The sequence below is a fragment of the Alicyclobacillus sp. SP_1 genome, assembly GCF_024706985.1.
In the GTDB taxonomy this organism is placed as follows: Bacteria; Bacillota; Bacilli; order Alicyclobacillales; family Alicyclobacillaceae; genus Alicyclobacillus_I.
Map to the genome: position 1 here is coordinate 1 of NZ_JAMCCX010000016.1, position 57,671 is coordinate 57,671.

A 57,671-nucleotide genomic window follows, 5' to 3' on the forward strand; every position below is an offset into this window, starting at 1 on the left:
TCGTCACCTACCACGATACCAGGAGGTTTTTTAATCTAGCAAATCTTAAATTGCTTCATTACAGGACTGCTTAAGAACGCGAATTTTCACTTCCAATAATTGATGGCATGAAAGCCCCATCGTATAGTCGAGGTGCCAGTTCAGAGATGGATACAGGACGACGACTGGCCGAAACAAGTACGCAGAGAGGAGAGTGACTTTATGAAAAAATGGCTTGGCCTAACCACCGTAGCTTTCGCCCTTTTCGCACTCACCATGCCCATGCTGCACACGACTAGCCCGCAAGTCCACGAACCACCCGACTACTACGACGCGACGAGCGCCGCCGTCACAAACGCTCCACAAATCCACGAACCGCCTGACTACTACGACGACGTGACCACTTCCGTCCAGCAACACTAAGTCTTAACGGTAACGAGCAAGGAGCAAGACAGTCAATGGGCGTGCTGAGTTTGAACTCCGTTGTGTTGAACAGGCGGAACGTGCGTGTAAGAGCCAATTTCAAGGCCTGTGCACTCTGACTTCAGAACATCCATCATGTCGACCATACCAAGAATGTCCCCCTTCCGTTGGGGGACTATCCGCAGATAATACTCCGGGTCGATGTTTAAATTCCGCATCTGGACTAGTTTGACCTTTGCCCGTCGCAAAAACGCAGCCATCGCCTCAACCTCTTCTTCGCGGTCTGAGACCCCCGGAAATACTAGATAATTAATGGACGTATAAACGCCGTGGTCGGCTGCATAAGCCAAGGAAGCTTCAACATCAGAAACCTTATACTGACGAGGTCGATAATACGCATCATAATGCTCAGGAATGGCGCTGATGGTGGAAACCCGCATCAAATTCAACCCTGCGTCGACAATGCGCTGAATTCCGCGGGTAAACCCCGCGTTCGTATTGATGTTCACGTATCCATCGGACGTACGCTCTCGCAAAGCGCGAATGGATTTGGCAATGTCCAGAAAACGCGTTGATGGCTCACCCTCACAGCCCTGCCCAAAAGAAACAACTCCACGCGGATTCTGTTGAATATGCGCGTGCATCACCTCCACCATCTCCTCGACCGTCGGACGAAACGTCAGACGCGTCTGTGGAGCTGGGAACGGAGCACCCTCCGGTTGTTCTGAAATGCATCCGACACACGCGGCATTGCAGACATTGGATGCAGGAATCGCTCCTTCTTGACGGCCGAGAAACGTGTTTCGCGCCGTCATACAACCATACACCAAGGCACAATGGGATAAATGCGCGAAGAGGCGGTTTTCCGGAAAGGTTTGCAGGACCCGCTGAACGGCGGCTTCTACGTCCGCCTCGGAGACAGTCTCTGGGTTCCATTCATCCGATGCATCCGTCGGATGAGCCGCAACGACAAACGCATCCTTGTGCCACCCAACGGCAGTATAACCAAACAGCGGGAGGGTCTCCTCTTCTTTTGCGCGTTTACTATAGCCCGGCAAGAACAACCGGGTGTAGCCTTGCGGCAAAAGAGCTCCAACCGCATAACAGGAGGTCGGCAGGGCTTCGAGTTGCCCATCTTCAGGACGAATGCCAATAGCGCGCGTTCCTGGCAGCCAGGTGAGCGTTGCTCCTTCCGGCAGCGGAATCCATTCATGAGGTTCGACATCAGTCAGATAATCGCCAGTTCGACCGGGGGCTAGATACCGCGGATGGTCCATGACTTCCCCTGCCGCATTGGCGTAGAGAAGTTTTGGGGTTTTCACACAGTTCCCTTCCTTCTTTTGTGCCTGCTCGGCTGGCAGGGTGCACACAGCCTTATACATACATGGTCAAGCACTTCTCATGAGGGCACGGCCAAGCTACCGCCGCAAGCAACACAAGACTCTTATGGAATCTGTCGCCTGATAAAAACCACAAACTAGTCACAGTGTCGCCAATCGCTCGCGGTTTAGACGCTCGCTGGTACGGGGGCGGCAGAAGCAGGGTGAGGCGCGGATGGTGCTGGCTTTTTCTCGCGCTGCAATGACAACGAATCGAGAAACTCTGCATTGGTCTTGTAGTGGCGGAATTTGCGAAGAAACATCTCCGTGAAGTCCTGATTCTCACCCATCGACTTGCGAATGGCCCAGACTTTTTCTAATTCATCGCGAGGCATGAGCATTTCTTCACGACGAGTGCCTGACCGGCGGATGTCGAGAGCTGGGAAGACTCGTTTCTCGGACAAACGGCGGTCCAAATGCAATTCCAAATTGCCAGTACCCTTAAACTCCTCGTAGATGACATCGTCCATGCGAGAACCCGTCTCCACCAAGGCGGTGGCCAAAATGGTCAAACTGCCACCCTCCTCAACCTTCCGAGCAGCCCCAAAAAATCGCTTAGGACGGTGGAACGCTGCCGGGTCAATACCACCGGAAAGAGTTCTCCCACTCGGTGGTACCACGAGGTTGTAAGCGCGGGCTAGCCGCGTGATGCTATCCAAGAGAATGACGACATCTTGCTTGTGCTCGACCAAGCGAATCGCCCGTTCAAGGACCAGTTCCGCGACTTTGATGTGATTTTCAGGGACTTCATCAAACGTGGACGCGACCACTTCGCCACGGACGGACCGCTGCATGTCGGTGACTTCCTCAGGCCGTTCGTCAATGAGTAGAACAAACAACTGGGCATTTGGATAATTGGTTGCAATGCTGTGTGCGATTTCTTTGAGGAGCACAGTTTTGCCAGCCTTCGGCGGGGCAACGATGAGACCGCGCTGGCCGAAGCCAACCGGAGCGAATAGGTCGATAACACGCGTCGAGAGATGCTCAGGGGTTGTTTCCAACTGAATGCGCGAATTCGGGAAGAGAGGGGTTAGTGCCGGAAAGTGCAGGCGCTCTGCCGCGATTTCTGGGCTGTAGCCGTTGACCGCCTCCACGTGCAGTAATCCAAAGTATCGTTCGTTCTCCTTGGGCGCGCGAACCTTGCCCGAAACCAAGTCTCCTGTCCGCAAATCAAAGCGGCGAATTTGAGACGCGGCGACATAGATGTCTTCCGTGCTGGGCAGATATCCAATCGGCCGGAGAAATCCGAAGCCATCCTGCATAATTTCCAAAACGCCTTCCGCGAACATCAAGCCATCTTTCTCAGCCTGCGCCTTGAGAATGGCGAAAATCAGCTCGCGCTTCTTCATGTTTCCGTAGTATGGTATCTGAAATTCCTTAGCGAATTTGTAGAGCTCTGTCAATTTTTTCTCTTCTAGCTCTTTGATATCCAAGTAAGTCCCCCACATTCTTCCCGTTTGAGCATTCCACGACTCTGTATGTGCGCCTTTCTGCCCATCTGTTCCCGTACTTCGGACAGAAGGGAATGCCATCTCTTTTACCCTACGTTACAACGACCATTCTATGCACTCGTCTATGCACACGCGCATTGGCGGATTGCGGCCAGAAGCCGCTCGCTGTACTCAGTCGCCCATGGCTGGTTTCCGTGCTAGGTCATGCAGTGCGTCGACGAAGCGAACCGTGCCTGTCTTGGCACGCATGACAATCGAGTGGGTGCGCGCCTGGTTGCGTGTGAGGAAACGAACGCCGCGCAGCAGTTCGCCATCCGTAACACCCGATGCCGCAAAAATCGCGTCCTCGCCCCGGACGAGAGCGGACAATTCGAGAACCTTCCCTACATCTTCAATGCCCATCGCACGGCAGCGCGCGCGTTGTTCATCATTTTCCGGGAGAAGTCGCCCCATGAAGTCCCCGCCGAGACATTTGAGCGCCGCTGCCGCCAGCACACCTTCCGGGGCACCTCCCGCACCGAGCAACAAATCCACCCCAGTGTCGTCGAAGGCCGTGTTCAGTGCACCAGCAACATCCCCATCTTGAATCAATTTGATTCGCGCACCGGCACTGCGAACCTGCTCAATCAAATGCTCATGACGAGGTCGGTCCATGATGACCACGACGACGTCTGAAATGGACTTTTCCGTGGCCTCGGCAACAGCTACCAAGTTTTCTCGGACAGTGGCGTCCAAATGGACACGACCACGCGCCTTGGGTCCCACCGCAATCTTGTCCATATACATGTCCGGAGCATGCAACAAGGTGCCACGCGGGGCGACCGCGACCACCGCCATCGCATTCCACTGCCCTTTGGCGACAATGTTCGTGCCCTCCAGTGGGTCGACCGCAACGTCCAACTGTGGACCTGTGCCTGTCCCTAGCCGTTCGCCGATGTAAAGCATGGGGGCTTCGTCCATTTCACCTTCACCAATCACCACGGTTCCATCCATATGAACGGTGTCAAACATCATCCGCATGGCGTTGGTGGCAGCACCATCGGCCTCGTTTTTCTGTCCAAGCCCCATCCAACGGGCGCTCTTCAGTGCGGCCATTTCCGTTACTCGGACAATTTCCAAAGCCAATTCTCGTTCCATGGCGCGGAAAACACTCCTCTTGTGAAAGATGACTAGTTGCTCTGCTCCGCAACCGACAAATTCGGTTGAGATGACATGAGAGTTCCTCGGATGGCATTAGAACATTGACGCACTTTTCACAAACGAGCATGTCTCGCATGAGTGGTAGGGTGCTGCCATCTTATAGATTCCACGCCTCATGACGATAGAGCTGGACGAGACCTGTCCTTGCAAACATACGTAAACCGGGAAAGTACCAGAACTTCCGCCCCGTGGATGGTTTCCTCGCGACAAGCGAGGTTACTCACTGAATTTAGAAGAAGAGGAAGGATGAATTGATTGTTCCGAAACAAGGGGTAAAGTCCGAAGGATTCGGACTCACTCATATGCTCAGTATAGTGACAAACCCCTCAGCCTGTCAAAATGGCAAATATATCATTTTGCCGCAACCCAGACTAAAAAACAAACCGAGCACGCGACAGACGTCTTTTTAATTCCTCCATGACGACATCTTCATCTGCTTCACCATCTGCTTCATAGGTGACAGAGAAGCGGACAAAATGCCCCGCATCATCCCAAGGCACAGTTGAAATGGAGAATTCCTGGATGAGATACTCGGAAAACTCGGCGGCATTTTCAAACGATGGGCCACCTTCCGCAGCACGCGGAGCTTGCACGTACAGAAAAAACGACGCTTTCGGCTTAATGGCCGGGAAACCGCAGGACTGAAGCACGTCGACCAACTTGTTGTGGCGCCGCGAGTATTTCGCTGCCGTTTCCACCGTCCACTCTGGATGCGCCAATGCTTCGGCGGATGCAATCTGAATCGCCCGAAACTGACCCGAATCCTGATTGTCTTTCACGGTCGCGAACGCTTTGACCACTTGTTCATTGCCGGCGACAAAACCGAGACGCCAGCCCGTCATATTGAATGCTTTCGACATGGAATGAATTTCTACACCGACATCCACAGCACCGGGAACAGACAAGAACGAAAACGGTGCATGCCCATCGAAGGTGAGGGCACCGTAGGCGTTGTCGTGTACGACGAGAATGTGATGTTGGCGTGCAAAATCGACCAACTTTTCAAAGAAAGAAGGAGGTGCAACCGCTCCCGTTGGGTTGTTCGGATAGTTCAAATAGAATAACTTCGCGCGTCGGCACACTTCATCCGGAATAGAGGACAAATCCGGCAAATAGTCATTCCCCGGATAAATCGGAAGATTGTAAGCCGAACCGCCGAGCCACGTGGAGAGGGTCGCCAACACTGGATATCCTGGAACCGTCTGCAGCACCACATCCCCCGGATTGACAAACGCAAACGGAAGAGCGGCTAGTGCTGGCTTAGACCCAATGCTGTGATTGATTTGCGTCTCGGGATTCAACCCATGAACGCCGTAGACTTCAGACAGGTAGCGCGCCGCAGCCACTTTGTAAGCATGAATGCCGTTGTCCGCATAAAAGCGATTCTCCGGTTGAAGAGCGGCATGATACAGTGCGTCTGCCACCTCTTTACGAGCTGGCTCATCCGGTTCGCCCACCCCCATGTCGATGATGGTCCGCTCTGGATGAGCAGCCAGCGCTGCCGCTTTGGCTCGCTTAATCCGCTCGAATTTATAAATCACCGTATCCAATCCAAAATTGCTTCCACCAATTCGTTCTGCAAACAAGTCCCGAATCCATGCCTCTGACATGCGCTACCCCTCCCAGCTCCCTATTTTTAGTTCTGGTCAAAACTTTTCCCGCTCCGGTTACTCCTCATTGGGTGAATGCGCTTCATCCGCTACTTCTATCCCTACACGCGTCCAACCTTGGTCCACGCTCGGCTTGTGCAAAGTGCTCCACTCCATTAAATCTCGCTCAATTTCCAAGTCCGTCAACGGATGCCGAATCATGGCATCCATGACGTCTAACGAACAGACTGCACCATGCGCACCCGCGCGCGCTGCCTGCAGAACATGCAGCGGATGGCGAAGGCTCGTGGCCAGTACTTTCGTCGGAAGAGCGTAGTTGCGGTAAATACCCACCATCTCTCTCATGAGGCTCGCTCCGTCTTCTGAAATGTCCTCGTTTCGTCCGAGAAAAGGACAAATGTAGGCACATCCCGCTTGAGCCGCGAGCAAAGCTTGAGGCACCGTGTAGACGAGCGTCGCCGCCGCTTTTCCACCCCGCTGCGAAATCTCGTGGATGGCACGCAGACCCTCTGCGGTCAGAGGGACATTGAGGACGACTTTCTCGCTCACTTGCCGCAACACTTCCGCTTCCGCAACAATGCCGACCGCATCCAACTTGTTGGTGGCGGCAAAGATAGGCCCATCGACGAACTCCGCGAATACACTCACCGCTTCTTCGGTCGGAAGTCCGTGTTGATGCAACGCCAGTGGGTTCAGCGTCACCCCGCGAAGAACGCCCCAAGAGGCGACCAATTTCGCCTCTCGAATGTCGACGGAATCGAGCAAGAATTCCATGAGTGCTCCTCTCCTACGAACGCACAATGCCGAGCATCTTGCGCGCCTCGTCTGGCGTGGCCACGGGGCGCTCTAACTCGTCTGCCAAGCGCTTCATTCGCGCGACCAATTGAGCGTTGCTGTCCGCCAGAACTCCTTTGCGGTAGTAGATATTGTCTTCAAATCCCACCCGCACGTGTCCACCCATCACAATAGAGAGAGTGCCCAGCGTCAGTTGATGCCGACCCATTCCGGCAACGCTGTACGTTGCACCTTCGGGCAGCGAATCCACCAAGAATTGAAGATTTTTAGGCGTAGCTGGCAAGGCACCTGGCACTCCGAGCACAAAGTCAAAGTGATAAGGCGGCGTGACCAAGCCGAGCTTGGCTAAGTGCAAGGCATTCGCTATCATTCCTGCGTCAAAAATCTCAAATTCGGGGCGCACACCGTGACGTTGCAAGGTTTCTGCAAAACGACGCAAGTCCGATGGAGAATTCATGAAGACGTCGTCACTGAAATTAACCGTCCCACATGTCAGCGTTGCCATTTCGGGACGAAGAAAAACAGGCTGAAGGCGCTCTTCTGCCGACATTCCAACGGCGCCACCCGTAGACACTTGCACGATGGCATCTGTTCGAGAGCGAATTTCTGCAATCGCTTCGGCAAAGATGTCCTTATCTTGAGTAGGGCGTCCATCGGCGGTGCGCACGTGGAGATGGATGATACTCGCTCCTGCAGCCGCACACTCCGCCGCGGCTACGCCAATTTCTTTGGGAGTGATGGGTAGATGCGGCTGTTGTTCACGTGTCACTTCCGCACCCACCATGGCCGCTGTAATCATAAGTGGCTCCATGCTCACTCCCCCTTGGAAGACTCTTCTATGCCTTCAGAGGTTCCGCGCTGATGTCGTTGCAATGCCAACGGTACAACGCAAGTACCCGTGGCATACGTCACCACTTGCGGCGGGTCAAGCGCGCGCGCTGCCGAGGGAACGTCTGGCAAAATATTCGCTTCAACGACCTTGTAGGCTGTAAACTCCATGGCCCGCGACGTCTTTCCGACTCGGGTGATACGGCCGCGCGCCTCGATATAATCGCCAGCATATACAGGCGCCCGGAATTCTACCTTGTCATAGGCGACAAACAGACCCTCGTCGCCATCGAGGCGGATGAGCAATTCCGTCGCCACGTCGCCGAACAACCCGAGCATCCTCGCGCCGTCTACCAGTTGCCCCCCATAGTGCGCATCGTGATGGCTCATGCGCAGTCGGATGACACACTCTTCTAGACCCGCTTCCTGTTCAATCAATCGCGTCACCTCGCAGTTGTTCGTGGACTGCTTCGCGCAGTTCATCAATGTCAAATGGCTTCGTGAAATGAGAGAGTGCCCCCATTTGCATGGCCTCTTGAATCAAGTCGAGCTCCCCGTAAGCCGTCATCATAATCACTCGCGTCGTTTGATTCAACTTGCGCAAATTCCTTAAAATTTCCAAACCGTCCATGCCCGGGATTTTCATATCCAGCAAGACCAAATCGGGCGACTCCCGCTCAAAAAGTTCCAGCGCGGTGGCGCCATTTGCCGCCAAAAACGTGTGATACCCCTCTCGCTCCAACACTTCTTGCAAGAGGATTCGAATACCAAACTGGTCATCCACGACTAAAATTTTATGCGACATATTGGTTGCACTCCCTTGACTGGTCCCATTCCAGTACCACTCCACTCTGCTCGACTCCCCAGACCCCGCAAAGAACTTTATAATTGACCTGCAAATCCCTTCATTGGAGACGATGCGGACCCACGGCCGCGAGCGAGCGCCGCTCCCACAAAATCGCGAAAGAGAGGTTGAGCTCGATTGGGGCGAGACGTAAACTCCGGATGGAACTGAACGCCAACAAACCACGGGTGATTTGGCAACTCGACGATTTCCACCAAGTGCCCATCGGGAGACGTGCCCGAGATGAGCATCCCCGCTTCCTGCAGTTCGTCCCGAAATGTGTTATTAAACTCGTACCGATGACGATGCCGCTCGTGCACCAACTCCTCCACATACGCCTGGCGCGCTCTCGACCCGCCTGCCAATTGGCAAGGGTATGCCCCCAGTCGCATGGTTCCGCCTTTGTCCGCAACGTCCTTTTGGTCCTCGAGAAGGTCGATGACCGGGTGAGCCGTCGACGGGTCAAATTCACTACTGTGCGCATCGTCCCAGCCCAGCACGTGACGAGCATACTCAATGACCGCCGTCTGCATGCCGAGACAAATGCCAAAGTAGGGGATGTTGTGCTCCCGAGCGTACTGGCCCGCCACAATCTTCCCTTCGATACCGCGATCGCCAAATCCTCCTGGCACCAGAATGCCATCCACTCCAGCCAGTAAATCAGCCACGTTGTCGGAGGTCACGTCTTCGGACTGTATCCATCGAATGTCGACACTCGCATCATGCGCAAATCCACCGTGATGCAAGGCGGCCGCCACGCTCGCATACGCGTCTGGCAGCGCGACGTACTTGCCCACGACCGCTATTGTCACTTGGTGGTGCAAATTGGCCACCGCGTGCACCATCTCGCGCCACTCGGTCATATCCGGCTCCGGAGCCTGCATGCCGAGATGTTGCAGGACAATGTCGTCCAATCCCTCTTGCTGGAGCATCAGCGGCACCTCATAGAGGTTGTCCGCATCACGATTCTCAATGACCGAGTCCATGTCTGTGTCGCAGAAGAGGGCGATTTTCTTTTTGACCTCAATGGAAAGTGGGACTTCGGTGCGGCAGACGATAATATTTGGGGTGATCCCGATGGAACGAAGCTCAGCCACGCTGTGCTGCGTGGGCTTGGTCTTGACTTCACTCGCCATGCGCAGATACGGAATGAGGGTCACGTGGAGGTAGAGTGCGTTTTGCCGCCCCACTTCCCCTTTCATCTCTCGAATGGCTTCGAGAAATGGCAAGCTCTCAATGTCTCCAACTGTTCCACCAATTTCCGTAATGACGATATCTGTGTGAGGAGTTGCCGCTTGGAGGATGCGTTCCTTAATTTCTGCGGTCACGTGCGGTATGACTTGGACTGTCCCACCGAGATAGTCTCCTCGGCGTTCTTTGGTGATGACCGACCAGTACACCTTGCCACTTGTGACATTGTTGGCCTGTGTCAAGTTGATGTCGATGAACCGCTCATAATGACCGAGGTCCAAATCCGTTTCGGCACCATCTTCGGTCACAAAGACCTCTCCATGTTGATAGGGCGACATCGTGCCCGCGTCAATATTGATGTATGGATCGAACTTCTGTATGGTCACATTCAATCCTCGATTTTTCAACAGGCGCCCGAGCGATGCAGCAGTGATGCCTTTGCCCAGGCCAGATACCACTCCGCCTGTGACAAAGATGAATTTCGTGGACATGGTAGTTCCTCCCCAATGGTGATACCGCACTTGCAGTCGTTCCGTCACAACCGAGGGGCGAGCATCGTCCTTTGCCGCTCGCCCTCTCGCACAAAAAGAAGCGTTCTGGGATTTTTCCAGAACGCGCCTCTGGTGTCAGAGCCCTGAGGCAAATCAGTCCTCGTCTTCTTCTTCGTCGTCTTCCTCGTCCTCTTCGAGCAGAGGCTCTTCGGTGAATTCTTCCTCGGCATCGTCGCCATCGGCGTCTTCTAAATCGTCTTCGTCCGCCAAGTCGTCTGCAGTTTCTAAGACATCGGCAAATGCATCAACTTCTGCATCCGCGTCTTCTTCTGGCACGGCATCCTCTTCAAAGGCGTCTTCTTCATCCTCTTCGCTGAATGCATCCCCGGAACGCCGAATGAATTTTTTCCCGACCCCACTGTGACTGGTTTTATCGACTGGGTACCAACGAATCAATCCCCAGACATTTTGCCCCACACAGGTAAACCGCCCATCCACGTTAACCTCGGTGTAGAGGCGTGCGATGACATCCTGCACCTCGCTGTCGCTCATCGAGCGCAACGTCTGAATCTCCCGCATAATATCGCGGAAATAGAGTGGCTCCCGTTTGGTTTTGAGGATTTCGTACACTAATTCCACGAGCGGCATTTGCCGAATCTCGTCGCTGCTCTTTTTCAGTGCAACCGCCATTCACAACTCCTCCTCAAGGCAAAGAGGCACACCCGGCTGGCGTACCTGGAAACGGGACTGGTGAAAACGACCCAGTGACGGCTTGCCAGGGAGTCTGCCTCGGTATCCACTCACTCCAAATGTGTGGATTATATCATAAGACGGGAACAGAATCACAAGGTCATCCATGGAAATAAAACCATCAAATCGTCAGCAATTTTTTGCGGATCCCGCTCGTCACTCGCCCACACCTGCTTCCACTCCTCGCTTTCGCGCACGGAAGTGGCAAAGTGGCGGCGAAAACGCGCCACCAGCGCTCGCTCCACATCGGCCTCAAGCCGCCGTCTCCGACGTGCCTCCCAGTACCCACTCTCGCGAAGATGGTCGCGGTGGGCCTCCATGGCTGCAACCAGTGCTTCCAACCCCACCCCTTCGGCCCCACGCGTACGGACAATCGGCGGCTTCCACTCTTCTCGGTAGCTGCGCTTGTCGTGCAACATCAACTGAATTTCGCGCACCAACGCATCACTGCCGGGAAGGTCATCTTTGTTGACGACAAAGATGTCGGCAATTTCCATAATACCCGCCTTTGCGGTCTGAATGCTGTCGCCCGAGCCGGGGGTGAGCACAAGCACGACGGTGTCCGCGACAGTCAGCACATCCAATTCAGACTGTCCAACCCCCACCGTCTCGAGTAGAATCACATCGCAACCGTACGCTTCGAGGACATGAAGCATATCCTCCGTGGACGCCGCCAAACCACCGAGACCTCCGCGCGTGCCAATGCTCCGAATGAACACCCCAGGGTCGGCGCTGTGTGCCGTCATTCGAACGCGATCGCCCAAAAGCGCCCCACCCGTAAACGGACTGGACGGGTCCACCGCGAGCACACCAACGCGCAGGTCCTGCTTGCGCAGATGGCGCAGCAAGACATCGACCAACGTGCTCTTGCCCGCACCAGGCGACCCGGTCAGGCCCACCACGTGCGACCGACCTGCGAACGGATAGAGGTCGTGCAAGACCTCACGCCGCTCTGGCGACTCCCCTTCGACGACGGACAGCGCCTTTGCGACCGCCCGCACGTCACCCTGAAGAATGCGCGAAACGAGTGGATGCACCAGCTCTCTCTCCTCTATTTCAACAGATTGCGGGCGATGACCAGGCGTTGGATTTCGTTGGTCCCCTCATAAATTTGCGTGATTTTGGCATCCCGCATCATGCGCTCCACTGGATACTCGCGGATGAACCCGTACCCACCAAACACCTGCACCGCTTCGGTCGTCACCTGCATGGCGATGTCGGACGCGAACACCTTGCTCATGGCTGACGCCTGTCCGTATGGCAATCCCTCCGACTCAAGCCAAGCCGCCTGATAAGTGAGCAAGCGAGCCGCTTCGATTTTCGTCGCCATGTCCGCGAGTTTGAACTGTATCGCCTGCAGGTCGGCAATCGGTGCGCCAAACTGCTCACGCGTCTTGGCGTAATCCCGCGCCGCTTCAAATGCCCCTTGGGCAATCCCAACCGCCTGCGCGGCAATGCCGTTGCGCCCACCATCGAGCGTCATCATGGCAATCTTGAAGCCAAAGCCCTCCTCGCCGAGGCGATTCTCGACCGGCACGCGGCAGTCCTCAAAAATGAGTTCGACCGTGGTCGACCCACGGATGCCCATTTTCTTCTCATGCTTGCCAATGCGAAATCCCGGCATTCCTTTCTCCACAATAAACGCCGTCACCCCGCGCGTCTTCTTGCTGCGGTCGGTCGCCGCAAAGACGACATACGTCTCGGCTGCGTCACCGTTGGTGATGAACACTTTATTGCCACTGAGCACATAGCTGTCCCCGTCTAGGCGAGCGGTCGTGCGCATACCTCCCGCGTCCGATCCGCTACCGGGCTCGGTCAACCCATACGCCCCGAGGGTTTTACCTTCGGCCATCGGCTTCAAGTACTTCTGCTTTTGCGCCTCGGTTCCAAATTTGTAAAGCGGCCAGCCAGCCAAGCTCGTGTGAGCCGACAGCACCACGCCCGTCGACGCACAAACGCGAGACAGTTCCTCCACCGCAATCACATAGCCGAGAAAGTCCATACCCGCTCCGCCGTATTCCTCCGGCCAAGGAATGCCGGTTATACCGAGTTCGCCCATCTTGTCAAAAAGACTGCGGTCAAAGTACTCTTTCTCATCGCGATCCGCCGCTCCCGGCGCCACTTCTTTCTCCGCAAACGACCTCACCAACTCGCGCAGTTGCTGATGCTCTTTATCCAATGTGAATTTCACAGAAAATCCGCTCCCTTAGTCAATTCGCACGTCTGCAAGCTTAGCCTGTACAATCATCAACCATGGCCCAGAGGCCGGTCAACGACGGTCGGTTCTGACCGTTAAATGTGTCTGGAAATGACAATCCGCTGAATTTGATTGCTACCTTCATAAATTTGTGTGACTTTCGCGTCGCGCATGAATCGCTCCACATGATAATCCGCCATGTACCCGTATCCACCAAACAACTGCACAGCATCCGTCGTAATCTGCATCGCCGCATCCGATGCGAACAATTTGGCCATCGATGCCTCTTTGGCGCATGGCAGGTCACGCATCTTCCGAAATGCCGCGTTATAAATCAGCCAGTGCGAGGCTTCAATCTTCGTCGCCATGTCAGCGAGCGTGAACTGAACCGACTGAAACTGGAAGAGATCTTTGCCAAACTGCCTGCGATTGCGCACATAGCGATTGGCCGCATCAAACGCCGCGCGCATAATCCCCTGCGCCTGCGCCGCGATACCAATACGCCCCGTGTCAAGCATGCGCATGGCGATGGTAAAGCCTTCTCCTTCAGCGCCCAGTCGATTGTCCATGGGGATGCGCGCGTCCTCAAACAGCAGTTCTGCGGTCGACGACCCATGCAGCCCCATTTTCCGCTCCTTGCGGCCAATTTGAAAGCCTGGCGTATCGCGATCCACCAAAAAGGCAGTCACCCCATGACTTCCTTCGGCTGGATTGGTGACGGCGAACACGCAGTAGACATCGGCCTCACCACCGTTTGTGATGAACACTTTGCTCCCGTTCAACACGTACGTGTCTCCGTCCCGGACGGCGCGCGTGCGAATGGACGATGCGTCCGATCCAGCCCCGGGCTCGGTCAATGCAAACGCTCCGAGGAACTCGCCGCTGGCGAGTTTGGGCACATACTTGCGTTTTTGCTCCTCACTGCCAAAGTAGAGGATGGGGAACGTGCCGACCGACGTGTGCACGGCAAGTACCACCCCGAGGGCCGCTGAAGCGTAGGAAATTTCTTCAATGGCGAGAATGTACGACACGAAATCTGCGCCTACGCCACCCCACGCCTCCGGGATGGGTAAACCGAGAATGCCAAGTTTGGCCATCTCCTTCACGATATCGCGCGGAAATTCGTCCCGCTCATCAATCTCGGCGGCGCGTGGGACAATCACGTCCCGGGCAAACTGCCGCACCAACTGCTGCATATCGCGCTGTTCCGCTGTGAATTCGAAGTCCATCGGTCTCGCTCACTCTCCTCGGAACTCGGGTTTACGCCGCTCGACAAAAGCACGCATGCCTTCCTGCCTGTCGGCGGTTGAAAAGGCAAGACCAAACAAGGCCGCCTCGTGAGCCGCACCATGCCTTAAATCCATGGAATCCCCTTCATAGACGGCTCGTTTGACCAGAGCCAACGCCGATTTTGGCAACGCGCCGAACTTTTCAGCGAGCGTTCGCCCTGCCGCCTCCAGCTCCGCTTCCGGCACAACTTGTGTCACGAGCCCGTAAGATAGTGCTGTCGCCGCGTCAATCGTATCGCCCGTGAGCAGCAGGTGCAGTGCCCGCCCTTGGCCAATCAAGCGGGGCAGGCGCTGACTGCCAGCAAAGCCGGGGAGAACGCCAATCGTCACTTCCGGTTGTCCAAACTTCGCTCCTTCTGCGGCAATTCGCAGGTCACACGCCATAGCGAGTTCCAATCCACCGCCGAGCGCATAGCCTTGAATCAGTGCGATGGTCGGTTGCGGCAAGGCCTCGAATTCGGCAAATACGTCTTGGCCTTGGCGCGAGAAGTACTCAGCCTCTGTAACGCGCAAATCGACCATCTCCGCAATGTCCGCTCCGGCCGCAAAAGCCCGCCCTTCACCACGGAGGATGACGGTTCTGATATCCGGATGGCTGGAGATGACCGCGAGATGCTCGTGTAATTCCTCCATCACGCGGTGGTTCAATGCGTTCAGTTGCTTCGCGCGCGTCAGAGTCAACCAGCCAATAGGGCCTTCCACGTTCAGTGTTGTGAATTGAAAATCCGTCATGCGAATCCTCCTCTAACTCCCTGCTTCTAGCTCCCTGCTTCTCAGATTCTCTCGAAAAAGGTGGGCAGATTCACTCGTAGACATAAAAGCCGCGACCGGATTTCTTGCCGAGCCAACCCGCTTTCACATATTTGCGCAGGAGCGGACAGGGGCGATACTTGCTGTCACGAAATCCTTCGTACAACACTTCCATGATGGCCAAGCACGTGTCGAGTCCGATGAAGTCCGCCAAGGTCAGCGGACCCATGGGATGGTTCATGCCCAGTTTCATGACCTCATCAATCGCTTCCGGGGTGGCTACTCCTTCGTAGACACAATAGATAGCTTCGTTAATCATCGGCAGCAAGATGCGATTCGACACAAAGCCAGGAAAATCTTGCACTTCGACCGCTGTCTTGCCCATCTTTTCGGCCAGTGCATGAACGGTCTGATAGACTTCATCGCTGGTAGCGAGTCCGCGGATGACCTCGACCAGCTTCATCACAGGCACCGGATTCATGAAATGCATCCCGATGACATCATTTGGCCGCTTGGTCACGGCAGCAATTTCTGTAATCGGCAAAGACGACGTATTCGAAGCGAGAATTCCGCCTTCCGGAAGTGCCTCGTCCAGTTGGCGGAAAATATTGCGCTTAATCTCCATGTTCTCGGTGGCCGCTTCAATCGCCATATCTACTCGCTTCGCGTCCGCGAGTGTTGTGGATGTGCGAATGCGGGCGAGAATCTCGTTCGCTTCGGCTTCCGTCTTTTTGCCCTTCTCCACGTTGCGCGCGAGGTTCGTGCGAATGACGCGAAGTCCGCGCTCCACGAAGTCCTCCTGAATATCATTCAAAAGGACGTCAAGCCCCGCTTCTGCTGCCACCTGGGCAATGCCACTGCCCATTTGACCCGCACCGACGACCATCACCGACTGTATCTGTTTCACCCAGCATCCCGCTCCTTCCGACCAACCCTTCGGCGGTCGATGATTCTGCAAAACCATTCATGACCATTCATAGACGCACCTACTCGCACGCACGAGGAACGAACTCAAGCTGGCACTTCCACCAGAACGGCATCGCCCTGCGCCGCGCCGCTGCAGATGGCGGCAATGCCGAGACCGCCTCCGCGCCGCCGCAATTCATAGATGAGCGTAGTCAAAATCCGAGCCCCACTCGCACCAATCGGATGCCCCAGAGCAACGGCGCCACCATTGACATTGACACGTTCTAAATCAAGGTTCAACCGCTGTGCTGTCGTCAAAGCCACGGCCGCAAATGCTTCGTTCACTTCAAACAGGTCGATATCCGACACGGTGTGCCCCGTCTGTGCCAGCAACTTTTGGATGGCTAAAGAAGGCGTCAGCGCAATGTACTTCGCTTCCGCTCCAACTTGGGCTGTGCCACGAAGATAGGCGAGTGGCACCTTGCCTTCTGCCACACTGCGGCTCTCGGCCATGACAACCAACGCGGCTGATCCGTCATTGACACCGGGCGCATTTCCGGCTGTCACCGTGCCGTCTTTCGCAAACACGGGAGAAAGTCTAGCCAGTTGCTCCAGCGAAGTGTCCCGGCGCGGTCCTTCGTCCACCGCTACGAGCGTATCGCCCTTACGCGTGGCAACCGTCACTGGCACAATCTCGTCCGCCATCCGCCCGGAGTCAATAGCCGATACAGCACGGCGATGACTTAGGACGGAAAATTCATCTTGTGCTTCCCGGGTAATCCCGTATTCCGCGGCGACCTCACTACCCAATACGGCCATATGGACATTGTGGAACGCGCATGTCAGTCCATCATGAACCATCAGGTCGACGAGTGCAGCATCGCCCATGCGCTGTCCCGTACGAGCGGTCGGTAGAGCATAAGGGGCATTCGACATACTTTCCATGCCTCCCGCAACGATGGCCGTCGCCTCACCGGCGCGTATCATTGCCCGGGCCAACGTCACCGCCCGCAACCCGGACGCGCAGACTTTGTTGATGGTGAGACTGGGTGTCTCCCAAGGTATTCCCGCCAACCGCGCCGCTTGACGGGCAGGAATCTGACCTGTTCCCGCTTGCAGCACCATGCCCATCATGACTTCATCGATGTCTCCCGGCTCCATGTTGGCCCGCTGCAGCGCCTCTGCAATAGCCACACCACCCAGTTGAACCGCTTTCATTGGGGCCAGCCCACCTTGAAATTTTCCGAACGGCGTGCGCGCCGCGCTGACAATCACTGCATCCTCCATGACTGCGACACTCCTCTCCTATGATAACAAAGTTCGAATCGCAAAGTTCACCGCTCAATCATCGCAGCAAAGAAGGGCTGAAACAGCCCTTCTTTGCTCCTCAAAGATGCGAAACTCCCCGGTTACACGCTACAACGAAACCTTTAGGCAATCGATTGAGACAACAACTCAATGACGTCAAACGTCTCAAGACGCTCTTCGGCACCATTCGCCTTCGTGCCGTCAATCAACATCGTCATGCAGTACGGACAAGCCGTTCCTACAATCTCGGCGCCGGTCTGCAGCGCCTGCTCGGCGCGCATCACGTTGATGCGAGCTGCGCCGCCTTCTTCCTTGAACATCCCGCCGCCGCCAGCGCCGCAACACATGCTCTTGTTGCGGCTGCGCTCCATCTCCACCAAACGCACGCCAGGTATGGATTCCAGGATGAACCGCGGCGGATCGTACACATCATTATACCGCCCCAGATAGCAGGAGTCATGATAGGTGATGGTCTTCTCAATGCGCTTTTGCGGCTTCAGCTTGCCTTCAGAAATAAGCTTAGCGGCAAATTGAGTGCTGTGGTAGACCTCTGCGGTAAAGCCGAAATCCGGGTATTCGTTTTTGAACGTATTAAAGGCGTGCGGGTCTGTCGTGATGATTTTTTTCACGCCGTACTCTTGAAACACCTCAATGTTTTTCTGCACAAATTCCTGATAGAGAAATTCATTTCCCAGTCTCCGCGCTGAGTCGCCATCGCTCTCCTCTTCTGTGCCGAGAATGGCAAAATCCACACCCGCGGCAAGCAGAACTTTGGCGAAGGCTTGAGCAATTTTCTGACTGCGCTGATCGTAAGACGCAGCAGTTCCCACAAAGTACAGATACTCCACTTTGCCCTCGACTTCAGCCATCGTGCGCACTGGTAAATCGCCTACCCAGGCTGCGCGCTCGCGGCGATGGATACCCCACTCGTTCGACTGCCGCTCCAAATTACTAAAGACTTTCGTAACTTCCGGTGAAGTCTTACCTTCCGTGAGAACAAGATGCCGACGCAGGTCGATGATGTCCTGCACGTGTTCATTCGCTACCGGACAAGCCTCTTCACAGGCTCGGCAGGTAGTACACGCCCACACCTCATCCTCCGTGAATACGCCCTCAAAGACTGGAGCGGACGTGATGTTCTCGGCGCCGGCTGCCATCTGCGCGAGCATACCCGGTCCCTCAGCCACGATGGCTTCCTTCATCTTCAAAATCAAGTGTTTTGGGGACAAGGATTTTCCTGACAAGGTCGCAGGACAACTGACATGACAACGACCGCACTCGGTACAAGCGTAGCCGTCCAACAACTGTTTCCACGTAAACTGTTGAATTTGACCCACGCCAAACTCTTCAATGGACTCGTCCTCCAAGTCCAGCTTCCGAAGCTTGCCAACTGGCTCATAGCGGCGGAAATACCAGTTGAACATAGCTCCAATCATGTGCACGTGCTTGGAGCGCGGAATGAAATAAAGGAACGTCGAGATAGCCAAAATGTGAATCCAAAAGCAAATATCACTGATGGCGAGGAGCCCTGGTTTAGAGACATTGTGAAACCAGCGAGCAATCAGGGAAACAATCGGCGAATACCAACCTCCTGTGCTGCCTGCGTAGGCCATATCCGCACCTGTGGCGAAAAAGTAGGTCAGGACGATGGTGCCAATCAAACCAAGAATCAGTCCCGCCTCAAACGTTTGCTCTACGCGCATGGGTTTTAGGATGTAGCGGCGAATCAGCCCAACTACAATCGCAACCAACACAAACCAGGAGAACATCTCCTCAATGAACAGGTAGACTGGCGAAGTAGCCCAAGGAAAACTCCAATGGAACAAGTGAAACGAGATAAAATCGAGATCTCCAAAAACGAGAAATAAAAATCCCCAGAAGATAAAGAAGTGCCCAAGCCCCGATGGTTCGGCCAAGACTTTTCGCTGGCCCAACACATTCACGACGAAGCTACGAAAGCGTTTGCCCGGGTTTTCAAAACGGGTAGGGTCTGGTGCGGCCAACTTCAAAAACCGGTACCGCTCAAAGACGGCCGAAAAGAATAGGTAGAGCGCCGTCCCAAACACGAGAACAAATGCGATATCCTGAATGATGTAACCCATGAATGCGCCCTCCTTGCAGGATGCCCTGAAATAATACATGCCCTGACAGTATACCGAACACGCCGCCGAGAATGATAGTCATCATGATGGACAATCGTGATTCGTCCAATGACAGCCATTTCGTTGACGGCCATTTCGTTGATGGCCATTCTGGTGCGGCAAGAGACATGAGACGTCGATGGCGTAGGTTCATTATACCTACCGACCGTTCGGTCTGTATAGAAGCAATTGTGACAAGTTGTCAAAGAAATGGAGACCCGTGATGTTGGCACGTCAACCGCTGCGGGTAGCCGTAAGGTTCAATCCGATGACGCCGAAGATCATCAAGGCGAGCGAAACTACCTTGACCGAAATCAGTGCGAATACGGCGCCTCACCAACTGCGGCCGCGGAGGTTGCTCGGAGCTTTCGTCAACTCAGGGAACTCCGGCTTGAACCCGCGACGAATGTATCCTAGAATCACCGCCAACAGCGGCATGACCACGAGTAACAACCATCCGCTCGGAACCAGAAAAGTACGGAGATGCAAAAATGCGACTTCCTCATTGGGGTAAAGTACGGCGACGGTTGCAATAGCGGCGGCTACGGGAAACAGAAACAAGTAATTCTTTTGTTCTGGCTGCCGGCAGACTCTCGTCAAGAGGGTTGCTAGGCCCCAGATGTGATTGCTGAGAAAGACCGTTGTGAACGTGGTTGCAAAAATGACCACAAAAATCCCAAACCGTTCAATAATCCACCCGCGTAAACGCATGAGTTGAAGGATGACTTGAATCGGAAAGCCGAGGTCCTGCATGGCACGTACGCCAAAAAGCAACTGTACTGCCGCAAAGATAATCCACATGACCACGCCGCCAATCATGACGGCAATCAAAGGATACCACCAGCGGCGTGGGGCTGTTGTATAAAATGGGCTGAGCATTCCCGTGATGTTAAAGCCCATAAACAGCGGGATGAGCATGTAAATGCCTTTGCCAACTGAAGACAAGTGATACACACGATGGACAAACCAGTGATGTGGAGACTGAAAAATAATAAAAACAAATGTAAAGACGACAAAGATTGCCGTCAGCGGATAGACCACGCTCGCGGTGCGCGCCAGAGTCTCCACTCCCTTATATGCACCAAACGAAGCGACCACGACCATCCCGAGGAGCATCGCAAGTCGAGGGGTATTCGGAAAGTACATCCGCAACGTATAGGCGAATAAAGTGAGACTGAGGCTGACGAACCAAATATAAAGTAAGAGTGTGGTGGCTGCAACAACCCAACCAACGGCTTTACCAAACGCCGCCATCAACAAATCTGCCCCCGCGACATCCGGAAACAGGCGGTTGGTCTCCGCATGAAGCCATCCAATCACCATGCCGACCGGAAGCAACAGCAGGACAGACCACTGCGCATCAAACCCGGCCGCGTCTACCGCAATTCGAGGAAACACCCAGAAATAGAGCGGCAAGAAACTGGACGCGATAAAGCAAGTGACTTGAAAACCGGACAAAACGATGGGAGTGATTTGAGACGTGTTTGAACGAGAAGTCATACCAACGTCCCTTTCTGCGTAATTTTCACGCGCACTCGAATATCCCTTTTGGCCTTCTCGTACAAGATGGGCCATTTCACGCGAATCAACCCCTCCAACTCCGGATGGTCATCTACTAGCCATTCACCAAATCCATAGGGGTCCGAACCAATCCTTTGAGTTTGCTCCATGGTGTCCGCAAGTTGTTGTTGAAAATAGGCACTTGCTGTATTTTGAAGTCTAGCAAGGTCTGCGGCTGTTAAACTTTCTTCCCGTCCCCCAGGACTTCGGTCGAGTTTGCCTTTGATTTCGACGCGCGCGTGCAGCGTGGCCTGTCCGCCTTTCAGGGTGGTCCAATGTCTCCCGCTTGTCGCGATATTCCCTAAAATGAACGAATGCGGTTTGGAGGGGATGGGAACGCCGACATGGTTGACGCCGATGGTCAGCATATTGAAGTACAGGGACTCACTCGGTGGAATTTGTAGTTTAGGCACACCAAAGCGGTACAGCATCATCCCACCAATGCGGTAGCCGTTCGGTACTTTGTGCACGACTTCAGTGTGGGCGTCGATGCCTGGCGTGCGCAGGTCACGCCAAAACTGCCATAGGTGGACGCGAGGCGAATAGGCAACTTGCCGCATGGTCCCGCCGAGCCAATGCTCCATCTCATCGGCAGGCGCTTTGTCTCCGTCTCCACCTTGAAACATCTCGTAGGCAGGGCAGGTCGTCACTGCAAAGAAGGCCTCTTTATCGAGCGCCGGGATGCGCATGCATTCAGCTACGAGCGTCCGAACTGCCTCCCGACCAAGTTTCTCCGGAACGAGGATGATTTCCACGTCACTCAAATAAAACATCTTGTCATTTTCCAATTGCACTTTGGACAAAGCATCGATAAGCCCATCCGCCTCCGTCGTGTAATTTTGGAATTTCGGACTGCGCCCTGCATCGGATGGACCGGATCCAGCTTGGCTCGGCTCACTCGTGTCTCCGCTCCCAAATTTGGGGATTTGGAAAGTGTAGCGAAAGCGGTCGGCGGAGCCTGCAGCGGGATCGACCGCAATGCCAATGACCTGTGCCCGCTCATTGATTTTCTCGTAATCCCAACAACCAGGAAGAGTGAGGACGAGCAAGGTGCAACCGACCAGTTGGAGGCAACGAAGAAGCTTTTGTTTCATGAAGAGGAGCCTCGGCGCCGCCGCTGCCTTCGGCTTTTCTCCAATTGTGGATACGGGTCTGGCAGTGGGCTACTTTGTTCGCCATTGGCGTCCAGTGGATGCAGATAACTGGCCCGTCGCTTGGCAAAGATGACCGGGATGCGGATGATGCCGTCAATGAACGCATCGCGCAAATTTTCGCCGTTGTACGGTGCCATGTAAGACACGCCAAACGACTTGAGCGAGGCGATTTCGTACAGATAGATAATCGTCACGAGCACAATCCCATACAGTCCGAAAACGGTGGCGCCGAGAATCATCGGCCACGACATAAGTCGAATGGTGGTCGAAAATTCGTAACTAGGAGTGACAAAGACGCTAATGGCAGACAGAGCGATAACGACAATCAAAATATTGCTGACTATTCCCGCTTGAACGGTGGCTTCGCCGACCACCAGACCGCCGACAATGCCGAGGGTCTGACCCATTTGTTTGGGCATTCGAAGCGTCGCTTCGCGCAAAATCTCGACAAATATCTCCATCGTCACAACTTCAACGACAGCTGGAAACGGCACCGACTCGCGAGATTTGGCAATTTGAAAGCCGAGCAACTTAGGCAGTAATTCTGGATTGAAATCGACAAATGCAATGTAGAGGGAAGGCAAGTACAAGGCAAAAACAAACGCAATGATGCGCAGAAAGCGAATGAATGTCGCCTCCCACGTAGTGTGGGCATAGTCCTCTTCCGTCTGAAAGAAGTCGTGGATGGTGGATGGGAACAACATGGAGGTCGGGTCTCCATCCACCATCAGCACGACTTTCCCTTGATTGACTTCTCGGATGACATTGTCCACGCGGGTGCTGGTTCGCGTCAGCGGAAACAGCGTCCATGTGTCTCCAACAATCCGATTTTCGACCGCAGAGCCTTGACTGATAAGGTCGATGTTGATGGATTGGAGGCGGTCGGACATGGTTTGGATGAGCGTCGGATTCGCCACATCTTCTAAGTAAATGACGGCCACATCCCGCTGCGACCGTGTGCCGAGCGTCACCCGGCGAACGCGAAGTTGACCGTTTGACAGCAGTTCGCGAACCAGCGCAATGTTCAGGTCGAGCGACTCCACAAAGCTGATTTGCGAGCCCCGCGACGAACTCTCCATCATTGGGGGCTCCGGGGAGCGATGCTCGACACTTTTGGCCGGAAAGGCAATGACATCAGGACAGCCTTCGATGGCAATGACGACATATCCTTTGAGGAGAGCCATCTCCACATCTTGCAAGTCGTGCATGGACATAGCTTCAGACACAGACAAGACCCGTTCCACCAGATAGTCGGTCATTTGGCGCAAGCTCTTGCGTGGATAGGCGTGCTGTTGGAGCTGCAATATATTGCGCTCGAGAAGCGGTTTGTCGATAAGCGTACGGAGAAAATAGCAGGCCGCCCGGTACCGGCCAATGACGAGTTTGCGCTCGACAAAGTCGGCATCACTGCCTAGGCGGGACTGCAACCAGTCACTAGAGACCTGTAGATGACCGTTCAACTTGGGTACACGCGCACTCTTCAGCAAGTCTGCTTTCGTGGCTGCGCGTCCTTTCTCTGTACCTCGGCTCTGCAAAGCAGACGGATTGTTCTCCCCCCGCCAGTGGTCGTTTCGCGCATCGCGCGCTTCAGACGAACCGCTCCTCTGACCAGGTTGAGCCGAATCACCTTTCGACTCATCGCGACTCGAGACCGGATGGGTCGGTCGTGTCTTTCTGGTCTTGCTCGACGAAAAGAACTTTGGCATATAAACTCATCCTATCCAAAATGCAGATGAGCTTAGAATGCACGTCCTTGGTCGATTCATGCACAGATGGGAAAGAGACGAATTCTCGAGGGAAAACAGACCGCGATGTTGTTATGGAATCAACCCCGAAACAGACTCAACCGAGAAACGTTGTCAAGTCAAGGCCAGAGCATTTATAAAATGTATCGGACGTCTCCCTTGGTTTGAAGAAAATAGCGGATAAACGACTCTTTCATGAACTTGGCTGTCGATCCGGTGACGGGCACGCGACTACGCTGCCCACCCCATTCTGTATCCGCCTCAATGTACGCTGCATCCCTTCCGCCCATATCCATGACGCAGACGACCTCTGGATGAAACGACTTCCGATAGGTTGTAAGCCCGATATCATAGCACAGATTGTGCGCAACCACTTTTGCGCCGAGCATGGCGTTATGAGCCATCTTTGGGCCTTTCCAGTCAATGGCGTCCCCGACTGCGTAAATATTGGAGAAGAATCGAGAGCGAAGACCGTGATCGACCGCAATATACCCTTGCGCACCGCCCAAGCCGCTGTTCGCAATCCACTGCGGCGCCTCATAAGGTGGAAGTACCAATACAAAATCAGCCGGTATCTGGAGCCCGTTGTCAAACAGCGCAACATGATGTCTCAATTCCTGCAACTGGACGCCCGCGTGGGTGTGAATGCCTCTGTCCTTCATTTGGTTTTGAACGTACGCTTGAGCAGTGGGTCCGCCCGGTTGGAATATCTCAGATTTGTCGGTGAAGAAGTGTATCTCTGACCGAGACAGCACATGTCGTCGTTTCAAAGCGTGATGCAGTTTGAAGGTCATTTCAAATCCAGGACCCTCACAGGAATTCTCTAAGGCGCCAATCAGTAGGCGCCCTCCCTCCCAGCGGCGAATCGACTGCTGAAGATGAAGCAGTTGCTCAGGAGTTTTGACGGACTGCCCATAACGGTCAAAACCGGGAATTCTTTCAAACGCATAGCGAACACCCACGGCTAAAACCAGATAATCGTATGGATACACTCCACGCTCCGTGATGACTCTGCTCCCGTCTGCGTCGACGTGCGTGACACGGCCAAGGATGATTTGAGCTCGCGACCGATGAAACACCTCGCCTACGGACAGAGCAACATCTTCTAAACGCAATTCTCCCAATGCGATCATCGGATAGGCTGCTTTCATATAAAACGGCTTATTCTCAGTGATTAAAAGAATCTCATGGTGGCCTGGAAGTTTACGGAGCAGAGAGTGACATGCTACCATCCCGCCAAACCCGGCACCCACAAGAACGATTCTCGACATTCGCAGCACCTTCTGTCCCATTCTTGGGCATCCCCTGGTTGCACACAAGCTGCCCAGTAGCAGTCTATGCGTCTCAAGCTCACGCGTGCCACGCAGACGGAAGGGGCGAAAATTGTGCTCCCGTTGACGGGACAGACACCGCGCCGTCTGGACTCCTACCCCACATAAAGTAGGGCATGTCGCAGATGAGAGGAGTGACCTTAGATGGGAGAATGTTTTGGTGGTTACACGCGTTGGGCGGTAGTCTTCCTGATTATTTTTGTCCTCTTCATCCTGATTGTCCCGAATTATGGGGCTGCTGCGTATTGAGGAACGGCATACCAACGGGCGCGCCTTGGCGCGCCTCTGTCGCTGAGGGCGAGGGAGTATCTTTTCAGGAGCACTTTTGACTTATCAACCAGCGGGGATGGATGCGAAGTATGCTGCGCTAGTTTCTAAATCGCTGAAGCGGAAGAACTTGCGGACAGATGCTCACTCCACCAGATGGCCAGTTGGTTGTTGTTGAACGTGGCGATGGGAATGCGGTGCACGGTTGTCGGAGCACTTTCAAAAACCTCAAACGTGATGCCTCCGACATTCGTCACGTCGAACGGCGCGTGCCCCTGGTACGTGACAACGACCGAATCATTGGTCAATCCGCCGGCGCTCTCGCCGGTCCCTACGGGTGGCTGCAACTGGACTGCTGCGAGGAGTTTCTGCAGTGAAGGCAAATGGGTCGCTGCGAGCGCTTGTCCGCGATAGCTGGCACGGGCCAGATGCCCCTGCTGCATCTCGGCCTGTATCGTCTGGGCCACTTTGCTGAGATGGGGGCGAGAGGTGAAATGAACCGTCACAACCGCTACAACGACAACAAGTAGTGCGATGAACACCACCCAGCCAGTACGTCGCTTCATCACCTACTCCCCACCTCCTCTCGCCACACCGCGTTCGACACGCGTTATACCAATCCGCGTTGGACAATCTCCTGAACCACAAAAGAAGCCACATCCGGCGCCAACGTGCCGGGACCAAAACCTGCATCATAGCCGAGTTCGAGAGCCAATTCATGCGTGATGCGCGGGCCCCCCGCCACAAGCACCAGTTTGTCGCGCAACCCTTCTGCTTCGAGTAGGTCGACAAGAGCGCTGAGATTGTGGAGGTGAACATCCTTCTGAGTCACCACTTGGGAGACCAGCAACGCATCAGCTTTCAGCGCGATGGCTTGCTTCACCAACTCTTCATTCTCGACTTGGCTGCCGAGATTGATGGCGTTCATTTCTGGATATCGCTCCAGCCCATATTCGCCATTATAGCCCTTCATATTCATGATGGCATCAATGCCGACCGTGTGCGCATCGGTTCCTGTACAGGCACCAAGAATCGTCACTTTGCGGCCAATGTGTGTCCGAATGTACTCGTTCACCTCATAGAAACTGAGGACACTCGTCTCCACTTTGGGAACCTGAATGTGCGCATAGTCGACCGCATACTGGCAATTCCCGTAGAGCACAAAAAAAGTGAAGTTCTCGCCAATGTCTTCGTGGTGCACGACACTCGGATTGGCAAGTCCCATTTTTGCGGCCAATTGCCGAGCCGCTTCCACAGCCTCTGGACCATCCGAAACGGGCAGGCTGAAGCTGAGTTGAACTTTCCCATCGTCCATCGTGTCGCCGTACGGGCGCAGGTTGGTCAAATCCGCTTTGGCAATCCGGCTCTTGTACGACAAATCCGCCTGCTGCGAATTCAGGATTTGCTGCCGATTGGCTTCGTCCCTACCGCCCGGTAGACTCGTCTGTGACAGACTACTCATGCTTGCTTCACCCCCGTCGTCTGACTTGCCAAGTCCGCTTTGTTCGCGCCAGCGGCGGTGTCAGCTCCGGCCTCAGTCAGTCCAAGCTGCTCGCGCAGACTCTGTTCAAAGGGATTAAAATAGTGAGTCCCGCGGATAATCACGCCACCGAGTCCTTTCCCACCTGTCACAGACCGTTTTACATCGGCAAACAAGCCCGCTGCGAGCGACTCAAAGAGTCCGAGATGAACCATGTTCTCCAGGAGTTCCACCGATTCGTGCAGCACTTGATGTGCGCGTTGAACAATCCGTCCATTCTCGCGAAACTCCAGCTCTTCCCCGAGATGGCGCGCGTTGTTAAAAATGTACTTGGCGTTCTCAATCGCCAGATGGCGGTCGTAGATAAGTGGGGTGTGAATCTGCTCCGTCATCATTCCGAGCAGCTGAATGCCTTGATTCGTCATGATACCCACCATGTTGAACAAGGCGTCCTGAATGTGTCCGCGAAAGATATTTCCCGTCATGTGCTTTGTGGGCGGCATGTACTTGAGCGGAGCCTCCGGAAAGATTTCGCGCGCCATTTGGGCTTGCGCCAACTCGTAGAGAAATCCATCTTCAAGCATAGGGTTCATCTCAAACGCATGCCCGAGTCCCATCTGGGCTGGTGGCAGACCCGACTTCAGTGCCAACTGTTCGTTAATAAACTGCGAGGCAAGCACCGTATGAGCCGCTTCGACCGCATCTGCTGTGGTCAGATAGTTGTCTTCTCCCGTATTGATGATAACCCCTGCAAACGCGTTGATCATGCGCGAAAAAGACTGGTCAACCAGCGTCCGCTGCATGTTGATATCGCGAAAGAGAATGCCGTAGAGCGCGTCATTGAGCATGACATCGAGCCGCTCTAGCGCCCCCATGGCGGCAATTTCGGGCATGCAAAGCCCCGAGCAGTAGTTGCAGAGGCGAATGTAGCGCCCGACCTCTTCCCCCACTTCATCCAACGCTTCGCGCATGATGCGGAAGTTCTCTTGAGTGGCATACGTTCCACCAAAACCTTCCGTCGTTGCCCCATACGGCACGTAATCAATCAAACTCTGTCCAGTGCTGCGAATGACGGCAATGATGTCTGCACCCTGGCGCGCCGCCGCGCGCGCTTGAACCACGTCTTCGTAGATGTTGCCCGTGGCCACAATCACGTAGACGTAAGGCTTGGCACCTTCCCCGAGTCGCTCCAAGTAATCGTCGCGCTTCGCGCGGTTCGCCGCAATTCCGGCAAGCGCCGCCGTCGCCAAACGCTTGGCGTGCGCTTCAATCTCGGCGCGAGGGGGCATGTCGATGGCCGCGAGATCGACCTGACCAGCGGCAATCTGCATAGCCACGTCCATCACGGATTGGCCCGTGGACAGCACCGCCCCCACAAACGGATAGGTGATGCCGTTCGCGAGGAGATCCCGTTCGAGAGCGTGATCGACCACAACATTCGGAAGCGGCACATACTCCTCATTGACTCCGTCCACGCCAAACAGGCGCAGTACGGTGCGCTCGACGGCGACTGTGGTCCGCTGGCGGATATACTGGTCGACCTGGTCCGCGATGGTGCGGGCGGCAGTCCGGGCACGAGCAATCTCGTTTGGGTCCAAGTGTAATTTGTCAGTCATCTGTGCGTCCCTTCTTCCCCATTGGAATGACTGGAGAGGTACTCTTCGGTGTACTCCAAAATCACATCTGGCAATCCGAGCAGACGGGCGATGGGAACAGCCTCGGCACGCCACTCGCCCGGCTGGCTTCGTTTCAAACGGTAATCCATCCACTGTTCTAAGAGGGCCATTCGCGCCTCGTCCTCGGTCTCGGACAAAGCTGCTTGCTCGTTCCTCGCTGGCATCTCGTCTGTGCGAGCGCGCAATCCTTGGACGCGCCAATGGGCGATGTCTTCGCGCAAAGTGGGTTGTGCAAAGTGAGTGGCAAAGAGGACCATGCGCCCATCCTCGGCGGACTGCGCGGCGGACAACAAGCCCATGACCAGAGCTTCGCCTTCGCGCGGATTGGTGCTTCGCCCTGGTTCGTCGAATGCCATCAGTGCAGGCGCATAGCTTGTGGCATCGCGCCAGACCGCGCGCAGACGCACGATTTCCTGACCAAACGAGGACAGGCCGTGGCGGATATCCGTATCAGGCGGAGCCGCGAAACGAACGCAACCAAACAGCCGAGACGAAAACGCCTTCGCCGGAACGGGCAGAGCATACTGAAAAAAGATTTGTGCGAGCAACAGGACAGACATGGCAACGGTCTTTCCACCCATATTCGAGCCTGCAATGGCATGCACCCGGGCTCCATCGCTGTCGAAATCGATGGGCACAAAGCACTGCTTTTGCCGCTGTTGCCAGAAGCGCTGGCGAATCTGTGGATGGACGCCAGCAACCACGTGAAGGTCTGCTTCTCCCAGTTCCGGAACGCACCCGTCCCAGGCATGCAGAAGGACCACTTTTGATAGGCGTGCGTCCATTGCGGTCACTGCAAGGACCAGGCGCTGCCAAATCAGAAGGTCGCGGCGTAGCTGCGCTGCCAGTGCTTGCAAAAGTCGCTCTCCTTCGGCCTCCAGCTGCCCCTCATACGCCTCGAACCTGCGACTGACCTCCACGAGGTGTGGTCCAGGAATCGAATCGTAGCGGACCGCGACCGGCGTCTCGCTCTGTTTGACAAGGTCTGTCCGCACTTCCAGTTCCGGCACAACAGCCCGACCCTCCGGCAGAGAGAGCACTACTTCCCCGCTCGCCAGCATGCGCAGTGCCGGGTGAATGGCCGCGAATTTTTGAGACTCTGCCTGCAGCGCCTGCCACCTCGCTCGCCTCGCCTCGGCAAGTCGCTCGGCTGCTTGGCGATAGGCTGCGTCGGCAAGATGCGCCACAGAAAAACCAGGCTCCTCGGTCTCGCGAAATGGATGAAGAACGGCCGCGACATCATCCACTGAAATATCCCAGAGTGAACTATCGCAGAGGTTCTGCGACTGCTGCAGTCCGTGGCGCAAATGCAACGCGAACTGTTTGAGCAGAAGCGCTTCTTTACTGGAGACTGAGTTACATCCGGCTGCCAGGGAGCTTAGCACTGGATGAATGTCCACCAAGCCTGCCAACCACTCGCGATGTCTATCTGCAGTTGCCTCTGAGATGGACTGTGCATCGCGGCGCAGTTGGCCCAGTTCTGCCGTGAGATGCGCCTCCTGTCCCGGCAGATACGGACGCAAATGTTGTTTCCAGCGGTGTCCGTAAGCCGTGACTGGCTGTAGATTCTCCCACAGGTCCGGCAACTGAAGTGCCGCCACCGTCGCCGCATCCAAAAATGGCGCACCGTTCGAGTGTGTTCCAGCCGTATTCACAACGGATCATCCCTCCAGAGCATCGTACACAGCCACGTTCGGAAACGCGGCTGACATCTCCCGCAGCAACTCACCGCGGTCGAGCGCGTGCCCGAGAATGTGCACTGGATTGGCCGCGATGGCGAGAAGCGGAAGCGGCGTCCAGACCACCAAGGTGTGACCTTTTTGCCAGTAGCTGCTGAGTGCTTTTTCTTCGGCCAAGAGTTGGGCCGGATGCGCCACAACGACGGTGACTGGACGTTCACTGGAAACGGCCGCCTGAAGAAGGCGGTCTCCCACCGCGCCGGGCACATAGACGGCTGTCACTGCACTCCCATCCGCCTCATTCGCGGCAAACAGGCCATGCGCGAATTCGGCACTTTGTTCGCGCGGGAAGAGCCTTGTGACGCCTGAAGCATAGGCAATGCCGATGTGGTCGGAAGCGACCGCATCGGCAAAGAGAGCGCGCACCTCGGGAGATGCGGGCGGCAGCAGAAAGCGCTGACTGACGTAGGCTGCATGGCGGACAACCTCTGACACAGTGCGACCGGAGACCGCTCCAACCGCCAGCACCACCGCGTCCACCAGGCCAGGGGCAGCGGCGGCAACGCGATCGAACGCACCATCGACCAAGACATAGTCTGCGCCAAAGCGCCTCAGCGCCTCCATCACAGTAGCTACGTGCTGCCGACTGCGCACACCTGCGAGGAGGACGTTCGTGGACTCGGTGGCCCGCACCACGACCACTTCACCGAGCGGCGAGTGAATGCCCGTGGCAAAGAGCCACTCGAGTGGAGCAGAAGCGGCCGCAATGGCTCGTTCCGCCGTCGCCACAAGCGTGCCTGCAGCCACCTCGACGGGAGGTTTGGCGAGTCCGAGGATGGCGTCCAAACGCTCGCCGTCGAGGCCAATACTGCAGATGCCGACGGTCGGTCTCACAATGTCACTGGCGGATCCGCCACGAAAGGGTTGCACCGACGGCGACTCGAAACCGTGCGCCTGCGTTGACGTGGGCGACCGTTGCGACTCTGACGAGGCGGCAAACTCGCGGAGAAAAGCGTTCATCGCCGTCGTTTTCCCCGCATGCTTCGTGGCCCCGACAAACGCGATGCGGCGCAGACCGCGCTCTTCGCAAAGTGGAAGAAGTTTCATTGGACCACCGTCAGTGATGATTGCGCTCGGCTCGCTCCAAGCCTTTCGGCTCCAGGGACAGCTGAACGTCGTTCAGCAACCGAGCCACGCCAATCAACTCATCTTTGTCTTTCGAGTGGTCGTGAGTGCACGTAGGCGGGCAACCCGTATCTTCATAGACTGGCTCATGGTAGGTGGTGATAACGCCTTCAAAGTTGCGCAGAATAATTTTTCCATGACCTTGAGAGATGATGTACTGAGGCTGAACGGGAATCTTTCCGCCTCCACCCGGCGCATCAACCACGTACGTGGGAATGGCGTACCCAGACGTGTGTCCGCGCAACTGCTCCATAATCTCAATACCTTTGGCGACCGTCGTGCGGAAGTGAGCAATCCCTTCAGACAGGTCACACTGATAGAGATAGTAGGGACGAACGCGGATTTTCACGAGGTCGTGCAACAGTTGCTTCATCACGTGCACGCAGTCATTGACGCCGCGCATGAGTACCGACTGATTGCCAACCGGCACGCCAGCATCCGCCAGTTTCATGCAAGCCTCGGCAGCCTCGGGCGTGATTTCATCCGGATGATTGAAATGGGTGTTCACCCAAACCGGGTGGTATTTGCGCAAAATGTTACAGAGATTGTCGGTGATCCGCTGCGGAAACACGACCGGAGCGCGCGTACCAATGCGGATGATCTCCACATGAGGAATGTCCCGCAAGCTGGAAATGATGTACTCGAGAATGCGGTCATTGACGAGCAATCCGTCGCCGCCGGACAGAAGCACGTCACGCACGGTCGGGGTTTTGCGAATGTAGTCGAGCGCTGCATCCAACTGTGGCTTTGGCACGGCGTGGCCGACAGCACCGGAGAAACGGCGGCGTGTGCAATGACGGCAGTACATCGAGCATTGATTCGTGATGAGGAAGAGCACGCGGTCCGGGTAGCGGTGCGTGAGCCCAAGCACTGGTGCGTCGGTGTCTTCATCAAGCGGATCTTCCATATCCCACGGTGACCGTTGCATCTCATTGGACAGCGGCACGGCTTGAAGGCGGACCGGGCAATTTGGGTCGTCCGGGTCCATCATCATCGCGTAGTACGGGGTGATGCGGAGCGGAATGGACTCTTTCACATGCTTGACGCCTTCCATTTCGTCATCCGTCAGGTTCACGACTTTAGCAAGATCTTCCATCGTGTTGACAGTATGCGTCAGCTGCCATTTCCAGTCATTCCACTGCTCTTCCGTAACATCCTTCCAAAGCTCGACTTCCTTGTAGTGGCGCTGTTTTTTTCCATAGCGATACTTGGCTTCTGGCTCCATGATGCTCATGCGATAACCTCCCATAAATGTATGTTCTCATGATTGCGCGATGGCCTTTTGCAGTCTTGGGATGTCAAGCAAACTTCTGCCGGAACAACGCAAGCAATTTGGGTTCTTCTCGCAACAATTGAAGTGCATGGTCAGCGTGGCCCTTGCAATATCCATTGCCGATGACCATTTCAATGTCTTTGCCTACACCCTCCGCGCCGAGCGCAGCAGCCGTGAACGAGGTCGCCATCGAAAAGAAGTAGACTACGCCACGGTCGCGACAACAGAGAATGCATGCCATCTCGGTCTTGGGCACGTTGACGCAGTTGATGACCACGTGCGCCCCCTCTGCATGCGCTGGTCCGAGAGCCTCCCGAACAGCCTCGTACGCCGCTACCGGCTGCGTGGCATCCAGCGACAAAACCACGTCTGCCATGCCCAGTTCGCGCACTCGTTGGCACGCTTCTTCGCCATACTCCACAGCCACAATCCGTCCCGTCGGCGACGACCGCCTAGCTTGTGCAAGCACGGTCAGCCCCGACTTGCCACCCGCGCCGAAGAGGACTACCGACTGTCCGGGATGCACGAGCCGAGCGGTTTGCGCCGGAGCTCCACAGACGTCGAAGACGGCGAGCGCAATGTTCTCCTCAAGGTCAGTTGGCATTTTTGCAAAAATGCCACTTGCAAAGAGAATCGCCTGCCCTTTCACTCGCACTTGACCATTCTTGACGTCCACGTGCACAATTTCATCCAGCAGAAGGGGTGTGAGCGACAGCGAAACGAGCGTCGCCACGCGGTCTCCTACTTGCGCCTCGGTCTTCCCGACGAGGGCCGCGCCGACCTCTGCCACACGGCCAATCAACATTCCGCCCGATCCGGTGACTGGATTATGGTGCTTTCCACGCTCTGCGACAATCTCCAACATGCGCCGGGCAATCGCATCAGCAGCCTCCCCAACCTCTTCCTTTATCTGCCGAAACGAGGCCGAGTCGATATTGAGTGTCTCCACGTCCAGCAACAACTCTTCTGGGCCACAGACCATCGTATTGTCAATCTTCCAAGCGGACTGTGGCATAGCGCCCGCTGGTTCGAGAACGCGGCGAAGTCCGAACCCATCGGAATTGGATGAATGAACCAAATCAGCACCCCCTTTTGGCGGCAAACCTTTCAGAGCCACCGAAAGCGGCCTCTATTACGATATACAGCAATTTTCATGCCAACTTTTCAAGTGTTAGCTCGATGGCGTCTAGACAGGACAGTTACTGTAACCGTGTACGCCATGGCTCGCGGATAAATCCTCTACAATTTGCGACCGCTACTCCTCTGTCCGCCGCCTGTCCGTGTTTCTTTACGGGCCAGTCGATACTGCAATGTCTGACGCGGCAATCCCAGTCTGCGTGCGGCTAATTGAACGTTGTGGCCTGTCTTTTCAAGGGCTTTCTGCAAAATAGCTTGCTCGACCTTCTCGAGAACGTCCGGCAGCGTTGGACAGAGTGGGGCTCCAAGTTCCCCAGATGCGTCGCCTTCACGCCCGTCTTCCGGCAACCCTCTAGACAAAGCTGTCTCCTCGTGCTCTCCACTCTCTAAACGTGGATCGAGGTGACTCCACAGTTGTTGTAAGCCCGTTTTTTGTAGGAGTGCACTCCACACGGTCTCAACTTCATCCACCTCATGTGCCCACAATTGAGCATTCGCCGATTTTTCAGCACTTCGCATTGCCGAATTATCGGCAGAGCGTTGCTGCGTTTCTTGCCTTGTTGCCGCTTCCTGCAGCGAGCGCGGCAAGTCGGAAATCTGCAGCGTACCGCTCTCGAGGAGATTCAGTGCAGCCTCAATGCAATTTTCAAGCTCTCGAACATTTCCCGGCCACGGGTAGCGACGGAACAGGGAAAGCACCTGTGGGTGCACGCTCTCCACATGCGTTCCGAGTCGTTGATTCCATTTGTCGATAAAATGGTGAACTAAGAGGTCTATGTCTGCGCCGCGTTCGCGCAGCGGGGGTATGTCAATGCGCACCACGTTGAGGCGATAGTAGACGTCGGCACGGAGAGTGCCTGACGCTAGCGCGGCTTCCGGAGGGACATTCATGGCCGCGACGACACGTGCTCCAGTCTGTCGCAGTTTTGCTTCGCCAAGGCGCGTAAACTCCCCAGACTGGAGGACGCGCAGAAGTTTCGCCTGGACTTCAAGAGGAAGCGACTGAACCTCGTCTAAAAACAGAGTGCCTGTATCGGCAAGTTCAAACCACCCAGCGCGCGTCTCCGCACCAGTAAAAGAACCTTTGATGGTGCCAAACAGCAGTCCTTCCAAAATGGAGGCCGGCAATGCGGCGCAATTGATGGCCATGAACGGTCCAGCCTTGCGAGGACTGGCATTGTGAATGGACTGGACAAGCAACTCCTTACCCGTTCCCGTCTCTCCGTAGACCAAAATCGGCGAGTCCGTGCGCGCCGCGCGCCGCGCTCTCGCGATGGCACTTTGCATCCCGTCGCTACCGCTGACAATTTGTTCAAACGTACATGCGGCCACTGGCTGCGCCTTGTTTTTGCGCGCACCAACCATTCGCGTTTGAAGTTCGGACAGTTGGTCGGCCAATTCCTTCACGTGCGTAAAATCTTTGCTGATTTCGAGCGCACCGACGACTTTAGACTGCCTCCGAATAGGCAACGTCGTATTCACGGTGTGGACTTGCATGCCCTTGATGTTGGTGAACGTCTGGGCGCGGTGATGAATGGCCTGGCCGGTGAACAGAACCTGCAAGAGCGTACTCGTCTCTTCACCGAGTGATGGAAAAGCCTCAAGGACATGCCGACCAATGACGTCGCGCGGATCGACACCATCGAGCATACTGGCGGCACGGTTATAGACCACTGTAACCCCATGGGCGTCGACCACGTGAATCCCTTCGTCCATAGTGTCGAGGATGGCGGGAAACCACTCTGAAGGATTGGTCAGCATCCAGGACACCCCCCGCTCTTAGCACATCTTAGGTACTCTGACCGACAAAGTTGCCAAACATCACAATCACCAGAACCTCTTGCTGAACCTCTTCGAAGTCCGCGTTCAGCCACAGCCGATAGGAGAGAGCCAATCGTCCTCCCTCTTGGTTGACCTCTGCCTCAAAAGATTTCGTCTGCACGCGAACCCCAAACACCAGCCCATGGGCATGCATCGTGGAGGCCGTCTCGTGACCGGGACGAAAGGCGCAATTCCATGTGACTTCTCCATGGCGAACGAGGGTCAATTCTTGGCGGTCAACACAAAGCGTGGTGAACGTGCCACCCTCCGCTTCTTCATAGCGCAAATAGTGCCGACCCTGTTTGACTGTCCAGGTAGCAGCTTCCACGCAGTCGACGTTGTGCTGCACAGTTCGGCTGTCCGTAAACTCGCGCCGCTCCCATCGAAGCGGCACACGCTTTGCATCCGTCACGGTCGCACACAAGCCAAAAGCGCCTCGCGCACCAATTTGGCGGCAAGAATTTGCGTCTGCTCACTGGAATCCATAGGCGGAGCCACTTCCATCAAGTCAAAGCCGACCACGCGCAACTTGGAGAGCAGCGAAAACACTTGAAATGCCTCGCGCGGTGCAATGCCTCCATGTTCCGCCGTTCCAGTTCCTGGTGCATAAGCGGGATCGAACACATCAATATCCCACGTGACGTAAACCGGATGGTCGGCGAGTTCCTGAAGAACGGTGGACATTGGCTCGTACACGTCAAACGGAAAGAAATGTGTGTGCTGGCGAGCAAATTCGAACTCGGCACGAGTGCCTGAGCGAATGCCAAACTGGTAAACGCGGTCCGGACCGATGAGGTCGCAGACCTTTTTCAAGACGGTTGCGTGCGAGTAGGACTCCCCTTCGTAGTCATCGCGAAGGTCTGTGTGCGCGTCCAGATGAATGACGCGCAGGTCTGGATACGCCTCTGCCGCAGCGCGGATGCAACCCCATGTGGCGAGGTGCTCACCGCCCAACCCGAGCGGAAACTTGCCTGCGGCATACACTTCGCGCACGTAGTGGTAAATCACATCCACACTTTTCGGTGCATTTCCGAATGGGAGCGCAATGTCTCCTGCGTCGTAATACTCGATGTCCGCCAAATCGCGGTCCAGATATGGACTGTACTCTTCGAGACCAAGCGATACTTCGCGAATGCGCGCCGGGCCGAGACGCGTGCCGCTTCGAAAGGAAACCGTCCAATCCATCGGCATGCCGTAGAGGACGGCTTTGGCTTTGCGAATATCTTGGGTCGATCCGATGAATACATTCCCGCTATAGGCGGGCTCACACGGATGTTGGAGGTTTCTCGATGTCATTGTCCACTCACCAACTTCGCAACGAACGGCGGAAGTGCGAAAGCCGCTTTGTGTACCTCTGTCGTATAGTATTTCGTGTCTTCTACTCGGCAGGCAACGGGCTCCAATGGATTGTAGCGCTTGCTGCCCATGGTGAAGCTCCACATCCCCGTCGGATACGTGGGCACAAAGGCGAGATAAAGGTGCGTATGCGGAAAGATAGAGCGGACGTCCTGGTGGACGTTTCGAATCAAATCGGCGTTGGCAAACGGAGACTCTGTCTGCGCCACAAACAGCCCATCCGGTTTAAGCGCGTTGTATACCGCTTGATAGAAGTCTCTGGCAAAGAGACCGACGGCTGGGCCAATTGGGTCGGTTGAGTCAATATAGATGACGTCATATTCTCCAGGATGTTCTTGTACATGTCGAATTCCATCGGCAACCTGAACATCAACGCGTGGGTCAGACAGTCCCTTGGAAATGGCCGGAAAGTACTCTTTAGAGATGTCGATGACGCGACCATCGATTTCTGCTAAGACCGCCTTTTCGACCGACGGGTGACGAATAATTTCACGAATGACTCCGCCATCACCACCACCAACCACCAGCACTTTTTTTGGATTAGGATGGGTATGTAAACCCACGTGTGCGAGCATTTCGTGATATACAAACTCGTCTTTGTCCGTCGTCATGACACAACCATCGAGAACGAGCATGCGTCCGTATTGGGCTGTCTCGACGACATCGAGCCCTTGAAAATCGGTCTCCTCACTATGTATGGTCTCTGTCACCCGAAGTCCCAGGGACATATCCGCACTCTGCCTCTCCGTAAACCACAAGTCCATCTTCGCCAATGTGTGTGCACTCCTCTCCTGCGACCGTATTATATCAAAAAACACCTCTCCGCAAGGAGAGGTGCCACGTGGTTGAGGAGGAGAACATTCCCTCCACTGAGCGTTTGGTTGCGGAGGCAGGACTCGAACCTGCGACCTTCGGGTTATGAGCCCGACGAGCTGCCAACTGCTCCACCCCGCGTCGACCTTCGTATTGTATCCACCACGCCCTGTCACTATACATGGATTTGCCCGAAGATGCAAAGACCGAACAGCTCAAGAATAGCGAACCGAGCGTTTTTCGGCCGTCGCTGCCAGCGAGTCGCTGACTTCTTCATTCTCTTCAAGAGAGCGCTGTTTCATTTCCGGCAATGTGAGCAACGTCAAGGCAATACCGAGCAGCGACACGCCCGCCAGCAAGCCCATCGTATTGCCGAGTCCGGCAGATTTGAGAATGAGCGGAAGGAGAAACGCCCCTAAGAATCCGCCGATTTTTCCGCCAGCAGCCGAAATCCCGTGTCCTGTACCGCGCAAACTGGTCGGGAAAACTTCCGACGGAAACAAAAAGGTGGTCGTATTCGGGCCAAATTCAATGAAGAAATAACTGACTCCGTAAATGATGAGGAACAAAATGGGCAATTTGATGACTCCAGGGACCAGCAGCAGTGCCAAGTAAGCGAGCGCCATGACACCAAATCCAATCACTTGAATCGTCTTACGTCCCAAACTATCCATGAACTTTGCTGCCACATAGTATCCAGGAAGCGCCGCCACGAGAAAGATGGCTGCAGCCACCAAGGTCGTAGTGATAAGCGCAGCATGGGGTAATAGAGCCTTCAAAACCAACTGCGAGGAGACACTGTTCCCGTAAAACGCAACGTCAATGAGGAACCAACTTCCCGCCGTGCCGAGAAGACGAATGAGATTTTTGCGCGTCCACAAAGAATGTTTCACGGCTGGAGCTGTTACACGAGCAGCAGCCGGGGCTGGCGCCTTCGCTGCAACATCCGCTCCAGTCAAGTCCGACACGACCTCAGCGGCTTTTGCTCCATCTTGCTTGACTGTCAATAAATAGCGTGGTGTCTCCGCCATCTTTCGCCGCAGATAGATGACCGAAGCAGCGGGAATCGCCCCCAAGCCAAGCATCAATCGCCACGCCAGTGCATGCGGCATGCCAGAGCCGAGAAGAAGCGCAGCAACCAGCGGTCCAGCGAGCAACCCTAAACCCTGCATCGAAAATACCAGCGTCACCAGTAGGCCGCGGTTTTTGCGATTCGAATATTCACTCATGATGACCGAACTCGTGGGATAATCTCCCCCCACACCAAGACCTACCAAGAAGCGGAAGAACAAGAGCCATCCAAAGGAGGGAGCCAACGCGCAGAGAATGGCACCGACTGTCAACAGAAATACCTCTGCACCATACATCGCCTTGCGACCCACGATATCCATTAAGCGCCCAAAAAAAAGCGCCCCGATGGCTGCCGCTGCCAGCGAAGTACTGTTTAACAGAGCCAACTCGCCCGTGGAAAGATGCCAAATAGGCGTGAGGATAGCCGTAACGGTACCGATGATGAACAGATCATAAGCATCCGTGAAAAATCCCATACCAGCAGTAAACATGGTCTTCCAATGGAATTTCTGTAATCCACTTTCATCGAATGCTTCCAAGACCCCTGAGTTCGATGACACTGGGTGTTCTCTCCTTTGGTTTGGCAGAGTTCGATTGACTGTCTTTCGACAAGGAATTCAATCTCAATTCAAGTACCTGAAGTCATCCTAGAATTCATTTATTAAGATTCGATGTAGTTTGTGTAAACGTTTTGTAAAGAACAGCAAAGATCGACACAATTCGAAACTTGCGTGACAAACTCCTTCGGACAAGCCTGGAAGAGCATGTACAGCTACACATAAGAATGGACAGAATGGGCACACTACCCATCATTGTTCGAGTGCGGACGGAGGTGACGCTGTGTTCCATTCGTTGTTGTGGCGGAGACAGAGCCGCCACGAAACGTCATCCAATTCACCAGACAACTCACCAAAGTATTCTTCCGAAGACAGGGCTGGACTGTCCATTTGGATTCACTTGACGGTATGGCCACTGCTCGCAAGCTTTACTGGCGTCACGCTCCTCTTGTTTGGGCTTCGCGCTGCACCGCTACCCGAAGAGAGCCTGTCCAATCCGACAGACATTGAGTCGAGCGACGGGGCGCGCATCGCAACGTGGTCGATTGCTGGTTCTGGCACGCATCACGTGACAGCGAAGGATGTCCCGGAGCGATTGGAGCAAGCAACCATCGCCGTAGAGGATGCCAACTTCTATCGCCATCGCGCCTTCAGTATCCCTTCTATGGTGCGCGCGACGCTCGTCGATATGCGGCATGGAAAGGTGGTAGAAGGTGGGTCAACGATTACCCAGCAGCTCGCCAAGAACTTGTTCTTGTCGCAACATCGCACACTTGCACGCAAACTTCGCGAAGCACTGTACGCCATTCAACTCGAAATCCACGAATCAAAAGACACCATCCTTCTGCAGTATTTGAACGTGGTCTACTATGGCCAGGGGGCTTACGGGGTTGGTTCTGCATCGGAAATCTATTTCGGAAAACCCGTTCACGAGTTAGACCTCGCCGAGTGCGCCATGCTCGCTGGATTGACGAAAGGTCCGAGTCTGTATTCGCCGTTGACTCACTACCGTCTCGCCAAGGAGCGCCAGCAGATTGTTCTTGACCGCATGGTGCAATGCGGCTACATTTCGCGAACAGAAGCAGATGCCGCTTACCAAGAACCGCTGCACTTTGTGAAAAACCATCCACCGCTCGAAGTGGCGCCCTACTTCACTTCGACGGTCATGGATGAATTGTCCCGACGCTACCATCTGCACAGCGAAGAATTGCTGCAAGGTGGCGCGACGGTCGTAACCACCTTAGACAACCTTTTGCAAAATGCGGCGGAGCGGGCCATTGCCAGCACCTTGCCGAGCAGCAGCCACATTCAAGCCGCATTGATCGCCATCGATCCGAAGACAGGCGCCATTCGCGCCATGGTCGGAGGCCGGAACTTTCAGCGCAGCCCGTACAATCGAGTGTTGGCAGAGCGCCAACCGGGATCGACCTTCAAAGCATTGCTATACACATCAGCTCTTCTGCACCACTGGTCGCCCGCGCGTGAAGTGAACAGTCAGTTGACCACCTTCGTCCGCGGCGATAGTAGCCAAAGAAACCTCTACACCGTCCACGACTACGGTGATTTCTATGCAGGTCGGCCGATTACGCTGCGCGAAGCTATCGCCCGCAGCGACAACGTCTACGCAGTCACCACCAATGTCCAGGTCGGTCCAAAAGCCGTAGCTGAAACGGCGCACGCGATGGGCATTACGTCACCACTCGAGGCTTATCCATCGCTCGCTCTCGGCGTCTCGCCCACAAGCCCACTGCAAATGGCCACGGCCTACGCCACGCTCGCAAACGGCGGCATTCGCGTGACGCCATACACAGTCGAGGAAATCCGTTCGGAGTGGCGGCAGCAGGATGTTCACGCAGAACACATTAGCGCGCCAGTTCTGTCACCGCAGGTCGCTTTTCAGGTGACCGACTTGCTGCGCAGTGTGCTCGAGCCGCACGGCACAGGATACGGCGTGCACAACTACCTGCACACCATGGCAGCGGCGAAGACGGGGACCACTGACACAGACGCTTGGATGGTCGGCTACACGCCGAGCCTCGTGTGTGCGGTCTGGGTAGGGTACGACAACAACCAGCCCCTCACCGTCTCGGAGTCGCACTTAGCAGCGCCAATTTGGGCGAAATTCATGGGCACCGCGCAAGACCACCTGCCCACACCATGGTATAGGCCGCCATCCGGACTCGTGCAACGCACGGTCGATCCGCTCACGGGCGCGCTCGCCACGAACCTCTGCCGCACCACGGAGACGGACTACTTCCAGCCGGGTAGCGAACCGGTTGAATCGTGCCCACTCCATCAACCAGCGCCAGGGCCGATACACCGTCTAAACGGCCTCTGGCCCTGGGTTCGCCATCTCTTTGGCGGTTGATGCGGCCCATCGCCTTAGCCCCCGCGAAGGCGCTCACAGAATCGTGGAAAGATGCGGAAAGCGTGGCGCCAAGCAGCGCAGGATATGTGGTAAAATGACGGCAATCTCGAGAGAGGAGCCTGCCCTGTGGTCCAACGTCTTTCCCAACGCGTACAGCAAATCGCTCCATCGGCGACCATGAGTGTGGACGCCAAAACGAAGGCGCTTCTGCAGGCAGGCCAACCGGTCGTCAACATGAGTGTCGGTGAACCGGACTTCGACACGCCGGTGGCCGCTGCGTTCGCTGGAGTTCAGGCCATCGTCAACGGCAACACGCGCTACACGGCAGCCGCCGGAACGGTGGAACTGCGTCGAGCCATCGCCGAAAAGCTCGCACGAGAAAATGGACTGGCCTACACACCGAATCAAATTGTCGTCTCGTCTGGAGCCAAACACACACTGTACAACATCTTTATGAGCATCCTTGACCCGGGTGACGAAGTTATTGTTCCTGCGCCGTACTGGGTGTCCTACCCAGAGCAAATTCGCCTGGCTGGCGGAGTCCCCGTGGTGGTCGAGAGCGATGAATCGACGGGCTTCAAGATGACCCCTGAACGCTTGGCCGCCGCCCTCACGAAAAAGACCAAGGCAGTCTTGCTGAACTCCCCCAACAACCCCACAGGGGCGGTCTATAACGCGTCCGAATTGCGCGCTTTGGGGGATGTCTTACAAAACCACGACTGTCTGATTGTGACCGACGAAATTTACGAAAAATTGGTGTACGGCGTAGAATATACGTCTTTTGCCGCTGCGTGTCCTGACCTCATGGACCGCACTCTGCTCGTCAATGGATTTTCGAAAGCATTTGCCATGACGGGCTGGCGCCTCGGTTACGTTGCCTGTGCGGAGGATTTGGCGACTGCGATGGCTTCGTTACAGAGTCACGGCACAGGAAGTCCTTCGACCATGTCTCAAGCGGCGGGACTGGCTGCATTTGCTGCGTTTAACTCAGATGTCGTCTCGGCTTTCTGGCGTCGACGCGACGTCTTGGTCGCTGGCCTGCGCAACATTGCTGGCATTGAGTGCGAACTGCCAGACGGGGCGTTCTACGTGTTCCCCAACGTGCGGGCCGCATTTGGGCGTGCCTACGAAGGTCGAGTCATCGGCAATGCCTTGGACTATGCTGAAGTTTTATTAGAAAAGCATTGGGTGGCGACTGTGCCCGGAGACGCTTTTGGCGCTCCAAACAACATTCGACTGTCCTACGCTACATCGCTGCAAAATGTCGAGGAAGCGTTGCGCCGCATTCAAGACTTTCATCGGGTGCTCGGCTTCTGACCGAGCGCTCCGCTGCACATCTGAAGGCCTGCTTCGCCATCGCCACTCCTTGGCACACGGACGACTGCCAATCCATACATTAATGGAAGGAACCATGTCGAGACCGACACCATGGCCCCAGCGTTTCGGGGAGGCGATAGGATTGGCAGGAAACAGTAAGTCGACCAGTTCAACACCGAGATCGACCTCAACGCGCCGCGGCAACTCGGCGGCTCGAAAAAATGCAGGAAAACGCCGCAAACCAACCGTCAAGCCAGCAAGTTCTAGCAATGCAAAGGCGGACGGCGGTTCGGCACCAAAAAAACCAGGGACACTCTCTCAGTTATTGACTCCAAAAAATTTGCAGCAGTCGGTCAAAGCGGTCGGCAACGTGCGTTCCACCGTAAAAAATTGGCTAGGCTATCTGCAGCAGGCGGATGTCTGGCTGGACAGTGTGTACAGTACAACCAATTCTTTAAAAGAAGCGGGCATCTTGGACCGGTTGGCGAAGTCGAAGGGACGGAAGTTATCCACGGAAGACTTCACCACGATTCTGTCGTCCATTCTCAACACCCCTCTCGGTGACCGAATGATGAAAGGTCTCGGAGGCGGCGCAGACGATGCACCCGCAGATGCGGCCACCGCCGCTTCCGGCACCAAAGACGAAGGAGTAGCCAGCGGCACCGCCCGCCCTCAGGCGCCACCTGGGCCTGGTCCCGGAGTGGAACCTGGCGTGAGCAGGCCGGGCAGTGCGGCGGCGCCAACAGCGCCACCCGGAGTGGCCCGACCACAGACCCCACCACCAGGGGCGCCACTTCCCCCTCCCCCGCAGCAACCTCCCTATCCAGGCGCATTCTAACGAGAATGCGCCATTTTAGTGTGCAGCTTGTCTCGGCCCCGTGCCTCGCGAGATATCTGAGCGATGGCGATGCGACTGGGTGGAAGCGCCGGATGCGCAGTAGAAAATGCCTCCAGACGGATGGCGCCTGGAGGCATGGTGCAGATGCCCGATGTCAGTTCTTCGATTTGGGAACGAATTTCTTGATTTCTTTCAGCGTCTGCTCATCGACATTTTTGCCGTATTTCTTCACCAAATCGTCGACGCTCGCATTCGGTCCATCTTTCGTGGCGTCCGTATACGCGTGAAGAAATTGCTTCAGGCGCTGCTCAGGTACGGGCAGACCCAACTTATCGGCAAACGATTTGGCCAGCGACTCGACTTCCTGCGGGTCCTTCCACTGCTCAGGCTTCACTTTTTTCACGTCGTCGAGAATTTGAAAGATGGCTTTGCGCTTTCCCGACAAATTGGACTTCAACGTATTTAACGGCGCCCCCGTCTGTTGGCGAGTTTGTTCTTGCTGCAACTCCGGTTGCACAGAGCTCTCTGCCACTGGGGGGGTAGCCGGACTGCGGCGACGCGGCGCGGCAGCCCGTGGCCGCTTCCCTGCATTTCCACGCCCAACTCGATTCGGCACGATAGTTCCTCCTCTGCCTTGATATCTCCTGGCGGAGTCTCTCCCTAACGTATGCCGAGACGGACGTTGGGCGTGCACAATGTGTCCCAACAGAAGACAAAACAGGCGCTCACCCACGAGAGGGGCCGAGCCGCCCGCCTGGAAGAAAGCCCATAGAGCCTTATCCGCCGATCTTTGACATCTCCACCTTGGGCAGCCCCCCCGTCGCCTTCGTACGCAGCTCTGAGTATCGGTCGTCCCGGCGCCTCCACACCGTTTCCAAAGAGGTGAGAATCGTATCGTCATCCGCACCGGATCGGACCAACTGCCGGAGGTCAAACCCATCGGAGCCGAACAGGCAGGTAAAGAGTTTCCCATCGGACGAAAGTCGGGCTCTCGTACAACCGCGACAGAACGGCTGCGTGACGGACGTGATGAGGCCAAATTCGCCAGCGCCGTCGTCGTAGGCATACCGTTTTGCCACCTCGCCCGAGTAGTGGGCGTCAAGAGCGTGTAATGGCCACCGCGACGACAAGAGCGCCAAAATATCTTTCGCTGGCACGACGTCGTCTAATCGCCAGCCATTGGTGTTGCCTACATCCATGTATTCAATGAAGCGCAGTATGTGGGGAGTTCCTCGAAAGTGTTCCGCCATCTCGAGAACTGCAGAGTCGTTTTTGCCCCGCTGAACGACCATATTTACCTTGACAGGGCCAAGCCCGGCTGCCTCGGCCGCCTCAATTCCGGCGAGAACGCGGCGCACCGGGAAGTGGACGTCGTTTAACTTCCCGAACACTTCGTCGGACAATGCATCGAGGGATACGGTGACGCGCCGCAGTCCGGCGTTCTTCAAGGCCACGGCACGGCTCGGGGTGAGGAGCGAGCCATTGGTCGTCAGCGCGATGTCAAGAACACCCGGAATGGTGGCGAGCAATTCCACCAAATGTTCCAAGTTTCGACGCAGCAGCGGTTCTCCTCCAGTGATGCGCAGTTTGACCACCCCGAGTTGCACGAAGAGGCGGGTGAGTCGAGCAGTCTCCTCGAAAGTGAGCAACTGCGACTGCGGGAGAAAGACAAAGTCTGGCCCAAAGACTTCCTTCGGCATGCAGTAGGTACAGCGAAAATTGCATCGATCCGTGACGGAAATCCGCAAATCATGCAAGGCACGGCCACGCACATCGACGAGCGGCTCCTTTGATTCCATTCTGACACCCCCAACTCGTGTTATTTCCCGAGAAATATGTCGATCACGCTCGAAAATTCCTCACTTTATCTGCGACTCCGCACCTCGGAGCAGGTTCCGGGAAAGGATTCGCCCGCGTTAGACACTTCATCAACAAGCATACCACAGGGGGTAAAAGGCCAACCGCGGACTTCGTGTACAACCATTATACGTGACTGAATTCGTCAACACATCGTCACCCCCAACCACAGGCACAACCCAATCGCGTCACACGACTTCTTGGTGGCCCGAAAGAACACGAAGAGGGGAAGAAAGCGCTGATGTATGGTATCTTTAGCTTACTACCGATGGTGCTCCAAATCGGCTTGGGGATGGTGTTGGCGTGAACATTGCCTTGATTTCGCACGATAACCTGAAAGAGTGGATGGTCAATTTCGCCATTGCTTACGAGGGGATTCTCAGCCAAGCGGAACTGTATGCCACTGGAACGACGGGCGCCCGCATCATGGCTGCAACGTCTCTGAAAGTTCACCGCCTGCAGTCCGGACCATACGGCGGAGACCAACAAATTGGGGCGTTGATTGCGCAGGACCTGATAAACCTCGTGATTTTTTTGCGCGATCCGCTGACCGCACAACCGCACGAACCGGACATCACGGCTTTGCTGCGCCTGTGCGACGTTCACAACGTTCCTGTAGCAACCAATTTGGCGACAGCTGAGGTGCTCATCCGCTCGGTGCAACGAGGTTATTTGCCGTCTACGCCCAAGCCGCTCTTCACGACGCCATCAGAATGGAAGGTGTGAGCAGATGGGACATTGCGAGGATAGAGTTGCTCGCCGAGCCAATTTAGCGGATCAAATGGTCGATGGAAGTCTTGCGATTTTTTTTGCTGGAGAAGCTCCGCCGAAGTCGGAAGACCATGCATACGATTTTTCGGTGAATCGCAACTTTTTCTATTTGACAGGCATTGACCGGGAAAGTGCTTGCTTAGTGATGAGTAAGCGAAATGGCCAGGTCTCGGAAATCTTGTTCATCGAACGGCCTAATCCAGACATGGAGAAGTGGACTGGAAGGCGAATGACGGTGGAAGAGGCAAAGGTACATAGCGGACTGGAGACCGTCCTCTATACCGAGGCATTTGAGGGATGGTTTGGCCGGGCCATGAGTTGGCAGAATCTACAAACTCTCTATTTGGATTTTGACCAGCACAGTTTCGGTCAGCCTACGCTGCAGTCGGCGCACCGATTTGCGCACCAGATTCAGCAAAAATACCCTGGTTTACGCGTGATGAATTTTCACTATGCACTTGGACAAATGCGTCTTTACAAATCTTCTTCTGAGATTGAGGAGACTCGGAAAGCGATTGACATCACCGATGCAGGGATTCGAAATGTGTTGGCGCACAGTAAGGCTGGCATGATGGAGTACGAGTTGGAAGCTCACTTCAACTTCACTCTCTGTAGCCGCGGGGTGCGCGAGCATGCGTTTCCGCCCATCGTCGCTGGCGGCGAGCGGGCTACCATTCTTCACTATGTGACTAACAGCGAGGCTACCAAGGATGGAGACTTGGTCTTGCTCGATTTAGGCGCTGCCTGCCGGTACTACTCGGCGGACATTTCCAGAACATTTCCGGTCAATGGAAAATTCTCAGCGCTCCAGAAACAGTACTATCAGTTGGTCTTGGACACGGAAGAAGCAGTCATCGCGGCTGTTCGTCCTGGGGTAACGTGGAAGGAACTGAATGACATTGCGAAGAGCTCGCTCGCAAAAGGGATGATGAAGCTCGGCAAGATTCAACAGGAAAGTGAGCTCGACCGATATTACTATCACAGTGTTGGACATCCACTCGGCTTAGATACGCATGATGTCGGAGACCGGGACGCAGTATTAGCACCTGGTATGATTGTGACCATTGAACCGGGTATCTACGTTGCTGAGGATAGTATCGGCATTCGGATTGAAGACGACATTCTCGTGACCGAGACAGGCCACGAAAACCTCTCACGGCAAATCCCGAAAACCATTGCAGAAATCGAGCGTTGCATGGCGCACTGACGCTGCGGTTTCAAGAAGAGTCGATACTCTGTAACTAATAAAAGAGACGGGCCTTTGTGAAGGGCGGGTGACATCGGTCGATGCACCCGCCCGCGCTGTCTTCTTCCAAAGGAGATGTTTCATTCTCAACTCGCCGTTGGCCCGTCCTGCGGTGCGTGCGGCCTTCTGACCTTAAAATTTCGTATCGTCGACCGACTCGAGCCACTGTGCCAGTGGTTCCACCACGCTGGCCACACATCCATCGTCAAAGGGAGATTGCAGATTCGCTTCCTGAACGAGTTCAAGAAACGACTTACTCCCCCCTAAGCGGCAGAGATGCAAGTAGTCCCGCCATGCATCCGTTCGGTTCCTCTCGGCTTTCAGCCAGAACTGAAAGGCACAAATTTGCGCCAGCGTGTAGTCGATGTAATAGAAAGGTTCCATATAGATGTGCGTCTGAATTTGCCAGTAGCCGCCCTCTTCCAGGAACTCGTTGTCCTCATACTTCCGAAGTGGCAAATATTTTTCCTCTATTTCCCGCCACTTCGCTTTGCGCTCTGCGGGCGTCAAATCCGGATGAGCATAGATAGCATGCTGAAACTCATCCACTGCAACCCCATATGGAATGAACTGCAGAGCTCCAGAGACGTGCATGAATCGGAACTTTTCAGCATCCTCTTGAAAGAAACGGTCCATCCACGGCCATGTCAGAAACTCCATGCTCATCGAGTGAATCTCGCAGGCTTCCAGTGTTGGGAAATAGTACTCTGGGACTGGGTATTTCCGGCTCATGTAGCTTTGAAACGCGTGACCAGCTTCATGTGTCAAAACCGTGACGTCATCATAGGTGCCGTTGAAGTTTGCAAAGATGTAGGGAGCTTCATATTTCGGGATATTGGTGCAATAGCCGCCGACGGCTTTCCCTTTTTTACTGAGCAAATCCAGCAGTTCATCGCGGACCATGGTCTGGAAAAACTCGTCCGTTTCCGGAGACAACTCCCGGTACATCTCCACCCCATTCTCTAGAATCCACTGCGGATCCCCTTTTGGAGCCGGATTTCCGGAGAGAAACGTGAGACTCTCATCGTAATAGAGCAGAGTGTCGAGATGAAGCCGCTCTCTCTGGCGCTCCTTCAACCGCACCGACAAAGGTACCAGATGTTGAGCCACTTGGCGCCGAAAATTCGCAACCATCGACGCGTCATAATCGGTCCGATTCAAGCGGGCATAAGCTAATTCAGTAAAGTTTGAAAAGCCAAGTTCCCTGGCAATCTGAGCGCGAAGATGCACTAATTCGTCATACAAACGGTCATATTCTTCGGCGTTTTGCTGAAAGTAGGCCCACAGTTTTTGTTGGGCCTCTTTGCGTACTTCGCGAGTAACAGACTGCAAGTAAGGTCCCATTTGGGAGAGATTGAGTTTGTCTCCCTGCCAATCGATTTCTGCAGATGCCATCAGCTTTTGATAGGCACTGACCAAGGCGTTCTCTTTTTGGAGAAGTGGTAAGACGGATGGGTCGAACGTCTTGAGAGTGGTCTCTGCCAGTCGAAACAACTGACGACCCCACTTGGCCTCCAAAGTCTTCCGAAACGGAGACTCGACCAAGACCCGGTAGAACTCGGTCGTCAGTCCCTGCATCCGCGGCGAGTTTTCGTCAAAAAAATCTTGCTCTGTTGCGTAAAACTCGTCTCTCGTATCGACGGTGTGGCGAATCGATGCAATCGACTGCATGGAATTAAACTCCATCCGCTGACGATTAATATCTGCCATCAGTTGGTCCTGTTCGTCCGCAGTAGCGGCTGCCGAAAACTGCTCCAAAGCAGCTCGAAACCGCTGTTCCAATTCGTCCATATCTGGACGAACGTAAGGGTATTCAGAAAACTTCACGCGTCATTCCCCTCTCATCGTTCTCAATTCGCGAAGCCGCTTACGGTTAAGTATCTTGAGTTTTGTTGACCCACGCTTTTCGCTGTCTGCGCAGTACTTCGACCGGATTCGGAGCAGTCGTGGACGCGGACGTGGGGAGCGTATGGGTGCCAGAGGACGACTCTGACTCCTCTATGGGATTCACCTGTACGCCCATCTCTCGGTTGGCATCGCCAGGGAGAGGCCGCGAAGCAAGCGGATCAGCCGACTCGCGCCGTGACCTGTCGCGGGCGCTCGACTCACTGATGTTCGTGCCCTCGTCTGCCAGCTGACCCGTGCGCCGCAGAAAGTCCTCAACCATGCGCAGAATCTCAAAACTGAAGTCGCCGCGCTGCTTCAATGCGGTCAAATAGTCGCAAACCGCCGGTGGTGTGTCGCTCGCTACATAGATGTGGATGACATCTCCGTGGTGCACCGCTTTGTCCTTAGAGCGCCGGATTCGGCTCCGCTCAGTAGCCATCAGTCAGCCTCCGTGGCCGCCACCTCCGCGCCCGTCTGTAGAGCAGCTATCAAGGAGCGATAGGTGCCGCGAACATTTCGCAGTTGTGCCAGTTCTGGGCGGTCGAAGCGAAGCGGGTGCCCTTGCCTATCCAATTCTTTTAAATACGACGATAAGATGACCGACCCGCCGCCGATAAACAAAAACTCCTCAGCCTCCGGAGCTGCTGCCCAGGCATCAAACACACGCTCTAGCACATCCCTCGCGAGCTCTGTCAGATGCAAGTTGGCGATGTCTGAGATGTTCCCTTTAACGAGCCCTTGCCAGCGCACCTCGTACTCTTTATGCACGAGCCGGTCTACGACATTCACGTCGCTCGTCAGATACTCCTGCCCGACGGAGGCGTTGAAGTCTTTGCGAATGCGCGACACGATGTCGTTCAAGTTAATGCGAAAGCCGGTGGACGTATAGTCATCGAGCTCCAGCCCTGGCTTGAAAAAGGCGATATCTAAGTCAATGCCACCCAAGTCGGCAACGCCAAAAGATTTGTCCGCGAGAGTGCTTTTCGGGTCACTCGCGAGATCGATAATGCCAGCCACATTGTCGACATTGACCCCATCAGGAAGAGACACGCTTAGTTCTACCGATACCCCTTCGAGCCCTGGCGTAGATTTGAACACCACCGTATGAACTCCGCTCGTGAGTCTTGCTTCCAAAACAGCCGCCTCGGCCACCTCGGCGATAGGCAGTCCAATGCCGAGTTGTACATCGGCGCGCAAGCGACGGACACCAGCGCTAATAGCCTGTTGGTTTTTCATAGCCGTCGCAAAAGCCAGCATCGTCAGTGTCGTAATCATCGTCTCCGTCCGTTGCGACTTCATCTGGGCTGCCCGGTGACCGAGAATGGACTGCGCCCTAGCGTTTCGGGAAGCGAGGATACCCACGTGGAAATTGCGGCCGACCCCTTCGGGTAGAGCTGGAGAGACAATCTCGATGTCCAAATTGTCAATAGGAGTACCTTGGTTGAGAATAACTTTTCTCTTCATCTCTGAAGGAACAATGACATTCGGAATCATCAGTATGTTGTCCAGTTGATCGAAGGCAGCCTTTACAAAACTGTTCCCATTGTCGATGGCAATCACCATCGACGTATCTTTAACGCCCGCTTCCTTTGGCATGGAGTTCGCTCCGTTCTGCACATATTTGTCTACTAGTATAGGTTGGAGTAGAGAGGATAGTCAATGGACTTCATGAGATAACTACTTCATCACTTGATTGATTAATTGATTAAGTGCTTTAGTACATAATTAGTTAACTAGTTAATGCAGGAGATGAACGCGCGTTTGGTCCGGCGCGAATTCCCACGCCCTCACGCGTTATCAACTCAAAATGCCGGGTCCAACGGCCCCGGCCTTCGCCACCGATTCGGAAGCAACCTCATTCGGAACTGCTCACTTAAGCATACGAAACGTCGCCGTACCAGACACTGCCTTGACTCCCTTTTGTGTCAGAGCCACCACATCACATTCCACCACATGACCGTCCGCCTCTTCACGCACGCCAGTAATCGTACCACTGCAGGTCAACACGTCCCCAGGACGAACCATCTCTTGAAACCGAACGCCCCACTCCTGCAAACGGCCGCGTGGACCCATCGCCTCTTTCAACATCTGGCCGACAAACGCCATGCTCAACATGCCGTGTGCAATGGTCCCCCCAAGTCCAACCTGCTCTGCATAGGCTTCCACCGTATGAATCGGATTGAAGTCCCCCGAGGCCCCGGAGTACATCACCAATTGCGTCTGTGTAATTGCCGGCTTCACTAATTCTGGTAGTTTTTCGCCAACTTCCAGCTTCATCTCACTCACTCCCCCGCTCCCATTTGGATGACCGTTGAATTCTCCACCAACAAAACTTCACCGCTGCCACTCTTGACGACACCTTCAAACATAAAGAACGTCATCTTTCCCATGCGGCCCGACGTCGGACGCACACGAAGCAGAGAACGCGAACAGTACACCACATCTCCTGCACAAATGGGTTCGTTATATTTGAACCGTTGCTCCCCATGAATCAAACCGTTCGTCGGAAGAACCAGACCTTCAATAACGCCAAAATCAAACGTCCGGCTAAACGTCGGGGGGATGGGGATGCCTCGATAACCAGCCGCCTTTGCCACCTCAACCTCTCTGTAAATTCTGTCGTCATCGCCAATCGCATCCGCGAACTTACGAATCGCACCCTTCTCTACCTCATTGGGGACCGTATTCGACACCACACCCACAAAATCTTCATAGCCACTCATAGCAAAACCTCCCCAGTCTACAACTCACTTCATTCTAACCTGCTGCAAACAGACCGCCAAACTAGCCAAAAAAATCGCCAAAGTCATGTCGAATCTACGAGGATTTGTGAAAAGATTGTCGAATATGCATTCGGACTCCGCCAAAATCTTCGGTTCGCGAAAGCAGTATCGCACCCCACCATCGCTCAGTAACATCATACTCTTTGCCTAAAGGAGCACGCACTCATGGGTATCATCCGCTCTATTCGTTCGAAATTCATTGTTAAAGTGACACTTTCTCTCTCTCTGATTCTCGTCTTGATCGCCGGGATGGTGCTCACAGCCATCCTTACATCCCGCAATGTCAACCAGGATGCAGCCACCATCTCGGCTCGTGACCTCCCCTTTGAAAACGACGCTACCCAAGCCTATCTAGGATTCCTCAACATGGACGACCAATCGAACATGTGGGTCGGACTCAAAAGTTTCGGCAATCATTCGCTGAATCAAGCAACTTATCAACAAATCATACAAGGCGAACAGCAACTGAACGCTTCTCTCGCCAAATTACAAAAACTAGCTACCACTCCCCGGCTCCAAAAGCTCATGAAGCAGACACTCTCCGATGCTGCAGACTATGAAGGCTATTTTCAACAGGTTCGAACCGATTACAAAACCAACTATAAACTCGCGGAAGAGACCATGTATGTCTCGAACTCGAATGCATCGAACAACTTGACCAATGACCTGACGGAACTCGTCGCATACGGCCAAAACATGACCGTCAAGCGAGCGGCCAATACGAGCGACATGGCTAAGGCCGACGAAATTCAATTTCCGCTCTATGGACTTATTCTGTTCGTAGCCTGTCTTCTGCTTTCCTTCTACGTACGACGTTCTATCAGGCCCGTTCCGGACGTAGCCAAGCGTCTCGAAGCGATGGCCTCCGGCAATTTGCAAATCGAAGACATGTCTGTGCGCACCTCGGATGAAATCGGACGCTTGGCCACCGCTTTCAACCAAATGAAGCAAAATCTCCGTCAACTCGTCGGGAAGACCCGCGACAATTCCAACGCCGTGGCTCACGCCGCTTCCGCACTGCAGGCTGGCGCCGAAGAGACGACCAAAGCCGTACAGAGTGTGGCCGAGGCATTACAAAACATCACCCACCAGATGGAAGAACAGAATCGCGGCTTCCGCGAGACCATGCTGGCAACGGAAGAAATGTCGTCGGGCGTACAGGTCACCGCCGAAGCCGCATCCGAGGTCACGAGCAAAGTTCAGAGCTTGGCAGATAGTGCATCGTCCGGCAACGACGTGATGCAAGAGACGGCCAACATGATGAACAGCATCGCGACCGCAGCCGCACTCTCCCAAAACCAGATTCAGTCACTTGCCGACCGTTCCACGCAAATTGAGGAAATTATTCGCACGATTACCGAGATCGCCAAAAAGACAAACCTTCTAGCCTTAAACGCCGCCATCGAGGCGGCACGGGCTGGAGAAAGCGGGCGAGGTTTTGCCGTCGTCGCCAACGAAGTGCGCAATCTTGCGACGGAGGCCACTAAATCGGCTGAGGGGATTTCCGAACTCATACGGGGCATCCAACTCGATGTGGCCGAGTCTGTAGAAAAGATATCTACCATGACGAGTTCAGTCGCCCATGGGTCAGACATGATGCGCCAATCGGCCACCCTCTTCTCCCATGTCGAGACGACCAGCAGCGAAATCGCAGCGGCCATCGAAGGTATCTCGGCTGCAACGGAAGAAATGTCCGCCAATGCAGAGGAAATCAGCGCAGCCGTCCAGAGAATGGCCGCCTCTACAGATGAGTCCGCTCTACATGTAGAGAATGTCTCGGCTGCCACCGAAGAGCAGATGGCATCCATGGAAGAAGTCGCGGCTTCCGCAACGGAGCTTCATTCCCTCGCCGCGTCCTTGCAAGAATCGCTGACACAATTCCAGGTTTAAAAAATCCCTTGCGGACCCGTACACCACGGAGTCAGCAAAGCACCCTTTACAGCCACTGACACATTCAAAGTGCCATGACCTATGACAATACCACCTTATAGATGGCTTTGGGCTAGACCCAAAGCCATTCATCATGATCCCTCAAAGGAATTCGCAATCTTGACCAGCATTCCCTTACTCAACTCTCCAGTAGAGGTCCGAGATTTGACGTCGATTTTAGCAGCGGAGAGGTCATATGCCACATGGCGCTCATACCAACTCAAGGTCGTACCATTGGGTCCATGAGCGTCAAAATACGCAGTCACGTCATGGTTTAACACTACCTTCTCTCCATTCGCACTGTTAAAAGGATTCTTCTGCAGATACGATTCTTGAACATTGATATCCTGCTGCTCATTGTTTCGAATCGGACTAAAAAAATCCACCATGAAGAACGTGTACGCTGTCGAGTTGGGCGAACTTCCTTTCCCAGCACTATCCACTTGGCGCGAAGTAAACGGGTGATACGATGGAAGAGTGAAATGAAACGAAACCTTATTCAATGTGACTTCAAGACTCTGTTTGACTGCGTTCGGTAACTGATCCACTAGAGGATTTTGCAGTGTCTGGGGGCGCGGAATCGTCTCCTTCGAGGTGGTGTCCTGTGTGACGCTGGTTGGATGGGCTACGCCGTTGGTGGAACACCCTGTTAATGTCAAAACACAGACACCAACCGCTCCGACGAGCCGTAAGCTTTTCATTTCATCTCTCCTTCAACGCCTGTCGCCTTCAACACCGCGCTACTTTACATAAGTGTATATATTTTCCTTAGTATAGCATAAATAGAATTTCATGTAAGATACGCATTCTCAGTAGAGATTCTCGCTACGCACGAGGTGGCGTATCTTCGTCCTCTTCTAAATACCATTTTCCTCCTGGATGCTTTTGTACAACCACAAACTCCCGATACTGGGTATACTCAAGTGCTGGAACGAGATTAGGATGGTGCACTTTCATCTGCATCACTGCGTAGTATACTTTTACGCGATACCATGAAAGGTCGTTCTTGCTGAGCGAGCCCGACAGACCTGGCGTCGACGAAATATCTTGAAACTTGTCGAATTTTACATGGTATATATTTTTTAAATATTTAATCCATCTTGGCTCTACTTCGAATTTCAAATCTGGTGCGAGGAGCTTTCCTGCTGCGCTGTAATTACCCTTTACAACGTCTTTGTAGAAGCGAATAGGCACTTGCGCGGCTACCGAATTATTCTTAATTTCAATAGGATTGGTCGATGTATTACTGTTAGATGTCGCTTTTGTCGGTGGCAATCTGTCTGGCGACGTTGCATGTGCCGCTGGACTGACGGACGATACATCAGGTAGCGTTGGATGAGCTTCACGCACTCCACAGCCAATTACGCCTCCTAACGCGACTAATGCTGCGACAATCCAAAGGCCTTTCTTGATAGTGTCCAACTGAAGTCCCCCTGTCTCCATAATCTATGAATAGACGGGCTATTGTGTCAATACCTCGCTTTTTTGTAACTCTTTTCACCATTGACAACTTCCTGTTTTACAGTCGCTATGTCACTACTTCCTTCCTGCTTCGGTCACAGCATGTAGGCGCACGTAACTGTATAGGACTACATGCCATAGGTCAGTCCCATGCAGTCTGCTTTACAATGAAAAAACAGGGTCGTCTCGCGACGAGCCCTGGCTTCCCATGCAGTCCAGACCACCCACCCGGAGTTAAACTGGCAAAACCACTTGGGCCGCGGAACCCGACTTTGCCGCCTCTGGGTCTTTGCGTACCGCAGTCCCGGTGGCTGTCACCTCCATAATGTCTCCGTGATGGCTAATTTCTAAGTTGACCCCAACAATCCCGTCTGCGCCTAAGTTTTCTGCTTCCCGTTTCATTCGCGCTAATGCCAGCTCTCTCGCATCGTACATCAACTGAGTGTACTCCTTCAGTTCCCCACGTGCGAGCCCCCGCAGCGCAGTTGCAATTCCACCACTGACCCCCATCGAAAACACACTGTTGCCTAGGACAAAGCCTACCGGTACGTAACCCCGGTCCATCACCAGCCAGAACTCTTGACCCGTCAAGTCGGACGTAAACGGCCCGCCATGACGATTCGATTCAATTTCACGCTCCACGTCTCGTAAATCGCTCACTTTTGGTCCCGCCACACGCATTCTCCCCTCATGCTAAGGAAATGTGAACTTTACTCTCTCATTGTATCCCAATTCGGAAACGCACACTGCACTAACGCACCGCACCCCGCGCAGGTGACACCCGTCACGCCATCCGATAGAATGAGTCGGAAGCGCGAAAATCCCTGTGGAAAGGTGTCCCCGATGAGTATCCTAAGCGTTCAGCATCTCTCTCACAGTTTTGGAAATCGGATCATCTTCCAAGATGTCTCTTTCCGCATTTTGAAAGGCGAGCACATTGGCTTAATAGGCGCCAACGGAGAGGGAAAGTCCACATTTCTTCAAATTGTCACTCAAACTCTGCAACCCGATGAAGGGACCGTGGAGTGGGCTAAAAACGTCCGCGTCGGATACCTCGACCAGCACACATCACTCACTCCCGGAAGCACGCTTCAAGACGTGTTACGAAGCGCCTTTCAACCGCTCTTCGCTCTGGAGACCCAATTGAACGACTTGTATCTGCAGATGACCGACGCGTCCCCCGCGCTCTTGGACCGACTTCTCGAAGAAGTTGGGCAAATACAAGAGACGCTTGACGCGCACGATTTTTATCTCATCGACACAAAAGTCGATGAAATTGCCAACGGCCTCGGCCTACGGGCCATAGGCCTCCATCGCGATGTCACCGAATTGAGCGGCGGCCAGCGAACAAAATTGCTGTTGGCCAAACTTCTGCTGGAAAAACCCGATATTCTTTTGCTTGATGAGCCCACAAACTATCTGGACGCGCCCCACATAGAATGGCTGCAGCGATATTTACTGGGTTACGACAATGCCTTCGTGCTCATATCGCACGATATGCCGTTTCTAAATAGCGTGATCGGACTGATTTATCATGTAGAAAACGCCCAGTTGACCCGCTACGTTGGAAATTACGA

General features: G+C 54.7%; 51 protein-coding genes and 1 tRNA gene (1 of these 52 running past the window's edge). 8 read left to right on the plus strand and 44 right to left on the minus strand.

Features of this window, described 5'->3' with window-relative positions; all coding sequences use genetic code 11:
- Positions 1-201: 201 nt before the first annotated feature.
- The gene (locus M4I36_RS03995) at positions 202-402 is read left to right on the plus strand and encodes a hypothetical protein (protein ID WP_258110407.1); all 201 of its coding nucleotides are present in this window, start codon (positions 202-204) and stop codon (positions 400-402) included.
- Between the two features lie 32 nt (positions 403-434).
- On the opposite strand, the gene M4I36_RS04000 is transcribed toward M4I36_RS03995, so the two are convergent.
- The 34 genes from M4I36_RS04000 to M4I36_RS04165 all read right to left on the minus strand — a co-directional run bounded on the left by M4I36_RS04000 (position 435) and on the right by M4I36_RS04165 (position 39,640).
- A complete protein-coding gene (locus M4I36_RS04000; protein WP_374985406.1) occupies positions 435-1,724 on the minus strand; it encodes a radical SAM family protein in 1,290 nt (429 codons plus the stop codon).
- Between the two features lie 185 nt (positions 1,725-1,909).
- Positions 1,910-3,229, minus strand: coding sequence for a transcription termination factor Rho (gene rho / locus M4I36_RS04005; RefSeq protein ID WP_258110464.1), 1,320 nt, complete (start codon positions 3,227-3,229; stop codon positions 1,910-1,912).
- Between the two features lie 174 nt (positions 3,230-3,403).
- A complete protein-coding gene (gene glpX / locus M4I36_RS04010) occupies positions 3,404-4,369 on the minus strand; it encodes a class II fructose-bisphosphatase (RefSeq protein ID WP_258110408.1) in 966 nt (321 codons plus the stop codon).
- A gap of 434 nt (positions 4,370-4,803) precedes the next feature.
- The gene (locus M4I36_RS04015) at positions 4,804-6,042 is read right to left on the minus strand and encodes an LL-diaminopimelate aminotransferase (RefSeq protein WP_258110409.1); all 1,239 of its coding nucleotides are present in this window, start codon (positions 6,040-6,042) and stop codon (positions 4,804-4,806) included.
- Positions 6,043-6,099: 57 nt separating this feature from the next.
- Positions 6,100-6,816 carry a transaldolase family protein gene (locus tag M4I36_RS04020; RefSeq protein ID WP_258110410.1) on the minus strand — a complete coding sequence of 239 codons (717 nt, stop codon included), beginning with the start codon at positions 6,814-6,816 and terminating at the stop codon, positions 6,100-6,102.
- Positions 6,817-6,829: 13 nt separating this feature from the next.
- Positions 6,830-7,648 (minus strand): 3-keto-5-aminohexanoate cleavage enzyme, encoded by an 819-nt coding sequence (gene kce / locus M4I36_RS04025; RefSeq protein ID WP_258110411.1) that lies wholly within the window; start codon positions 7,646-7,648, stop codon positions 6,830-6,832.
- Positions 7,649-7,650: 2 nt separating this feature from the next.
- Positions 7,651-8,103 (minus strand): 3-aminobutyryl-CoA ammonia lyase, encoded by a 453-nt coding sequence (gene kal / locus M4I36_RS04030; RefSeq protein WP_258110412.1) that lies wholly within the window; start codon positions 8,101-8,103, stop codon positions 7,651-7,653.
- Positions 8,096-8,470, minus strand: coding sequence for a response regulator (locus M4I36_RS04035; RefSeq protein ID WP_258110465.1), 375 nt, complete (start codon positions 8,468-8,470; stop codon positions 8,096-8,098). The genes kal and M4I36_RS04035 overlap by 8 nt, the downstream gene beginning before the upstream one ends.
- Before the next feature lie 77 nt (positions 8,471-8,547).
- Positions 8,548-10,191, minus strand: coding sequence for a CTP synthase (locus tag M4I36_RS04040; protein WP_258110413.1), 1,644 nt, complete (start codon positions 10,189-10,191; stop codon positions 8,548-8,550).
- 153 nt (positions 10,192-10,344) lie between these two features.
- A complete protein-coding gene (gene rpoE / locus M4I36_RS04045; RefSeq protein ID WP_258110414.1) occupies positions 10,345-10,881 on the minus strand; it encodes a DNA-directed RNA polymerase subunit delta in 537 nt (178 codons plus the stop codon).
- Between the two features lie 152 nt (positions 10,882-11,033).
- Positions 11,034-11,978: a methylmalonyl Co-A mutase-associated GTPase MeaB gene (gene meaB, locus M4I36_RS04050; RefSeq protein WP_258110415.1), complete on the minus strand. Its 945-nt coding sequence runs from the start codon at positions 11,976-11,978 to the stop codon at positions 11,034-11,036.
- 14 nt (positions 11,979-11,992) lie between these two features.
- A complete protein-coding gene (locus M4I36_RS04055) occupies positions 11,993-13,132 on the minus strand; it encodes an acyl-CoA dehydrogenase (RefSeq protein ID WP_258110416.1) in 1,140 nt (379 codons plus the stop codon).
- 101 nt (positions 13,133-13,233) lie between these two features.
- A complete protein-coding gene (locus M4I36_RS04060; RefSeq protein ID WP_258110417.1) occupies positions 13,234-14,367 on the minus strand; it encodes an acyl-CoA dehydrogenase in 1,134 nt (377 codons plus the stop codon).
- 9 nt (positions 14,368-14,376) lie between these two features.
- Entirely contained in the window at positions 14,377-15,159 is a 783-nt protein-coding gene (locus M4I36_RS04065) for an enoyl-CoA hydratase/isomerase family protein (RefSeq protein WP_258110418.1), read from the minus strand.
- Positions 15,160-15,229: 70 nt separating this feature from the next.
- Positions 15,230-16,084, minus strand: a complete 855-nt coding sequence (locus tag M4I36_RS04070; protein ID WP_258110419.1) for a 3-hydroxybutyryl-CoA dehydrogenase — start codon at positions 16,082-16,084, stop codon at positions 15,230-15,232.
- A gap of 104 nt (positions 16,085-16,188) precedes the next feature.
- Positions 16,189-17,370, minus strand: coding sequence for an acetyl-CoA C-acetyltransferase (locus M4I36_RS04075; protein ID WP_258110420.1), 1,182 nt, complete (start codon positions 17,368-17,370; stop codon positions 16,189-16,191).
- A 143-nt stretch (positions 17,371-17,513) separates the two neighbouring features.
- Positions 17,514-19,493 carry a heterodisulfide reductase-related iron-sulfur binding cluster gene (locus M4I36_RS04080; protein ID WP_258110421.1) on the minus strand — a complete coding sequence of 660 codons (1,980 nt, stop codon included), beginning with the start codon at positions 19,491-19,493 and terminating at the stop codon, positions 17,514-17,516.
- 372 nt (positions 19,494-19,865) lie between these two features.
- Positions 19,866-21,032, minus strand: coding sequence for a GerAB/ArcD/ProY family transporter (locus tag M4I36_RS04085; RefSeq protein ID WP_258110422.1), 1,167 nt, complete (start codon positions 21,030-21,032; stop codon positions 19,866-19,868).
- Positions 21,029-22,186, minus strand: coding sequence for a Ger(x)C family spore germination protein (locus tag M4I36_RS04090; protein ID WP_258110423.1), 1,158 nt, complete (start codon positions 22,184-22,186; stop codon positions 21,029-21,031). Before M4I36_RS04090 ends, M4I36_RS04085 begins: the two co-directional genes overlap by 4 nt.
- Positions 22,183-23,952 carry a spore germination protein gene (locus tag M4I36_RS04095; protein ID WP_258110424.1) on the minus strand — a complete coding sequence of 590 codons (1,770 nt, stop codon included), beginning with the start codon at positions 23,950-23,952 and terminating at the stop codon, positions 22,183-22,185. Before M4I36_RS04095 ends, M4I36_RS04090 begins: the two co-directional genes overlap by 4 nt.
- A gap of 173 nt (positions 23,953-24,125) precedes the next feature.
- A complete protein-coding gene (locus M4I36_RS04100; protein WP_258110425.1) occupies positions 24,126-25,262 on the minus strand; it encodes an NAD(P)/FAD-dependent oxidoreductase in 1,137 nt (378 codons plus the stop codon).
- A gap of 434 nt (positions 25,263-25,696) precedes the next feature.
- Positions 25,697-26,158 carry a hypothetical protein gene (locus M4I36_RS04105; RefSeq protein ID WP_258110426.1) on the minus strand — a complete coding sequence of 154 codons (462 nt, stop codon included), beginning with the start codon at positions 26,156-26,158 and terminating at the stop codon, positions 25,697-25,699.
- 41 nt (positions 26,159-26,199) lie between these two features.
- On the minus strand, positions 26,200-27,051 hold the full coding sequence (kamE, locus tag M4I36_RS04110) for a lysine 5,6-aminomutase subunit beta (RefSeq protein ID WP_258110427.1): 852 nt from the start codon (positions 27,049-27,051) through the stop codon (positions 26,200-26,202).
- Positions 27,048-28,685 (minus strand): lysine 5,6-aminomutase subunit alpha, encoded by a 1,638-nt coding sequence (gene kamD / locus M4I36_RS04115; RefSeq protein WP_258110428.1) that lies wholly within the window; start codon positions 28,683-28,685, stop codon positions 27,048-27,050. The genes kamE and kamD overlap by 4 nt, the downstream gene beginning before the upstream one ends.
- Positions 28,682-30,400, minus strand: coding sequence for a MutS-related protein (locus M4I36_RS04120; RefSeq protein WP_258110429.1), 1,719 nt, complete (start codon positions 30,398-30,400; stop codon positions 28,682-28,684). The genes kamD and M4I36_RS04120 overlap by 4 nt, the downstream gene beginning before the upstream one ends.
- A gap of 6 nt (positions 30,401-30,406) precedes the next feature.
- Positions 30,407-31,531: a lysine 5,6-aminomutase reactivase subunit KamB gene (gene kamB, locus M4I36_RS04125; protein WP_258110430.1), complete on the minus strand. Its 1,125-nt coding sequence runs from the start codon at positions 31,529-31,531 to the stop codon at positions 30,407-30,409.
- 10 nt (positions 31,532-31,541) lie between these two features.
- Positions 31,542-32,834: a lysine 2,3-aminomutase gene (gene kamA, locus M4I36_RS04130; RefSeq protein WP_374985427.1), complete on the minus strand. Its 1,293-nt coding sequence runs from the start codon at positions 32,832-32,834 to the stop codon at positions 31,542-31,544.
- A gap of 73 nt (positions 32,835-32,907) precedes the next feature.
- Complete coding sequence (kdd, locus tag M4I36_RS04135) at positions 32,908-33,999, minus strand: L-erythro-3,5-diaminohexanoate dehydrogenase (protein WP_258110432.1); 1,092 nt, start codon at positions 33,997-33,999, stop codon at positions 32,908-32,910.
- 122 nt (positions 34,000-34,121) lie between these two features.
- Positions 34,122-35,780, minus strand: a complete 1,659-nt coding sequence (locus M4I36_RS04140; protein ID WP_258110433.1) for a sigma-54 interaction domain-containing protein — start codon at positions 35,778-35,780, stop codon at positions 34,122-34,124.
- A gap of 28 nt (positions 35,781-35,808) precedes the next feature.
- Positions 35,809-36,264: a DUF1934 domain-containing protein gene (locus M4I36_RS04145; RefSeq protein WP_258110434.1), complete on the minus strand. Its 456-nt coding sequence runs from the start codon at positions 36,262-36,264 to the stop codon at positions 35,809-35,811.
- A complete protein-coding gene (gene speB, locus M4I36_RS04150) occupies positions 36,249-37,136 on the minus strand; it encodes an agmatinase (protein WP_258110435.1) in 888 nt (295 codons plus the stop codon). The genes M4I36_RS04145 and speB overlap by 16 nt, the downstream gene beginning before the upstream one ends.
- Positions 37,133-37,960 (minus strand): polyamine aminopropyltransferase, encoded by an 828-nt coding sequence (speE, locus tag M4I36_RS04155; RefSeq protein WP_258110466.1) that lies wholly within the window; start codon positions 37,958-37,960, stop codon positions 37,133-37,135. Before speE ends, speB begins: the two co-directional genes overlap by 4 nt.
- A gap of 114 nt (positions 37,961-38,074) precedes the next feature.
- Positions 38,075-38,150: transfer RNA gene (locus M4I36_RS04160), tRNA-Met, on the minus strand.
- Between the two features lie 74 nt (positions 38,151-38,224).
- Positions 38,225-39,640 carry an MFS transporter gene (locus M4I36_RS04165; protein ID WP_258110436.1) on the minus strand — a complete coding sequence of 472 codons (1,416 nt, stop codon included), beginning with the start codon at positions 39,638-39,640 and terminating at the stop codon, positions 38,225-38,227.
- Positions 39,641-39,920: 280 nt separating this feature from the next.
- Between M4I36_RS04165 and M4I36_RS04170 the strand changes: the two genes are divergently transcribed.
- From M4I36_RS04170 to M4I36_RS04180, 3 genes are all read left to right on the plus strand, one after another.
- On the plus strand, positions 39,921-42,005 hold the full coding sequence (locus tag M4I36_RS04170) for a transglycosylase domain-containing protein (RefSeq protein ID WP_258110437.1): 2,085 nt from the start codon (positions 39,921-39,923) through the stop codon (positions 42,003-42,005).
- Positions 42,006-42,131: 126 nt separating this feature from the next.
- Positions 42,132-43,322 (plus strand): pyridoxal phosphate-dependent aminotransferase, encoded by a 1,191-nt coding sequence (locus M4I36_RS04175; protein ID WP_258110438.1) that lies wholly within the window; start codon positions 42,132-42,134, stop codon positions 43,320-43,322.
- A 142-nt stretch (positions 43,323-43,464) separates the two neighbouring features.
- Positions 43,465-44,160, plus strand: coding sequence for a hypothetical protein (locus M4I36_RS04180; protein WP_258110439.1), 696 nt, complete (start codon positions 43,465-43,467; stop codon positions 44,158-44,160).
- A gap of 154 nt (positions 44,161-44,314) precedes the next feature.
- On the opposite strand, the gene M4I36_RS04185 is transcribed toward M4I36_RS04180, so the two are convergent.
- A complete protein-coding gene (locus tag M4I36_RS04185; RefSeq protein ID WP_258110440.1) occupies positions 44,315-44,776 on the minus strand; it encodes a hypothetical protein in 462 nt (153 codons plus the stop codon).
- 160 nt (positions 44,777-44,936) lie between these two features.
- The gene (gene moaA / locus M4I36_RS04190) at positions 44,937-45,959 is read right to left on the minus strand and encodes a GTP 3',8-cyclase MoaA (protein ID WP_258110441.1); all 1,023 of its coding nucleotides are present in this window, start codon (positions 45,957-45,959) and stop codon (positions 44,937-44,939) included.
- A 361-nt stretch (positions 45,960-46,320) separates the two neighbouring features.
- Here moaA and M4I36_RS04195 point away from each other — a divergent pair, with 361 nt between their 5' ends.
- Positions 46,321-46,743 (plus strand): methylglyoxal synthase, encoded by a 423-nt coding sequence (locus tag M4I36_RS04195; RefSeq protein ID WP_258110442.1) that lies wholly within the window; start codon positions 46,321-46,323, stop codon positions 46,741-46,743.
- A 4-nt stretch (positions 46,744-46,747) separates the two neighbouring features.
- Positions 46,748-47,995 carry an aminopeptidase P family protein gene (locus M4I36_RS04200; RefSeq protein WP_258110443.1) on the plus strand — a complete coding sequence of 416 codons (1,248 nt, stop codon included), beginning with the start codon at positions 46,748-46,750 and terminating at the stop codon, positions 47,993-47,995.
- Between the two features lie 171 nt (positions 47,996-48,166).
- Here the strand turns inward: M4I36_RS04200 and M4I36_RS04205 are convergent, their stop codons facing one another.
- From M4I36_RS04205 to M4I36_RS04225, 5 genes are all read right to left on the minus strand, one after another.
- Positions 48,167-49,861, minus strand: coding sequence for a M3 family oligoendopeptidase (locus tag M4I36_RS04205; protein ID WP_258110444.1), 1,695 nt, complete (start codon positions 49,859-49,861; stop codon positions 48,167-48,169).
- A gap of 46 nt (positions 49,862-49,907) precedes the next feature.
- A complete protein-coding gene (locus M4I36_RS04210; RefSeq protein WP_258110446.1) occupies positions 49,908-50,360 on the minus strand; it encodes a hypothetical protein in 453 nt (150 codons plus the stop codon).
- Complete coding sequence (locus M4I36_RS04215; protein WP_258110447.1) at positions 50,360-51,517, minus strand: ParM/StbA family protein; 1,158 nt, start codon at positions 51,515-51,517, stop codon at positions 50,360-50,362. Before M4I36_RS04215 ends, M4I36_RS04210 begins: the two co-directional genes overlap by 1 nt.
- 273 nt (positions 51,518-51,790) lie before the next feature.
- Positions 51,791-52,198, minus strand: coding sequence for a MaoC family dehydratase (locus tag M4I36_RS04220; RefSeq protein WP_258110448.1), 408 nt, complete (start codon positions 52,196-52,198; stop codon positions 51,791-51,793).
- 5 nt (positions 52,199-52,203) lie between these two features.
- The gene (locus M4I36_RS04225; RefSeq protein ID WP_258110450.1) at positions 52,204-52,644 is read right to left on the minus strand and encodes an FAS1-like dehydratase domain-containing protein; all 441 of its coding nucleotides are present in this window, start codon (positions 52,642-52,644) and stop codon (positions 52,204-52,206) included.
- Positions 52,645-52,869: 225 nt separating this feature from the next.
- On the opposite strand from M4I36_RS04225, the gene M4I36_RS04230 reads away from it, so the two are divergent.
- Complete coding sequence (locus M4I36_RS04230; protein WP_258110451.1) at positions 52,870-54,594, plus strand: methyl-accepting chemotaxis protein; 1,725 nt, start codon at positions 52,870-52,872, stop codon at positions 54,592-54,594.
- A gap of 131 nt (positions 54,595-54,725) precedes the next feature.
- Here the strand turns inward: M4I36_RS04230 and M4I36_RS04235 are convergent, their stop codons facing one another.
- From M4I36_RS04235 to M4I36_RS04245, 3 genes are all read right to left on the minus strand, one after another.
- Positions 54,726-55,334: a hypothetical protein gene (locus M4I36_RS04235; RefSeq protein WP_258110452.1), complete on the minus strand. Its 609-nt coding sequence runs from the start codon at positions 55,332-55,334 to the stop codon at positions 54,726-54,728.
- 124 nt (positions 55,335-55,458) lie between these two features.
- On the minus strand, positions 55,459-56,055 hold the full coding sequence (locus tag M4I36_RS04240) for a hypothetical protein (protein WP_258110453.1): 597 nt from the start codon (positions 56,053-56,055) through the stop codon (positions 55,459-55,461).
- Between the two features lie 273 nt (positions 56,056-56,328).
- Positions 56,329-56,769, minus strand: coding sequence for a YbjQ family protein (locus M4I36_RS04245; protein WP_258110454.1), 441 nt, complete (start codon positions 56,767-56,769; stop codon positions 56,329-56,331).
- Between the two features lie 168 nt (positions 56,770-56,937).
- On the opposite strand from M4I36_RS04245, the gene M4I36_RS04250 reads away from it, so the two are divergent.
- Positions 56,938-57,671, plus strand: partial view of an ABC-F family ATP-binding cassette domain-containing protein gene (locus M4I36_RS04250; protein WP_258110455.1) — the 5' end (the start) only. 823 nt of this gene lie beyond the right edge of the window; only the first 734 of its 1,557 coding nucleotides appear in the window; the start codon lies at positions 56,938-56,940; its stop codon lies beyond the right edge, outside the window.

Excerpts from the sequence above, each read along its gene's own strand:
- M4I36_RS03995 (WP_258110407.1), top strand. The coding sequence starts at position 202 with ATGAAAAAATGGCTTGGCCTAACCACCGTAGCTTTCGCCCTTTTCGCA.
- rho (WP_258110464.1), bottom strand. The coding sequence starts at position 3,229 with ATGTGGGGGACTTACTTGGATATCAAAGAGCTAGAAGAGAAAAAATTG.
- glpX (WP_258110408.1), bottom strand. The coding sequence starts at position 4,369 with ATGGAACGAGAATTGGCTTTGGAAATTGTCCGAGTAACGGAAATGGCC.
- M4I36_RS04015 (WP_258110409.1), bottom strand. The coding sequence starts at position 6,042 with ATGTCAGAGGCATGGATTCGGGACTTGTTTGCAGAACGAATTGGTGGA.
- M4I36_RS04020 (WP_258110410.1), bottom strand. The coding sequence starts at position 6,816 with ATGGAATTCTTGCTCGATTCCGTCGACATTCGAGAGGCGAAATTGGTC.
- kce (WP_258110411.1), bottom strand. The coding sequence starts at position 7,648 with ATGGAGCCACTTATGATTACAGCGGCCATGGTGGGTGCGGAAGTGACA.
- M4I36_RS04035 (WP_258110465.1), bottom strand. The coding sequence starts at position 8,470 with ATGTCGCATAAAATTTTAGTCGTGGATGACCAGTTTGGTATTCGAATC.
- M4I36_RS04040 (WP_258110413.1), bottom strand. The coding sequence starts at position 10,191 with ATGTCCACGAAATTCATCTTTGTCACAGGCGGAGTGGTATCTGGCCTG.
- rpoE (WP_258110414.1), bottom strand. The coding sequence starts at position 10,881 with ATGGCGGTTGCACTGAAAAAGAGCAGCGACGAGATTCGGCAAATGCCG.
- M4I36_RS04060 (WP_258110417.1), bottom strand. The coding sequence starts at position 14,367 with ATGGACTTCGAATTCACAGCGGAACAGCGCGATATGCAGCAGTTGGTG.
- M4I36_RS04065 (WP_258110418.1), bottom strand. The coding sequence starts at position 15,159 with ATGACGGATTTTCAATTCACAACACTGAACGTGGAAGGCCCTATTGGC.
- M4I36_RS04075 (WP_258110420.1), bottom strand. The coding sequence starts at position 17,370 with ATGGAGGATGCAGTGATTGTCAGCGCGGCGCGCACGCCGTTCGGAAAA.
- M4I36_RS04080 (WP_258110421.1), bottom strand. The coding sequence starts at position 19,493 with ATGGGTTACATCATTCAGGATATCGCATTTGTTCTCGTGTTTGGGACG.
- M4I36_RS04085 (WP_258110422.1), bottom strand. The coding sequence starts at position 21,032 with ATGACTTCTCGTTCAAACACGTCTCAAATCACTCCCATCGTTTTGTCC.
- M4I36_RS04090 (WP_258110423.1), bottom strand. The coding sequence starts at position 22,186 with ATGAAACAAAAGCTTCTTCGTTGCCTCCAACTGGTCGGTTGCACCTTG.
- M4I36_RS04095 (WP_258110424.1), bottom strand. The coding sequence starts at position 23,952 with ATGCCAAAGTTCTTTTCGTCGAGCAAGACCAGAAAGACACGACCGACC.
- M4I36_RS04100 (WP_258110425.1), bottom strand. The coding sequence starts at position 25,262 with ATGTCGAGAATCGTTCTTGTGGGTGCCGGGTTTGGCGGGATGGTAGCA.
- kamE (WP_258110427.1), bottom strand. The coding sequence starts at position 27,051 with ATGAGTAGTCTGTCACAGACGAGTCTACCGGGCGGTAGGGACGAAGCC.
- kamD (WP_258110428.1), bottom strand. The coding sequence starts at position 28,685 with ATGACTGACAAATTACACTTGGACCCAAACGAGATTGCTCGTGCCCGG.
- kamB (WP_258110430.1), bottom strand. The coding sequence starts at position 31,531 with ATGAAACTTCTTCCACTTTGCGAAGAGCGCGGTCTGCGCCGCATCGCG.
- kamA (WP_374985427.1), bottom strand. The coding sequence starts at position 32,834 with ATGGAGCCAGAAGCCAAGTATCGCTATGGAAAAAAACAGCGCCACTAC.
- M4I36_RS04140 (WP_258110433.1), bottom strand. The coding sequence starts at position 35,780 with ATGCTGACCAATCCTTCAGAGTGGTTTCCCGCCATCCTCGACACTATG.
- speB (WP_258110435.1), bottom strand. The coding sequence starts at position 37,136 with ATGACATCGAGAAACCTCCAACATCCGTGTGAGCCCGCCTATAGCGGG.
- speE (WP_258110466.1), bottom strand. The coding sequence starts at position 37,960 with ATGGACTTGTGGTTTACGGAGAGGCAGAGTGCGGATATGTCCCTGGGA.
- moaA (WP_258110441.1), bottom strand. The coding sequence starts at position 45,959 with ATGGAATCAAAGGAGCCGCTCGTCGATGTGCGTGGCCGTGCCTTGCAT.
- M4I36_RS04200 (WP_258110443.1), top strand. The coding sequence starts at position 46,748 with ATGGGACATTGCGAGGATAGAGTTGCTCGCCGAGCCAATTTAGCGGAT.
- M4I36_RS04210 (WP_258110446.1), bottom strand. The coding sequence starts at position 50,360 with ATGGCTACTGAGCGGAGCCGAATCCGGCGCTCTAAGGACAAAGCGGTG.
- M4I36_RS04215 (WP_258110447.1), bottom strand. The coding sequence starts at position 51,517 with ATGCCAAAGGAAGCGGGCGTTAAAGATACGTCGATGGTGATTGCCATC.
- M4I36_RS04220 (WP_258110448.1), bottom strand. The coding sequence starts at position 52,198 with ATGAAGCTGGAAGTTGGCGAAAAACTACCAGAATTAGTGAAGCCGGCA.
- M4I36_RS04225 (WP_258110450.1), bottom strand. The coding sequence starts at position 52,644 with ATGAGTGGCTATGAAGATTTTGTGGGTGTGGTGTCGAATACGGTCCCC.
- M4I36_RS04230 (WP_258110451.1), top strand. The coding sequence starts at position 52,870 with ATGGGTATCATCCGCTCTATTCGTTCGAAATTCATTGTTAAAGTGACA.
- M4I36_RS04235 (WP_258110452.1), bottom strand. The coding sequence starts at position 55,334 with ATGAAAAGCTTACGGCTCGTCGGAGCGGTTGGTGTCTGTGTTTTGACA.